Annotated in this window: 53 protein-coding genes and 3 pseudogenes (2 of these 56 only partly in view); 28 read left to right on the top strand and 28 right to left on the bottom strand. The window is 72.8% G+C overall.

Translation table 11 applies throughout. The features are described 5' to 3' along the window. On the bottom strand, positions 1-413 hold the 5' portion of the coding sequence (locus BLU95_RS06710) for an SDR family oxidoreductase (RefSeq protein WP_093859164.1). It extends 325 nt beyond the left edge of the window; 413 of the gene's 738 nt are visible here — the first part of the coding sequence; its start codon is at positions 411-413; its stop codon lies off the left edge, out of view. 222 nt (positions 414-635) lie between these two features. Here BLU95_RS06710 and BLU95_RS06705 point away from each other — a divergent pair, with 222 nt between their 5' ends. Further along, complete coding sequence (locus BLU95_RS06705; protein WP_093859163.1) at positions 636-1,211, top strand: TetR/AcrR family transcriptional regulator; 576 nt, start codon at positions 636-638, stop codon at positions 1,209-1,211. 81 nt (positions 1,212-1,292) lie between these two features. On the opposite strand, the pseudogene BLU95_RS43820 reads toward BLU95_RS06705, so the two are convergent. Together BLU95_RS43820 and BLU95_RS06695 are read right to left on the bottom strand one after the other, a co-directional pair. Further along, a pseudogene (locus BLU95_RS43820) lies at positions 1,293-1,982 on the bottom strand (chitosanase); the annotation flags it as partial. A gap of 808 nt (positions 1,983-2,790) precedes the next feature. After that, positions 2,791-3,951, bottom strand: a complete 1,161-nt coding sequence (locus BLU95_RS06695; protein ID WP_093859162.1) for an iron-containing alcohol dehydrogenase — start codon at positions 3,949-3,951, stop codon at positions 2,791-2,793. Between the two features lie 134 nt (positions 3,952-4,085). Between BLU95_RS06695 and BLU95_RS06690 the strand changes: the two genes are divergently transcribed. Continuing rightward, the gene (locus tag BLU95_RS06690; RefSeq protein WP_093859161.1) at positions 4,086-5,063 is read left to right on the top strand and encodes a LysR family transcriptional regulator; all 978 of its coding nucleotides are present in this window, start codon (positions 4,086-4,088) and stop codon (positions 5,061-5,063) included. An 84-nt stretch (positions 5,064-5,147) separates the two neighbouring features. Here the strand turns inward: BLU95_RS06690 and BLU95_RS06685 are convergent, their stop codons facing one another. The 5 genes from BLU95_RS06685 to BLU95_RS06665 form a co-directional block, all read right to left on the bottom strand. Then, on the bottom strand, positions 5,148-8,873 hold the full coding sequence (locus BLU95_RS06685) for a hypothetical protein (RefSeq protein WP_093859160.1): 3,726 nt from the start codon (positions 8,871-8,873) through the stop codon (positions 5,148-5,150). 138 nt (positions 8,874-9,011) lie between these two features. Further along, on the bottom strand, positions 9,012-9,461 hold the full coding sequence (locus tag BLU95_RS06680) for a peptidase inhibitor family I36 protein (protein ID WP_093859159.1): 450 nt from the start codon (positions 9,459-9,461) through the stop codon (positions 9,012-9,014). Positions 9,462-9,680: 219 nt separating this feature from the next. After that, positions 9,681-10,847, bottom strand: a complete 1,167-nt coding sequence (locus BLU95_RS06675) for an agmatine deiminase family protein (protein WP_231978356.1) — start codon at positions 10,845-10,847, stop codon at positions 9,681-9,683. A 245-nt stretch (positions 10,848-11,092) separates the two neighbouring features. Further along, positions 11,093-12,847, bottom strand: a complete 1,755-nt coding sequence (locus BLU95_RS43815) for a serine/threonine-protein kinase (RefSeq protein ID WP_231978354.1) — start codon at positions 12,845-12,847, stop codon at positions 11,093-11,095. 204 nt (positions 12,848-13,051) lie between these two features. Beyond that, positions 13,052-13,702, bottom strand: coding sequence for a TetR/AcrR family transcriptional regulator (locus tag BLU95_RS06665; RefSeq protein WP_093859158.1), 651 nt, complete (start codon positions 13,700-13,702; stop codon positions 13,052-13,054). A gap of 207 nt (positions 13,703-13,909) precedes the next feature. Here BLU95_RS06665 and BLU95_RS06660 point away from each other — a divergent pair, with 207 nt between their 5' ends. The 9 genes from BLU95_RS06660 to BLU95_RS06620 all read left to right on the top strand — a co-directional run bounded on the left by BLU95_RS06660 (position 13,910) and on the right by BLU95_RS06620 (position 23,805). Further along, a complete protein-coding gene (locus BLU95_RS06660) occupies positions 13,910-15,067 on the top strand; it encodes an agmatine deiminase family protein (RefSeq protein ID WP_093859157.1) in 1,158 nt (385 codons plus the stop codon). Between the two features lie 165 nt (positions 15,068-15,232). After that, a complete protein-coding gene (locus BLU95_RS06655) occupies positions 15,233-16,237 on the top strand; it encodes an agmatine deiminase family protein (protein WP_093859156.1) in 1,005 nt (334 codons plus the stop codon). 28 nt (positions 16,238-16,265) lie between these two features. Continuing rightward, complete coding sequence (locus BLU95_RS06650; RefSeq protein ID WP_093859155.1) at positions 16,266-17,918, top strand: ABC transporter substrate-binding protein; 1,653 nt, start codon at positions 16,266-16,268, stop codon at positions 17,916-17,918. After that, complete coding sequence (locus BLU95_RS06645) at positions 17,915-18,874, top strand: ABC transporter permease (RefSeq protein WP_093864689.1); 960 nt, start codon at positions 17,915-17,917, stop codon at positions 18,872-18,874. The genes BLU95_RS06650 and BLU95_RS06645 overlap by 4 nt, the downstream gene beginning before the upstream one ends. Continuing rightward, entirely contained in the window at positions 18,871-19,725 is an 855-nt protein-coding gene (locus tag BLU95_RS06640) for an ABC transporter permease (protein ID WP_093859154.1), read from the top strand. The genes BLU95_RS06645 and BLU95_RS06640 overlap by 4 nt, the downstream gene beginning before the upstream one ends. Then, positions 19,722-20,693: an ABC transporter ATP-binding protein gene (locus BLU95_RS06635; RefSeq protein WP_093859153.1), complete on the top strand. Its 972-nt coding sequence runs from the start codon at positions 19,722-19,724 to the stop codon at positions 20,691-20,693. The genes BLU95_RS06640 and BLU95_RS06635 overlap by 4 nt, the downstream gene beginning before the upstream one ends. Then, the gene (locus tag BLU95_RS06630) at positions 20,686-21,525 is read left to right on the top strand and encodes an ABC transporter ATP-binding protein (protein WP_093859152.1); all 840 of its coding nucleotides are present in this window, start codon (positions 20,686-20,688) and stop codon (positions 21,523-21,525) included. Before BLU95_RS06635 ends, BLU95_RS06630 begins: the two co-directional genes overlap by 8 nt. Before the next feature lie 172 nt (positions 21,526-21,697). Next, on the top strand, positions 21,698-22,924 hold the full coding sequence (locus tag BLU95_RS06625) for an agmatine deiminase family protein (protein ID WP_093859151.1): 1,227 nt from the start codon (positions 21,698-21,700) through the stop codon (positions 22,922-22,924). Beyond that, positions 22,921-23,805 carry a DUF8686 domain-containing protein gene (locus BLU95_RS06620; protein ID WP_159424809.1) on the top strand — a complete coding sequence of 295 codons (885 nt, stop codon included), beginning with the start codon at positions 22,921-22,923 and terminating at the stop codon, positions 23,803-23,805. The genes BLU95_RS06625 and BLU95_RS06620 overlap by 4 nt, the downstream gene beginning before the upstream one ends. 43 nt (positions 23,806-23,848) lie before the next feature. On the opposite strand, the gene BLU95_RS06615 is transcribed toward BLU95_RS06620, so the two are convergent. Next, positions 23,849-24,556 (bottom strand): TetR/AcrR family transcriptional regulator, encoded by a 708-nt coding sequence (locus BLU95_RS06615; RefSeq protein WP_093859150.1) that lies wholly within the window; start codon positions 24,554-24,556, stop codon positions 23,849-23,851. A gap of 132 nt (positions 24,557-24,688) precedes the next feature. Between BLU95_RS06615 and BLU95_RS06610 the strand changes: the two genes are divergently transcribed. Next, positions 24,689-25,924: an agmatine deiminase family protein gene (locus BLU95_RS06610; protein WP_093859149.1), complete on the top strand. Its 1,236-nt coding sequence runs from the start codon at positions 24,689-24,691 to the stop codon at positions 25,922-25,924. A gap of 170 nt (positions 25,925-26,094) precedes the next feature. Here the strand turns inward: BLU95_RS06610 and BLU95_RS06605 are convergent, their stop codons facing one another. From BLU95_RS06605 to BLU95_RS06595, 3 genes are all read right to left on the bottom strand, one after another. Beyond that, positions 26,095-27,345 (bottom strand): agmatine deiminase family protein, encoded by a 1,251-nt coding sequence (locus BLU95_RS06605; RefSeq protein WP_093859148.1) that lies wholly within the window; start codon positions 27,343-27,345, stop codon positions 26,095-26,097. Positions 27,346-27,467: 122 nt separating this feature from the next. Continuing rightward, the gene (locus BLU95_RS06600; protein WP_231978352.1) at positions 27,468-28,517 is read right to left on the bottom strand and encodes an agmatine deiminase family protein; all 1,050 of its coding nucleotides are present in this window, start codon (positions 28,515-28,517) and stop codon (positions 27,468-27,470) included. A 248-nt stretch (positions 28,518-28,765) separates the two neighbouring features. Next, a complete protein-coding gene (locus BLU95_RS06595) occupies positions 28,766-29,320 on the bottom strand; it encodes a TetR/AcrR family transcriptional regulator (protein ID WP_400752183.1) in 555 nt (184 codons plus the stop codon). A gap of 257 nt (positions 29,321-29,577) precedes the next feature. Between BLU95_RS06595 and BLU95_RS06590 the strand changes: the two genes are divergently transcribed. Further along, entirely contained in the window at positions 29,578-30,291 is a 714-nt protein-coding gene (locus BLU95_RS06590; protein ID WP_197698725.1) for a hypothetical protein, read from the top strand. A gap of 127 nt (positions 30,292-30,418) precedes the next feature. On the opposite strand, the gene BLU95_RS06585 is transcribed toward BLU95_RS06590, so the two are convergent. The 3 genes from BLU95_RS06585 to BLU95_RS06575 form a co-directional block, all read right to left on the bottom strand. Continuing rightward, positions 30,419-32,026 carry a phytoene desaturase family protein gene (locus BLU95_RS06585; RefSeq protein ID WP_093864687.1) on the bottom strand — a complete coding sequence of 536 codons (1,608 nt, stop codon included), beginning with the start codon at positions 32,024-32,026 and terminating at the stop codon, positions 30,419-30,421. 59 nt (positions 32,027-32,085) lie between these two features. Further along, positions 32,086-32,661, bottom strand: coding sequence for a hypothetical protein (locus BLU95_RS06580; protein ID WP_093859145.1), 576 nt, complete (start codon positions 32,659-32,661; stop codon positions 32,086-32,088). Between the two features lie 83 nt (positions 32,662-32,744). Then, positions 32,745-33,593, bottom strand: a complete 849-nt coding sequence (locus tag BLU95_RS06575) for an AraC family transcriptional regulator (protein WP_093859144.1) — start codon at positions 33,591-33,593, stop codon at positions 32,745-32,747. 99 nt (positions 33,594-33,692) lie between these two features. Between BLU95_RS06575 and BLU95_RS06570 the strand changes: the two genes are divergently transcribed. The 6 genes and pseudogenes from BLU95_RS06570 (at position 33,693) to BLU95_RS06545 (ending at position 39,227) form a co-directional block, all read left to right on the top strand. After that, entirely contained in the window at positions 33,693-35,228 is a 1,536-nt protein-coding gene (locus BLU95_RS06570; RefSeq protein ID WP_093859143.1) for an amidase, read from the top strand. A gap of 94 nt (positions 35,229-35,322) precedes the next feature. Beyond that, positions 35,323-35,661 carry a hypothetical protein gene (locus BLU95_RS06565; RefSeq protein ID WP_093859142.1) on the top strand — a complete coding sequence of 113 codons (339 nt, stop codon included), beginning with the start codon at positions 35,323-35,325 and terminating at the stop codon, positions 35,659-35,661. Positions 35,662-35,729: 68 nt separating this feature from the next. Next, a complete protein-coding gene (locus BLU95_RS06560) occupies positions 35,730-36,245 on the top strand; it encodes a MarR family winged helix-turn-helix transcriptional regulator (protein WP_093859141.1) in 516 nt (171 codons plus the stop codon). Further along, a complete protein-coding gene (locus tag BLU95_RS06555) occupies positions 36,242-37,102 on the top strand; it encodes an ATP-binding cassette domain-containing protein (RefSeq protein WP_093859140.1) in 861 nt (286 codons plus the stop codon). Before BLU95_RS06560 ends, BLU95_RS06555 begins: the two co-directional genes overlap by 4 nt. Continuing rightward, positions 37,062-37,694 (top strand): annotated as a pseudogene (locus BLU95_RS06550) (ABC transporter permease); the annotation flags it as partial. The gene BLU95_RS06555 and the pseudogene BLU95_RS06550, both read left to right, overlap by 41 nt. A 12-nt stretch (positions 37,695-37,706) precedes the next feature. Next, positions 37,707-39,227: a recombinase family protein gene (locus tag BLU95_RS06545; RefSeq protein WP_093859139.1), complete on the top strand. Its 1,521-nt coding sequence runs from the start codon at positions 37,707-37,709 to the stop codon at positions 39,225-39,227. Between the two features lie 222 nt (positions 39,228-39,449). Here BLU95_RS06545 and BLU95_RS06540 read toward each other — a convergent pair whose 3' ends face one another. The 6 genes from BLU95_RS06540 to BLU95_RS06515 all read right to left on the bottom strand — a co-directional run bounded on the left by BLU95_RS06540 (position 39,450) and on the right by BLU95_RS06515 (position 43,742). Next, entirely contained in the window at positions 39,450-40,925 is a 1,476-nt protein-coding gene (locus BLU95_RS06540) for a replication initiator (RefSeq protein WP_197698724.1), read from the bottom strand. Positions 40,926-41,002: 77 nt separating this feature from the next. Next, positions 41,003-41,233: a hypothetical protein gene (locus BLU95_RS06535; protein WP_093859138.1), complete on the bottom strand. Its 231-nt coding sequence runs from the start codon at positions 41,231-41,233 to the stop codon at positions 41,003-41,005. After that, the gene (locus BLU95_RS06530; RefSeq protein WP_231978351.1) at positions 41,230-42,564 is read right to left on the bottom strand and encodes an FtsK/SpoIIIE domain-containing protein; all 1,335 of its coding nucleotides are present in this window, start codon (positions 42,562-42,564) and stop codon (positions 41,230-41,232) included. Before BLU95_RS06530 ends, BLU95_RS06535 begins: the two co-directional genes overlap by 4 nt. 17 nt (positions 42,565-42,581) lie before the next feature. Continuing rightward, positions 42,582-43,052: an RDD family protein gene (locus tag BLU95_RS06525; protein WP_093859137.1), complete on the bottom strand. Its 471-nt coding sequence runs from the start codon at positions 43,050-43,052 to the stop codon at positions 42,582-42,584. A gap of 67 nt (positions 43,053-43,119) precedes the next feature. After that, complete coding sequence (locus BLU95_RS06520; RefSeq protein ID WP_093859136.1) at positions 43,120-43,380, bottom strand: hypothetical protein; 261 nt, start codon at positions 43,378-43,380, stop codon at positions 43,120-43,122. Continuing rightward, positions 43,377-43,742 carry an SCO3933 family regulatory protein gene (locus BLU95_RS06515; protein ID WP_093859135.1) on the bottom strand — a complete coding sequence of 122 codons (366 nt, stop codon included), beginning with the start codon at positions 43,740-43,742 and terminating at the stop codon, positions 43,377-43,379. Before BLU95_RS06515 ends, BLU95_RS06520 begins: the two co-directional genes overlap by 4 nt. Positions 43,743-43,968: 226 nt before the next feature. Here BLU95_RS06515 and BLU95_RS06510 point away from each other — a divergent pair, with 226 nt between their 5' ends. Beyond that, positions 43,969-44,781: a GntR family transcriptional regulator gene (locus BLU95_RS06510; RefSeq protein WP_159424808.1), complete on the top strand. Its 813-nt coding sequence runs from the start codon at positions 43,969-43,971 to the stop codon at positions 44,779-44,781. A gap of 213 nt (positions 44,782-44,994) precedes the next feature. Next, positions 44,995-45,702: a chaplin gene (locus BLU95_RS06505; RefSeq protein ID WP_159424807.1), complete on the top strand. Its 708-nt coding sequence runs from the start codon at positions 44,995-44,997 to the stop codon at positions 45,700-45,702. Positions 45,703-45,942: 240 nt separating this feature from the next. Here the strand turns inward: BLU95_RS06505 and BLU95_RS06500 are convergent, their stop codons facing one another. Beyond that, the gene (locus BLU95_RS06500) at positions 45,943-46,284 is read right to left on the bottom strand and encodes a hypothetical protein (protein WP_159424806.1); all 342 of its coding nucleotides are present in this window, start codon (positions 46,282-46,284) and stop codon (positions 45,943-45,945) included. Between the two features lie 537 nt (positions 46,285-46,821). Beyond that, a complete protein-coding gene (locus BLU95_RS06495) occupies positions 46,822-47,355 on the bottom strand; it encodes a hypothetical protein (RefSeq protein ID WP_093859131.1) in 534 nt (177 codons plus the stop codon). Positions 47,356-47,513: 158 nt separating this feature from the next. Between BLU95_RS06495 and BLU95_RS06490 the strand changes: the two genes are divergently transcribed. Continuing rightward, the gene (locus tag BLU95_RS06490) at positions 47,514-47,747 is read left to right on the top strand and encodes a winged helix-turn-helix domain-containing protein (protein WP_093859130.1); all 234 of its coding nucleotides are present in this window, start codon (positions 47,514-47,516) and stop codon (positions 47,745-47,747) included. A 70-nt stretch (positions 47,748-47,817) separates the two neighbouring features. Here the strand turns inward: BLU95_RS06490 and BLU95_RS42170 are convergent, their stop codons facing one another. The 4 genes from BLU95_RS42170 to BLU95_RS06470 form a co-directional block, all read right to left on the bottom strand. Beyond that, the gene (locus BLU95_RS42170; RefSeq protein ID WP_159424805.1) at positions 47,818-48,099 is read right to left on the bottom strand and encodes a hypothetical protein; all 282 of its coding nucleotides are present in this window, start codon (positions 48,097-48,099) and stop codon (positions 47,818-47,820) included. Between the two features lie 67 nt (positions 48,100-48,166). Then, complete coding sequence (locus tag BLU95_RS06485) at positions 48,167-48,637, bottom strand: glycine-rich domain-containing protein (protein WP_231978350.1); 471 nt, start codon at positions 48,635-48,637, stop codon at positions 48,167-48,169. A gap of 139 nt (positions 48,638-48,776) precedes the next feature. Next, on the bottom strand, positions 48,777-49,256 hold the full coding sequence (locus tag BLU95_RS06480) for an NUDIX domain-containing protein (RefSeq protein ID WP_093859128.1): 480 nt from the start codon (positions 49,254-49,256) through the stop codon (positions 48,777-48,779). Positions 49,257-49,930: 674 nt separating this feature from the next. After that, the gene (locus tag BLU95_RS06470; protein ID WP_093859126.1) at positions 49,931-50,179 is read right to left on the bottom strand and encodes a hypothetical protein; all 249 of its coding nucleotides are present in this window, start codon (positions 50,177-50,179) and stop codon (positions 49,931-49,933) included. A 106-nt stretch (positions 50,180-50,285) separates the two neighbouring features. Here BLU95_RS06470 and BLU95_RS06465 point away from each other — a divergent pair, with 106 nt between their 5' ends. The 3 genes and pseudogenes from BLU95_RS06465 to BLU95_RS06455 form a co-directional block, all read left to right on the top strand. After that, a complete protein-coding gene (locus BLU95_RS06465) occupies positions 50,286-51,119 on the top strand; it encodes a helix-turn-helix domain-containing protein (protein ID WP_093859125.1) in 834 nt (277 codons plus the stop codon). After that, positions 51,116-51,316 carry a DUF397 domain-containing protein gene (locus tag BLU95_RS06460; protein ID WP_093859124.1) on the top strand — a complete coding sequence of 67 codons (201 nt, stop codon included), beginning with the start codon at positions 51,116-51,118 and terminating at the stop codon, positions 51,314-51,316. The genes BLU95_RS06465 and BLU95_RS06460 overlap by 4 nt, the downstream gene beginning before the upstream one ends. Before the next feature lie 379 nt (positions 51,317-51,695). Next, positions 51,696-51,941: pseudogene (locus BLU95_RS06455) on the top strand (ABC transporter permease); the annotation flags it as partial. Between the two features lie 34 nt (positions 51,942-51,975). On the opposite strand, the gene BLU95_RS06450 reads toward BLU95_RS06455, so the two are convergent. Continuing rightward, positions 51,976-52,587, bottom strand: a complete 612-nt coding sequence (locus BLU95_RS06450; RefSeq protein WP_093859123.1) for a TIGR03086 family metal-binding protein — start codon at positions 52,585-52,587, stop codon at positions 51,976-51,978. 180 nt (positions 52,588-52,767) lie between these two features. Here BLU95_RS06450 and BLU95_RS06445 point away from each other — a divergent pair, with 180 nt between their 5' ends. From BLU95_RS06445 to BLU95_RS06430, 3 genes are all read left to right on the top strand, one after another. After that, the gene (locus BLU95_RS06445) at positions 52,768-54,036 is read left to right on the top strand and encodes a PA0049 C-terminal domain-containing protein (protein WP_093859122.1); all 1,269 of its coding nucleotides are present in this window, start codon (positions 52,768-52,770) and stop codon (positions 54,034-54,036) included. 232 nt (positions 54,037-54,268) lie between these two features. Continuing rightward, positions 54,269-54,634, top strand: coding sequence for a helix-turn-helix domain-containing protein (locus BLU95_RS45800; protein WP_502689810.1), 366 nt, complete (start codon positions 54,269-54,271; stop codon positions 54,632-54,634). 179 nt (positions 54,635-54,813) lie between these two features. Further along, positions 54,814-55,727, top strand: partial view of an amino acid permease gene (locus tag BLU95_RS06430; RefSeq protein WP_093859119.1) — the 5' portion only. The gene runs 478 nt beyond the window's last position; 914 of the gene's 1,392 nt are visible here — the first part of the coding sequence; the start codon lies at positions 54,814-54,816; the stop codon falls past the right edge of the window.

Below are 55,727 nucleotides of genomic sequence, written 5' to 3'. Positions count from 1 at the left end.
ACGAAGTGCCCGGAGCGCTGGCGGCGGAAGAGCGGCAGGGCGGCGGCGATGCCGTTGAGGAAGCCGGTGATATGGGTCGCGACCATGGCGTCCCAGTCGTCCTGGCGCAGGTCGTCGAACGGCGAGACGGCCATCGTGCCGGCGTTGGAGACGAGCACGTCGAGGCGGCCGAAGCGTTCGACGGCGGTCTCCGTCAGCCGTCGGAGGTCTTGGCGGCGGGTGACGTCGACGAGGACTCCGGTGGCGGTGCCGCCCTCCGCCGTGATGCGGTCCACGACCGCGGTCAGCCGGTCCTCCCGGCGGGCGCCGAGGACGAGCCGGGCGCCCCGTTCGGCGAGGTGGAGCGCGGTCGCCTCGCCGATCCCGCTGCTGGCGCCCGTGATCGCGATGACCTTGTCCCGGATTCCCGACATGGCCGGCCTTCCCTTCGTGGGTGTGCGGCGGAGGCGCACCGAGATGGGGGCGCACCGGCGCGGAGTGGAAACGGGGGCGTCCCCGTTTCACCGCAGGCTAAGTGGGGGAGTCCCCGTTTGGCAATCCGGCCGGTGGTTCGAGAGGGTTCGGTGGTCCGAGCGCGCGGGTGGTTGGAGCGGGTCGGTGGTTGGAGCGGGTCGGTGGTTCGAGGAGGGACGGTCATGACGGACGACGGGGCGCAGCGGCCGCTGCGGGCCGACGCACGGCGCAACCGGGAGAAGATCCTCGCCGCCGCCGTGCGGGTGTTCGCCGGGCAGGGGCTGGACGCGCAGATGGAGCGCGTCGCCAAGGAGGCGGGCGTGGGCAGTGCGACCCTGTACCGCAACTTCCCCACCAGGGAGGCCCTGGTGGAGGCGGTCTACCGGAACGAGGTGGCACGGCTGTGCGAGGCGGCGCCCGCGCTGCTCGCCGAGCGTCCGCCGGCCGACGCCCTGCGGGCGTGGACCCGGCTGTTCCTCGACTACGTCACGGCCAAGTACGGCATGATCGACGCGCTGCGCGCCGCCGCCGCGGCGGGGAGGAGTCCGTACGGTCACAGCCGGGAGCTGATCCGGGACGCGGTCGCGACGCTGATGGACGCCTGCGTGACCGCCGGGGTGATCCGTAGCGACATCGGCCCGGCCGACCTCGCCGCAGCCCTCGAAGGCATCGCCCTCACCTCGGCGGGCGCCGACCGCCGGCCGCAGGCCGAGCGGCTGCTCGACCTCACCCTCGACGGGCTGACGGTCCGGCGCTGAGGCCGACGGCCGACGCGTGGACGTGTGGACGCGTGGCGCTCCCGCCCCGGGCGCTCCCGGTGCGGGAGCGCCCGGGGGCCGTCAGGAGGTGATGCTGTACGCGTCGCCGTAGATCGTCCACCGCAGCGGAGTGGCCAGGGAGAGGTTGCCGGCCTTGAGGAAGACCCTCTGCATCGTGTCGACGCGGCCGGTGTCCTGGTGGGACGAGTCGGCCTTCATCGCCGCGCGGCGGGCGTCGAGGAAGGCGTTCAGGTAGGCGGTCTCGTCACCGCCCTTGGCCGGCGGCTTGGCCTTGGCGAGGGCGGCGGCCCGGATGCCGCCGAAGCTGAGCCGGTCGCTGCCCGGACCGTGCATCACCAGGGCGTCGTAGTAGGCGAACTGGCCGAGGGCGTGCAGGCCGTCCGCCTTGGCCTGGTCGACGGCGGGGTCGAAGTAGACCCGGTCGCGCTCGTCGTTCTGGGCCTGCTGGAAGGCCGCGTCCTGGGCGGCCCGGTGCCAGTCGGCGACGAAGGACGGGTCCAGTCCGGCGTGCGAGGCGGAGCCGTCCACCTTCTCCAGCGCCGGGAGGTAGCGGGCGAGCACGTTGCCCGGCTTCAGCGCCTGGTAGTGCCGGACGAGCTGGAGCATGTCGTGGGTGCCGGAGGTGAAGCCGACGATGCCGCCGGTGTAGCCGCGGCCGTCGTGGATGTCCTCGATGTAGGTGTACTGGGCACGCCAGTCGAGGGAGGAGTTCTCGGCGCTGGAGACCAGCTGCTGCGCGATGTCCTTGAGTCGCGGGCTGTTCAGGTCGGTGCCGCCCGCGGGGGTGGCGGGGCCGGGCGGCGGGACGGCCGGGCCGGGGGGCGGGGGGTTCCCGCCGGTGGCGGGGCCGGGCGGGTTGCTCGGCGCGGCCGGAGCCGGCGCTGCCGGGGGCTCCGGGACGGTGGCGCCCGTCCCGCCCGCGGCACCGGCGCCGGGACCCGGTTGGGGGGTGCGGACGGACTGGGGTGCCTGGCTCGGCTGGGGCGCCCGGCCGGCGGTCGTGGCCGGTCGGCTCGTCCCCGCTCCCGGGGCGGCCGGGACCGGGGCCTTGGTCGGGGCCCGGCCCGTGGTCGGGGCGGCCGCTGCCGTGCTCGGGCGGTCGGCGGGCGGGGTGCTCGGCGTCCCGGCGGGCGGCTCGGTCACGGTGGACGGGACGGTCGCCGGATCCGGGGCCGGGACCGCGACCGTGATGCCGTCGACGCCGGGCACGGTCGGTCGGGACGCCGACGGTGCGGCGGCCGGTGCCGGCTCCGCCGGGCCGCAGGCCGTGAGTGCGGCGCCGCCCATCGCCGCGCCGATGCCGCCCACGACCAGCGCGGCGATGCCCGCTCGTCGTCGGCCCGTTCCGATGATCATTCCGTGCCGTTCCGCCATGGCCGTGCCCTCCCTTGCCCGCCGTGCCGGATCCCGCGGACCCGGCCGGCCGGTTGCCGTCGAGCAGGGGAACGGGCCTGGCCGGTACGGCGGTTCAGTCCGGGAAGGCCGGCCGCCCGCGCGGGTGCGCGCCCGCGGGAGCCGCGCCCGGCGTGGGCGCGGCCGGGAGGAACGGGCCGCGGGCTCACCCGTAGACGCGGGTGTACAGCTCCTCGATCTGGGCGGCGGTGGGGACGGCCGGGTTGTTGGCGGGAGAGCCGGAGGCCAGGGCCTGTTCGGCCATCAGCGGGGTCAGTCCGGTCCAGGCGGTGCGGTCGATGCCGTAGCTGCGGGGGGTGGGCACGTCCAGGTCCCGGCAGAGCGTGTGCAGGGCGTCGACGAGCTTGTCCGAGGCCGTCGCCGCCGGGTCGGCGCCGGTCGCCACGCCCAGGGCGCGGGCGCAGTCGGCGTATCGCTCGGGTGCGGCGTGCACCGAGAAGGCGGTCACCGCCGGGAACAGCATGGCGTTGGACAGGCCGTGGGCGACGTGGAAGTGGGCGCCGATCGGGCGGCTCATGCCGTGCACCAGGGCGACGCTGGAGTTGGAGAAGGCGATGCCGGCCTGGGTCGCGGCGAGCATCATCGCCTCCCGTGCCTCGGCGTCCGAACCGTCCGCGTAGGCGCGGCGCAGATGCCGGCCGATGGTGGCGATCGCGGTCAGGGCCAGGCCGTCGGTGAAGGGCCCGGACTTGCGGCTGACGTACGCCTCGACGGCGTGGGTGAGCGCGTCGACGCCGGTGTCGGCGGTCAGCCGGGGCGGCATCGTGAGCGTCAGTTCCATGTCGACGACGGCGGCGATCGGCAGGAACGCCGGGCCCAGGCACATCATCTTCTCGTCGGTGGCGCTGTCGGTGATGACGGTGACCTGGGTCGCCTCCGAGCCGCTGCCGGCGGTGGTGGGGACGGCGATCACGGGGAGGGCCGGTCCGAGGTTGACGTGCGGCGCCCGGTAGTCGCGCATCCCGCCGCCCCGCACGCCCAGCAGGGCGAGGGCCTTGGCGGTGTCCATCGGGCTGCCGCCGCCGAAACCGATCACCGAGTCCGCCCCGTGCGCGTGCAGCGCCTCCAGGCCGGGCACGAGGGAGTCGGTCGTCGGATCGGGCACGGTGCCGTCGAACAGCGCGGGGTCGAGCCCGGCGCCGCGCAGGATCCCCGACAGGCGCTCGGCGGCGCCGGTTCCGGTCAGGAACGCGTCCGTCACCAGGAGCGGGCGCCGCAGACCGAGGCCCGCGACGACGGCGCCCAGTTCCTCGGCCGCGCCGCGGCCGATGCGCAGGATCCGGGGCAGGGACAGACTGGCAACCACGGGCAACCCCTCGGCGGTGGGAGGACGGTGGCCCCCGGCACGGGCGGGCCGGTCCGACTCTGCCGTGCGTCCGGTGTGCGTTCAACGGCCAATCGCGCAGACGCGGTGTGCGGAAATGCAGATAGGCTGCGCCGATGCGCCCCCGTCCCCGACCCCGTCCCCGACCGGACGCCCCAGCCCCGGAGCGCCCCGGCGGGCCCGAGCCGCGCGACCTGCGTGCGGACGACCTGCGCCATCTGCTCGCCGTCGCCCGCACGGGGCGCCTGGTGAGCGCCGCCGACGTGCTGGGCGTGGACCACACCACGGTGTCCCGCCGGATCACCGCGCTGGAACGCAGCCTCGGTGTGCGGCTGATGGAACGCGGCACGGAGGGCTGGGTGCTGACGGACGCCGGCCGGGCGGTCGCCGAGAACGCCCGCACGATCGAGGACGCCCTGGTCCGGGTCGTGGACGCGGTGTCCGGCCAGGACCCGCCGTCCCTGCACGGCACCGTCCGGGTGAGCGCCCCGGACGGCTTCGGCACCCTGTTCGCCACCCCGGCACTGGCCCGGGTACGCCGCCGCCACCCCCGGCTCCAGGTCGAACTCATCACAGCGACACGGGAGTTGCCGCTGCGCCCGGCGGGTTTCGACCTCGCCCTGACGATCGGCCGGCCGCCCCGGAGCCGACTGGTGACCGAGCACCTCACCGACTACGCGCTCGGCCTGTACGCCGGTGACGAGTACCTCGCCCGGTGCGGGGCGCCGGTCACGGTGGCCGAACTGCGGGAGCACCCGCTGGTCTTCTACATCGAGTCGATGCTCCAGGTCGGCGATCTCGACATCGAACGCCATCTGCCGGGCTGCACACCGGCGTTCTCCTCCACCAACGTCTTCGCCCAGGTGGAGGCGACCCGGCTGGGCACCGGCGTGGGCGTGCTCCCGGCCTTCCTCGCGGACCGGGCCGGGCTGCGGCGGCTGCTGCCCGGGGAGGTCGACATCCGGCTCCCGATCACCCTGGCCGTCCGCCGCGAGGCCGTCACCCACCCGGCCGTGCGGGCGGTCCGCGACGCGCTGCACCTCGAGGTCGCCGAACGCGCCGCCGAGCTGCTCCCGCTGCGGGGCGACGGGTAGGGCGAGCCCGCGGAACGCGCACGGCGGCCGCGGTACCCGGGAGGACCGGGTACCGCGGCCGCCGTTCGTGTCAGGCCGCGTCCGTCACTGGCTGGCGGTGCGGAAGAGCCAGTGCAGGCGGGCGGTGCCGGTGCCGGGGCGGGTGATGGTGACCGTGTCGACCGTGGTGCTGCGGGTCAGGTCGAGGTGCTCGTAGGGGCTGGAGAAGTTGGACAGCAGCGTCCCGTTCGGGCCGTCGTCGGTCCGGCACCACAGGTAGCCGTCGTCGTTGGGGCGGAAGGCGCCCATGGAGACGAAGTCGCCGTTCTGCGGGAGACCCGGGTGGGCGTACGTCGAGTTGACGTACTGGTTGCCCTGTACCAGGTAGAAGCAGTTGGAGGAACTCCCGCTGGGCCCGGCCGAGATGGTGCCGAACTGCTGGGTGGACCCGTGCGCGTCGGGGGCCAGGAAGACCGGGTGGGGCGCCGTCTCCAGGTCGTCCACGGTGAGGGCCGAGCCGGAGCCGCCGGAGTCGGTCGCGACGATCTCGGTGAGGTTGGTGCCCTCCTGGACGTCCTGGAGGAACCAGCGCTGATTGGCGGAGCCGTTCCAGTCCCGGGCGACGATGCCCTGGCCGGGGCCGAGGTCGGTGAGGAACTGGCCGGTGACGTAGTTGACCAGGGTGTACGTGCCGTCGCCCTGGTAGGCGCGGGCCCAGAGCTGGTCCAGGGCCGCGCTCGCCCACAGCACCGTCCGGGCGTCGCGGGCGCCGCCCTCCTGGCCCAGGTAGCGGCCCGCGAAGGGTGCGTGCGGGTGGAACAGCCGGAAGTAGCCCGGGTGTTCGGGGTCGTCGGTGAGGCTGAACACCTGGGAGGCGGAGTTGGTCCGGCTCAGCGGCTGGTCGTTGAGTGCGTGGTTCGTCGCGTTGACCGGGCCGACCACATTGGTGGTGGCGGCGCTGCGCAGGAAGATCTGGTTCGGCCTGGCCGGTGCGACCACCCCGCCCGCCGCCGGCGGGTTGGGCAGACCGGCCAGGGCGTACGCGACCGGGTAGTGGTCGGCGGAGTCGAGAGCCAGCCGCTGGACCCCGGTGACGGCCGCCTCCGCCTGGGCGGTCGGGACGACCGCGTAGTCGAGGGTCCGACGGGTGCCGTTGGCGATCCGGTCCACCGGGTGGGTCGGCAGGTTGGTGGCCTGGACGGTGAACTCGTCGCCGACCGCGGCCTGGAGGCTGTCCGGGGCGCGGTTCCAGTCGCCCAGGGCGATCCAGGGCAGGCCGGCGGTGGTCATCCGGTCCCGGATGATGTTCAGCAGCTGCGGGTCGTCGCTGCCGGAGCTCCCGGAGCTGCCGTGCACCGAGAAGTAGACGACGCCGTCGACGTTGACGCCGAGCGCGGGCCGGGAGTCCCAGTTGTCGGCGATGACGGCCTCGCGGGTGGTGAACACGCCGTTCGCCGGGACCCGGGTGCGGCTGAACACGGCGAGATTGACCCGGCCGAACTGGTTGTTGCTGGTGTCGGTGCGCAGCCAGTACAGGTAGCCGGTGGGCCGGCTCGCGCCGCCGAGGCGGTACTCCCGGACCGGGACGGTGAAGCCGAGGTTGTCGACGTACTGGGTGTTGGCGGTGTGGATCTCCTGGAGGAAGGTCGCGCCGCCGGGCGGGGCGCCGGCCTCCTGGAGGGCGATGATGTCGGCCCGGCCGTCGAGCTGGCTGGTGCCGTACAGCCGGGGCAGGTCGTTGGTGTAGCGGCTGCCGTTGCCCTCGGGGGTCAGCGCGCCCTGCATGTTCCAGGTGGCGACGCGGCGGGTGTGGTTGTCGCGCGGGTCGAGTCCGCCGGTGTCCTGGAGGAACAGCGAGGGCCGCTTGCCGACGTCGGTGGGGACGACACCCTGACCGCTGTAGTCGAGGGTCTCCCGGCCGCCCCAGTCGGGGATGGCCTGGCCGCCCTGGGCCAGCGGCTGGAACCGGCCCGGCGCGCCGTTGGCGGAGCCGAACTGGTAGGCGGTGCCGGTCTGGTTGCCGTACGGCGCGTACGGCAGGTAGGCGCCGCCGGGGGTGGTCTGCTTGACCATGGTGTTGTTGTAGAAGACGTTCTGCGGGCCGGAGGAGCCGGACCACTTGACCGCCTTGGGGCCGGCCGCCCACCAGATCGGGTACCACGTCCCCTCGTCGATCTCGCCGCCCTCGCCGCCGCAGTTGGTCTCGCAGCTGCCCGAGCGGTGCTCGTACGGGACGCGCAGGGTGTTCTGCTCGAACAGGTTGTTGTGCTCCCACCCGCCGTGCAGGTTGAGGTCCGAGTCGAGGTCGTTGCGGAAGGCGACGTTGCCGCTGGCCGACCACTGGAAGGTGAAGTGGCGCAGGTTGCGGCTGAGGTTGTAGGCGTAGAGGGAGTCCCAGACCCGGCTGCCGCGCAGGTAGCCGTTGCCACCCTTGCCCTTGTTCCAGGCGCCGTCGAAGCTGTTGCGCTCGATCTGGAGGTTGCGGGCGTCCTCGGTGACGACCGGGTGCGAGCCGGTCATCTCGGCCTTCAGCCCGCGCGCCCAGTCGTTGGCGGCCCACTTGAAGACGATGCCGTGCATCGCGTACTCGGGCGCCATGTTGCCGTAGTTGTGCACGGCCTGGGCGGGGGTGAGGTTGTAGCTGCCGCCGCCGAGCTTGGGCAGGCCGGTCATGTCCTGGGTGAAGGCGAAGTTCTCGAAGCCGACGCCCTGGACCACCTTCAGCGGGGTGACCTTGCTGGCGTACGGCTTGTCCCCGAGCGGGGCCGAGCCGTCGGAGACGGAGTCGACCGGGAGGTCCCACTCCAGCGGGCGGTCCAGGGTGACCGTCTTCGCCGCGGCGTCGACCGCGGTGAGCCGGAACATCTGCTGCCGCATGTGCAGGTTGTCCATCTGGCTGCGGTCGGAGACGCCCTGCTGCTCGTAGAACTTGACGCTGTTGGCCGCGCCGACCCAGACGTAGCCGCCGAGGGAGAACTTCTTCATGTCGGCCTTGGCGTCCAGCTGCACCAGGTTCTGGCCCTGCCGGCCGGCCCAGCCGGGGTCGGCGGCCTGGGCGGCGACCTTGATGCCGGAGGCCCAGTGCTGGTTGACGCTGCCCTCGAAGATGTCCTTGCGGTTCGCCGGGGCGGCGGCCCAGTCGTCCTGGTAGCGCTCGGCGATGTCGCGGGTCTGGACCCGGAACAGGCCCCGGCCCGGCCAGATCCAGCCGCCGGTGCCGACGTCGCTGCCGCTGCCGGCCTTCATGCTGTCCTGGTCCCAGCGGCCGTTGACCAGGGTGTCGTAGCGGGTGTTGACGTCGGGCCGGAACACCAGGCGGGTGCCGCCGTCGCCGGAGCCCTGGCCGCGCAGGACCAGGTAGTCGGCGTCGACGTAGATCTGCCGGGAGAGGTCGATCCGGCCGGCAGGCAGGGAGATCAGCGAGAGCCGGTCGAAGTTGGCGCCCGGTGAACAGGCGGACTTGACGTCGTCGACGGCGCGCTGGAGGCCGGTGGTGTCGTCGACGCCGTCGTTCGGCCGGACGGCGTACTGGGAGGCCAGCCGGTCCGGGGTGATCCGGCAGGCGGGGTCGTCGGTCAGGCTGCCGTCGTCGGGCAGCGGCAGACCGCCCCGGTAGCCGGCCCGGGACCAGTCCGGCATGCCGGGGGGCGGGCCGGTCCGGTTGGCGGAGCTCAGGTCCGGGCCCTCGGCGCCGGGGCCGGCCGTGACCGCGGCGACGGGGGCCGCCGCGGTGTCGGCCGCCGTGGCGGGGGCGGTGGCGGAGAGGGCGGGCAGGGTGAGGGAGAGCAGCAGGCCGGAGAGCAGCGCTGCCGCCGGTCGTAGGCGAGTCATCGGATCTCGTTCCGTGTCGAGGTGGTGTTCCCGGCCGGGGAGAGGGGCCGGGAGACCGCGCCGGAACGCCCCCGGCACCGTGCGGGAGCCGGGGGCGTCGGGGCGAACGGCGCCGGAGCGCCGGGTGCGCCGGAGTCGTTACGGGCAGTAGAAGCGCAGGCCGGAGATCCGGTCGTTGTTGTAGTAGGTGCTGGTGCCGGCGTTGTAGTCGCCCTTGGCGCCCCAGCTCCACGAGGAGGCGAAGTCGATCTGGGACGGGTGCAGCTCGCCGTAGGCGTCGTCCCAGAACTCGATCTGGCACTGGGAGTTGTTGATCCAGGACGACACCTGGTCGTTGGCCAGGTCGCCGTTGAGGAAGTGGACCTTGGTGAGGCGCACGATCTCGGTGCCGCCGCCGGCCGACGGCGGGACGACGATCGCCTTGGAGCCCAGGCCGCCGCCGTTCTGGTACAGGCAGAGCGCCCAGGCGGGGCAGCCGTCGTACGGGGGATTGGCCGCGGAGGCCGGGGTCGCCGTGAGCAGCATGACCGCTCCGGCGACCGCGCCCGCGACGACGGTGGCAGCCGACTTGAACGACTTCAGGGCCACGGTGGAACTCGCTTTCCAGGACCGCCCGGGTCCTCGACCCGGGCTGGTTGACAGTGCGCATCGGCGGCGGGTCCCGTCCTGGGGCCCGCCGCACGATCAGCCTGCGGGAGGGGAAAGCGTGGGCGCATCAGTCATCTGACTGCATGACGTGTCTGTCCTGGTCGGCGCCGGTGCGGAGAGGTCCGGAGCCGGTCGCGGTGGCCGGTGTCGGACGGTCGGTCAGCCGGCGGCGGGGATGTCGTGGGTGGCGCAGTGGATGCCGCCGCCGCCACCGGCGATGGTGTCGATCTGGAGCGGCACGATCTCGCGCCCGGGGAAGTGCTCCCGGAAGACGTCGTGGGCGTGGTCGTCGGCCCGGGGGTCCCCGAACAGGGGCAGGTAGACGCCCTTGTTGCCGAGGTAGAAGTTCATGTAGGAGGACACGAAGGCGTCGCCGCGTCCGGTGATCTTGTCGGGGTCGGGCTGCTGGAGTTCGACGACCTTGAGCCGGGCGCCGGTGGCGTCGGTGGCCCCGTCGAGCACGGAGCGGGCCTGGTCGGCGGAGCGGGACCAGACGTCCGGCGGGGTGCCGGGGAAGGCCCGGTCGAGCAGGACGACGCCGGGGGCGGCGAAGCGGACCAGGCAGTCGACGTGGGCGTCGGTGATGTCTTTGCCCTTGACGCCGGCCAGCCAGATCACCTTGGTGACGCCGAGGAGCTGCTTGAGCTCGGCCTCGATCCGGTCGCGGCCCGTCCCGGGGTTGCGGTTGTCGTTGACGATCGAGCTCTCGGTGATCAGGAGGGTGCCCCGGCCGTCGCTCTCGAAGGAGCCGCCCTCGGCGACCAGCCGGGTCTCCACCCGCTCGATCCCGTACTGCGACAGGACGCCCCGGGCCACCTTGGCGTCGTTGCCGTGCTGCTGCTTGCGGCCCCAGCCGTTGAAGTTGAAGTCGACGCCCTTGACCTTTCCGCCCTCCTCGACGAACACCGGCACGGTGTCGCGCGCCCACAGGTCGTCGACCGGGACGGTGAGCAGTTCGACGTCGGAGCCGCAGGCGTTGCGGGCCGAGGACTCCTGGCCGGGCCGGACCAGCAGGACCACCGGCTCGCGCTCGCCGACGGCCCGGGCCACCTCGGCGATGTCCTTGCGGACGGCGGCGAGCTGCTCGCCCCAGACGTCCTCGGAGGCGGGCCAGGACATCATCGTCCGCTCGTGCTTCTCCCATTCGGCGCCGAGCCGGCGCCCCGCTCCGGAGGTGCCTCCGGTCGGGTTCCCGGCGGAGGAGGAGGGTTCGGCCGGGTCGGTCAGGTCGTCCACGGCGGCGCAGCCGGACGCGCCGAGCGCGATCAGGCCGGCGCCGGCGAGCGAACGCAGCACGGTACGACGGGCGAGGGGGGAGTGGGACACGGTGGACTCCGGTGGGGCTGGGAGCGGTTCGGTCCGGTGCCGAGGGGGCGGGGCTCCGCGGAGCGCCGGGTGCGGCGCCGGACCGGCGGCGGACGAGTCGTCCGGCATCGCCGTGAACTGCACTGTCGCATTGACTGAAAAATCAGTCAAATGCAAGGAAAGGGTGAAGCCCCGACCGGGAGCAGTCCGGTCGGGGCTCCGGTCGGGGGCCGGGTCCTGCCGCGCGGCGGGTGCGGCGGGCGGGCTCAGCCGTTGCGGCGGTAGTGGTCCACGGACACTCTGACCGGCCCCTCGGTGCCCGAGGTGGAGAGCACCCGGACCACGGCGAGCGACCGGCCGTCGGCGGACCGGACGCAGAAGGCGCCCCGGGGGCCGACGGCGCCGAACGGCACCCGCCCGGTCGGCCGGCTGCTCAGCCCCTTGACGCACTCGGCCACCCCCAGGGCGGCGTCCCGGCCGATGTAGGAATCGGCGGTCTCCGGGACCAGGAACTCGTTCTCGCCCCGGCCGAGGTACCAGGACACGCTGTCGGCCGGGACCACGGTGCCGGTCGCGAGGTCGAACTCGTAGCCGGCGTCCGCCGAGGTCAGCTCGGTCGCGCGGTAGGCGACGGCGTAGTCGGCGCCCGGGGTCGGGGTCGGCGTCGGCGCCGGGGTGGCGGACGGGGACGGCGTGGCCGGGGCCGGCACGGAGGCCGGTGCGGAGGTGGGCGCGGGCGTGCCGGGCGTGGCCGGGGCGGTCACCCGGTCCTCGGAGGTCGCGGCCTCCACCGTCTCCGGGGTGTCCAGCAGCAGCACGGTGGCCGCGGCGCCGACCGTCAGCGCGACGGCGGCGGTCACCGCGGTGCGCCCGAGGCCCGGTCCGCGGCGCGGCTTCGCCCGCGCCCGGCCACCGGCCGGATCGACGGCCCGGCCGTCGTGCGGTGCCGGCCGCCCGGCCGCCGTCACGGTGGCGCTCGCGGGCGGTAGCGCCGGGGCCACCACCGTCGGGGCCGCCGCCGACCGCGGGGCGAGCATCGTCGGTGCCTGGTCCGGATCGCCGTCGGCGGACCCGCCGGCCGCCTCGGCCGGTACCTGCGGCAGGTCGGCGTGCCGGGTGATCTGGCTGGTCAGCGGGTGCGGCAGCCAGTCGTCGCCGAACCGCAGGTGCCCGGCGACGGCCGGGTGCTCGCGGACGGCTGCGATCACCTCGGCGGTGGTGGGGCGGTCCTCGGGCCGCTTGGCGAGGCAGTCCAGCAGCAGTCCGCGCAGGCCCTCCGGGACCGGGTCGAGGTCGGGCTCCTCGTGCACGGTCCGGTAGAGCGTCGCCGGGTCCGGGCCGTCCCCGAACGGCGGGGCGCCGGTCGCGACGTGGACGGCCAGGGCGCCGAGGGCGTAGACGTCGGTGGCGGGTGTCGCGGGCCGGCCGGTGGCCTGCTCGGGCGCCATGTACGCGGGGGAGCCGATGCGCAGGCCGGTACTGGTGAGCGCACCCGCGTCGGCCGCCCGGGCGATGCCGAAGTCGATCACCCTGGGGCCGTCGGGGGCGATCAGGACGTTGCCCGGCTTCAGGTCGCGGTGCACCACCCCGGTGCCGTGGATCGCCTGGAGCGCCTCCGCGATGCCGGCGATCAGCAGCAGCACCGTCCGCTCGGGCAGCGGGCCGAAGCGCTGCACCACCTGTTGCAGCGACGGGCCGGGGACGTAGGTGGTGGCCAGCCACGGGGTGACGGCGTCCACGCCCGCGTCGACCAGCTGGGCGGTGAAGAGGCCGTGGATCCGCCGGGCGCTCGCCACCTCCTGGGCGAAGCGGGCCCGGAACTCCGGGTCCTCGGCGAGTTCGGGCCGGACCACCTTGAGGGCGACCGGCCGCCCGCCGGGGGTGTAGGAGAGGTAGACCCGGCCCATGCCGCCGGCGCCGAGCCGGGCGAACAGCCGGTAGCCGCCGACCTCGCGGGGGTCGTCCCGGGTCAGCTCCTGGAAGACCGGCGGCGTGGCGAAGGGGGATCGGTCGGCGGACATGCGGGCTGCCTCTCTCGGCGGGCTGGGCTGGGCGGGACGCGGGCGCCCCGGTCCGGCCCGGGAGCGGGCGGGGCGGGGCCGAGCGGGCCGGGGGCGTCCGGTCCGGGGGCCGGACCCACCCGGGGATCGGACCGACCCGGGGATCGGACGGGCCCGGGAAAGGGGCGTCCGGCACGCGCGGTGCCGCCGAGTTTAGAGGTTGCGTCAGGATCGACCGAATCCGGCCCCGGAGGCCGCCCCGGCCACGGCCACCGGGACGGTGCGGCCATCGGGGCCGGGCGGGCGGTGCCGGTCCAGCTCCGCCCCGATCGCCCCGCGCAGCAGCAGCCGGGCGTGCTCGACCGGCAGCGAGCCGCTGAGCCAGCGCACGCTGAGGCCCTCGACCAGCGCGGTCAGCCGTTCGGCGGCGGCCGCGTGGGCCGGGGCGGTGCCGCCGGGGTCGGCCCGGGCGAGCAGTTCGGCGACGTCGTGCACCCAGGTGTGGGTGGTCCGCGCGAGGTCCTCGCGGAGGTCCGGCTCGAAGACCGCGGTGGCCCTCAACTCGCCCCAGGCGATGCTGTTCTCGCGTACGTCGGCGGTGTCCTGGAGCTCCAGCAGCAGGACCTGTTCCAGGTCGGCCCTGGGGTCCTCGGTGCGTGGCGCCGGGTCCGGCTCGGCGGTGTAGTGGTCGGCCCGGTCGCTGATGAAGTCCAGGGTCCGGCGCAGCAGTCCGGCCCGGTCGCTGAAGTGGTAGTAGATGAGCGAGGTGGACACGCCGGCCTCGGCGGCCAGCTCGCCCACCCGCAGTCCGCGGACCCCCCGGCGGGCGATCACGCGGGTGGCGGCTCTGAGTATTTCCGTCCGACGGTCCGACATGGGCGCCCACTCTACGCGCTCCCTGGCTGGTCGGACCACGTTCCTGATGATCGTTTCAGGGTTATTGGTAAGCCGTGAACCAAATGCTTGACTGAATTTTCAGTTCGGTGCAGGATGCGGGGCAACCCCACAGGGCGACCCTCCCCACAGGGCGACCTTCCCCACGGGGCAACCCCACACCTCCCACCTTCTGCCAGGGAGCGCGACATGCACACCCCCACCCCCTCGCGTCGCGGCCTGCTCCGGTTCGGCGCCGCCGCGGTACCCCTGATCGCCCTCGGTTCCGCCGTCCCGGCCGTCGCCCGGGCGGCCGCCGCCCCGCCGCTGCGGATGCCCGCCGAGAGCGACCGGCACGACCGCACCTTCATGGCCTGGCCGGCCCTGCCCTCGGTCTGGCGCACCCAGCTGTCCGCAGTCCGCGACGACATCGCCAAGCTGGCCCACGAGATCTCCCGCTACGAACCGGTCGTGATGGTGGCCCGCCCCGGGCAGGCCGCCGACGCCCGCTACTACTGCGGACCCGGCGCCTACTACCGCATCACCGTGGTCGAGATCTCCAACGACGACCTCTGGATCCGCGACTTCGGGCCCACCTTCGTGGTCGGGCCGGGCACGATCGCCGGCGTCGACACCAACTTCAACGGCTGGGGCAAGGACGGCACCCCCTACTACCAGCGCTACGCCGAGGACGCCGCCGTCGCGGGCACCCTCCTCGCCGAGTACGGGGTGGACCGGATCCGGGCCCCCTTCGTCGGCGAGGGCGGCGCCCTGGAGACCGACGGCGAGGGCACCCTGCTGGCCACGGTCAGCTCCTGGGTGAACCCCAACCGCAACCCCGGCATGTCCCAGGCCGAGGTCGAGCGCGCCCTGCGCACGACGCTCGGGATGGACAAGGTGATCTGGCTGGACGGCGTGGCCGGCCAGGACATCACGGACGCCCACATCGACTGCCTGGCCCGCTTCACCGCGCCCGGACGCGTCCTGCTGGACCGGCCGGGACCCGGCACGGACCAGGTCTGGGTCAAGGTCTACGAGCAGGCCAAGCGGGCCCTGAGCACCGCCACCGACGCCCGCGGCCGCGCGCTGACCGTGGTCGAGCTGCCCGCCCCGGACCGGAAGCGGATCCGCGGCCGCGACCTCGGCAAGGACTTCCTCTCCAGCTACAGCAACTTCTACGTGGCCAACGACGCCGTGTTCGTCCCCCAGTTCGGCCACGGTGCGGCCGACGCGCGGGCCCGCGCGATCCTCCAGGCCGAGTTCCCGACCCGCGACATCGTCCAGGTCGACATCGACAACATCGCCTCCGGCGGCGGCGGCATCCACTGCGCCACCCAGTCTCAGCCGTCCGTCCCGCCGCTCCGCTGACTCCCCGGCGGCCCGTCCGTTCCCCACGGAGACGGGCCGCCGGGGCTCCCCGTCCGCAGCCCCGCACCTACCTCCCGCAGTACCCGTGCACCTCCCGCAGCACCCGGCCGCCCCGCGCAACCGACGCGCCGGGCCCGGCCGGGCCCGAAGAGAACGAGGAACCCGATGACCTACCGCATGCCCGCCGAGTGGACCGAGCACGACGGCTGCCTGATGGCCTGGCCGGTCCGGCCGGACCTCTGGGGCAACACCCTCGACGAGGTGAAGCGCGAGTACGCGGCCGTCGCCCGGGCCATCGCCGAGTTCGAGCCGGTCACCATGGTGGCCCCGCCCGGCCACGGCGACGAGGCCCGCGAACTGTGCGGCCCGGACCTGACCGTCCTCGAACTCCCCCTGGACGACTCCTGGTTCCGCGACTCCGCGCCGATCTTCGTCCTGGACGAGGAGGGCCGCCGGGCCGGCGTCGACTTCCGCTTCAACTCCTGGGGCCGCAAGCACCACCCCTGGGACGCCGACGACCGGATCAGCGGCCTGCTGCTGGAGCACCTCGACGTGCCCGCGATCCGCTCGGAGATGATCCTCGAAGGCGGTGCGATCACCGTCGACGGCGAAGGCACGCTGATCACCACCGAGCAGTGCCTGCTCCACCCCAACCGCAACCCCGACCTGGGCCGCGAGGAGATCGAGGCCGAACTGAAGGCCCGGCTCGGCGTCACCAAGATCATCTGGCTGCCCTACGGCGGCGCCCTGGACACCGAGACCGACGGCCACGTCGACGGCGTGTGCGCCTTCGTCGCCCCCGGCAAGGTCGTGGTGCAGCTGCCCGCCGACCCCGGCCACCCCGACTACGTGCGGATGCGCGCCAACCGCACGGTGCTGGAGCACTCCACCGACGCCCAGGGCCGCCCGTTCGAGATCGTCGACGTCACCCAGGCCGCCTTCGTCGAGGTGGACGACGTCCGGGTCGAGGTCGGCTACCTGAACTTCTACGTGGCCAACGGCGGTGTCGTCGTCCCCGTCGCCGACCACCCCGAGGACGCCGGCGCGCTCGCCGTGATCGCCGCCGCGTTCCCCGACCGCAAGGTCGTCGGCGTGCGGTCCCGGGTGATCGCGTTCGGCGGCGGCGGCGTCCACTGCATCACCCAGCAGCTTCCGGCCGCCCGCGCCTGACCCAGCCAGCGAACGGAGAACCACCCTCATGACTCCCACCGCACCCACCGGACGCACCCGGACCCGGCGCCCGCTCGTCGCCGCCACCGCCCTGCTCGGCGCCGCCGCCCTGGTCGCCGCCTGCTCGGGCCCGCCCCGCGGCGGATCCACCGACGGGGCCGGCATCCAGCTGTCGCCCTCCAGCCCGCCGGCCGCCGGGGACATCGACTCCTTCACCTGGGCCACCTACGCCGAGCCGCCCACCCTGGACTACCTCCAGGCCTTCGACTACCCGCAGAACACGGTGCTGTCGAACGTCTGCGAGAGCCTGATGCGCTGGACGCCCCAGCTCACCCTGGCCCCCGGCCTGGCCGAGAAGGCGTCCAACCCCGACCCCACCACCTGGGTCTACGACCTGCGCACCGGTGTGCACTTCCACGACGGCTCGGTGATGACCGCCGAGGACGTCGTTTACAGCCTCGGCCGGCAGATGAACCCCGACAACGCGGCGGCCTGGGCGCAGTCCTTCCAGAACGTCGACACCGTCACCGCGACCGGCCCGCTCCAGGTCACCGTCAAGCTCAAGCGGCCCGACTCGCAGTTCCCGCAGTACATGGCCACCGCCGCCGGCACCGTCGCCGCCAAGGCCGGGGTGGAGGCCGCGGGCAAGGACTACGGCACCAGCGGCGGCCTCGACTGCACCGGGCCGTTCAAGCTCGGCAGCTGGGTCAAGGGCCAGTCGATCGAACTCCAGCGCTTCGACGGCTACTGGGGCAACCGGGCGAAGGCCGGCAAGGTCGTCGTCCGCTTCCTCACCGACCCCTCCGCGCGCACCAACGCCATGCTCAGCGGCGAGGTCGACGGCGGCTACCTGATCCCCACCGAGAGCTACGAACGGCTCCGCAACGGCGGCACCGGCACCCTGTACTTCGGCGAGGGCCTCAGCACCGTCAACCTCAACGTCACCAGCATGGACGGCCCGCTCGGCGACCTCCGGGTGCGCCAGGCGCTGTCGCTGGCCCTCGACCGCACCGGCTTCGTCCGCACCGGCCTCGCCGGCGCCGGCACCGTCACCGGCTCGCTCACCACCAAGGCCGCCTGGGGCGCGCTGCCCGAGGACGTCCGCGCCGCCGCGTTCGCCCACCTCACCCCCACCGCCCAGGACATCGAGCGGGCCAAGGCCCTGGTCAAGGAGGCCGGCGCGAGCGGCCGCACCCTCACCGTCGCCACCAGCAGCATCGGCCAGGACGTCTCGCTGCTCGCCACCGCCGTCCAGTCCGCCGGGGCCCGGATCGGCCTCAACGTCCAGTTGCGGACCATCGCCCCGAACGCCTTCACCTCGCTGTTCACCGACCCCAAGGCGCGCGAGGGCCTGGACATGTTCCCGGAGACGTACTACGACTCCATCACCGACCCGCTCGACCTGCTCGCCAACTTCCGCACCGGCGCCTACCAGAACTTCGCCGGCTACAGCGACCCCGCCTACGACCAGCTGGTCGACCAGGCCTCCGCCGAGTACGACCCGGCCAAGCGCGGCGCGATCGAGGCGCAGCTCCAGCGGACCGCCTCCGAGCAGTTGCTGTGGATCCCGGTCGCGGAGTGGCCCACCGCCGTCTTCCTGAACAAGCGCATCACCGGCGCCCCGACCACCATCTCCTACCTGTACTACCCGTGGGCCGCCGACGTGGGGGCCGCGCGGTGACCTTCCTGCGATTCGCCGTCCGACGGCTGGTCGAGATGGCCGTCACCCTGCTCGGCGCCTCCTTCGTCGTCTTCGGGGCGATGTACCTGGCGCCGGGCAGCCCGGCGAGCTTCCTGCTGTCCGGGCGCTCGGCCTCCCCGGCCGCCCTGCAGGCGATCAACGAGCAGTACCACTTGGACGACCCCTTCCTGGTGCGCTACCTCCGCTGGCTCGGCCAGGTGCTGCAGGGCGACTTCGGACGCTCCCTCACCTACCGCACCGACGTGTCGGACCTGCTCGCCGACCGTCTGCCCGCCACCCTGCTGCTGGTGGCCATGGCCCTGCTGGTGGTCGTCGCGATCGGCCTGGTGCTCGGCTGGATCGGCGCCGTCCGCGGCGGCGCGACCGACTCCGCGATCCTGGTCACCACCACCCTCGCCGTCGGCACCCCGTCCTTCGTCGCCGCGGTCCTGCTCCAGGGCCTGTTCGCGGTCGAGCTGGGCTGGTTCCCGACCAGCGGCGCGGGCGACGGCCTGCTCGACATGGCCTGGCACCTCACCCTGCCCGCGGTCGCCCTCGCGCTCTACCTGATCGGCATGCTCGCCCGGGTCACCCGCTCGGCGATGCTGGACGCCCTGGAGGGCGAGCACGTCACCGTCGCCCGCAGCCGGGGCGTGCCCGAGCGCGAGGTGATCCGCCGGCACGTGTTCCGCAACTCGCTGGGCACCGTGCTCACCACCGGCGGCCTGATCGTCTCCACCCTGCTGGTGTGCACGATCCTGGTGGAGTCCGCGTTCAGCGTCGGCGGCCTCGGCCAGCTCCTCGAACTGTCCACCACCACCAAGGACTTCCCGACCGTCCAGGCCATCTCCCTGATCATCGTGGCCCTGTTCATGACGGTGAACCTGCTCGTCGACCTGCTCCACCCGCTCGTCGACCCCCGGGTCACCCTCGGCTCCAGGAGGTCCGACGCATGAGTGTCGCCCTCGCCCGGCGGCCCGGCCTCGCCCGGGTCAAGTCCGCCCGCGCCCCGCTCTACCGGATCTGCCTCGGCCTCGCCGTCCTGGTCGTGCTCGCCGCGCTGCTCGCCCCCTGGCTGGCCCCCGACGACCCGAACGCCGTCGACCTCGGCAACGCCCTCGCCGCCCCCTCCGCCGACCACCTGCTCGGCGTGGACGCCGCCGGCCGCGACACCCTCGCCCGGCTGCTGATCGGCGCCCGCACCTCGCTGCTCGGGCCGCTCGGCGTGGTCGTCTTCTCCACCGTCGCCGGAGTCGCCGTCGGCCTGCTGGCCGGCTGGCGCGGCGGCTGGATCGACTCGGTGCTGTCCCGCAGCACCGAACTCGTCTTCGCCTTCCCCGGCATGCTGCTCGCCATCCTGATCGTCGCCGTGTACGGGGAGGGCCTGATGGCCCCCGTCGTCGCCCTCGCGATCGCCTACCTGCCCTACGTCTCCCGCCTGACCCGCTCCCTGGTGCTGGCCGAGCGCATGCGGCCCTACGTCTCCGCCTACCAGGTCCAGGGCCACTCGGCCCTCCAGATCTGCCTGCGGCACGTGCTGCCCAACATCGCGCCGATCGTGCTCGCCCAGTCCACCGTCAACTTCGGATACGCCCTCATGGACCTGGCCGGCCTGTCCTTCCTCGGACTCGGCGTCCCCGCCCTCACCCCCGACTGGGGCCGCATGGTCTTCGACGGCCAGACCGCGATCCAGCACGGCTACCCGCTCTCCGCGATCCTGCCCTGCGTCCTCATCGTGCTCACCGTCGTCGCCTTCAACGTCGTCGGCGAGCGCTGGGCCGACCAGGTCGCCCGGAGGACCACGTGAACGCCCTCGACGTCCGGGAGCTGCGCCTGCGCCTGCCCGGCACCGCCCGCCCGGTGCTCGACGGGGTCGACCTCACCGTCGCCCCCGGCGAGACCGTCGCCCTGGTCGGCGAGTCCGGCTCCGGCAAGTCCCTCACCTCGCGCGCCGCCCTCGGCCTGCTGCCGCCCGGCGCCGTCCCCGCCGGCGAGGTCCTCGTCGACGGCCACGACGTCCTCACCATGGACGCCGCCCGGCTGCGCGAACTGCGCACCGGCCGGGCCGCGATGGTCTTCCAGGACCCGCGGGCGGCGGTCAACCCGCTGCGCCGCATCGGCGACTTCCTCACCGAGAGCGTCCGCCTCACCGGCACCATGAGCGCCGCCGACGCGGACCGGCGCGCCGTCGAACTCCTCGACGCCGTCGGCCTCGGGCCCGAGCTGATGCGCCGCTACCCCGGCCAGCTCTCCGGCGGCATGCTGCAACGCGTCATGATCGCCGCCGCGCTGATGGGCGACCCGGTCCTGCTGCTCGCCGACGAGCCCACCACCGCGCTCGACGTGACCAGCCAGGCCGAGGTCATCGCCCTGCTGGACCGGCTGCGCGAACGCTTCGGCACCGGCCTGCTGTTCGTCACCCACGACCTGGGCCTCGCCGCCGCCATCAGCGACCGGGTCTACGTGATGTACGCCGGGCGGATCGTCGAGTCGGGACCGGCCGAGGCCCTGTTCGAACGGCCCCGGCACCCCTACACCTCGGCGCTGCTCTCCTCCACCCCGAGGCTGGACGGCCCGACCGGCCGGCTCGCCGCCATCGACGGCCAGCCGCCGGACCTCCGGCAGGAGCTGACCGGCTGCGCGTTCGCGGCCCGCTGCCGGTACGCGACCGACCGCTGCCGGGACGAGGCCCCCGCGCTGCGGCCGGCCCCCGGGCGGCCCGGGCAGCCGGCCGCCTGCCACCACCCGCTCGAAGGGAGCCCCGCCGATGTCTGAGGCAGCCACCGGCACCGCCCTGCCGGGCCTCGCGGCGGACACCGCCGCGCTGGAGGTCACCGGCCTGTGCCGGACCTTCGGCGCCGTCCGGGCCGTGGACGAGGTCTCCTTCACCCTCCCCGCCGGCGGATCGCTCGGCATCGTCGGCGAGTCCGGCTCCGGCAAGACCACCACCGCCCGGATCGTGGTCGGCCTCGAACGGGCCGACGCGGGCCGGGTCCTGGTGAAGGGCCGGGCCCGCACCGGCGGCGCCCGGGGCAGGGCCGAACGCCTCGCCCGGGCCCGCGAGGTGCAGATGGTCTTCCAGGACCCGTACCTCTCGCTGGACCCGCGCACCAGCGTCGAGGCCGCTCTGCGGGAGACCCTGCGGCTGCACTTCCCCGGCACCGACCACCAGGCCCGGATCAAGGAACTGCTGGACCAGGTCGGCCTCGGCACCCGGGCGGCCGAGGCACTGCCCCGGCAGCTCTCCGGCGGCCAGCGCCAGCGCGTCGCCATCGCCCGGGCGCTGGCCGTGCAGCCGGCCGTCCTGGTGCTGGACGAGGCGGTCGCCGCACTGGACGTATCGGTCCAGGCCCAGGTGCTCAACCTGCTCGCCGACATCCGCGAACAGACCGGCATCGGCTACCTGTTCATCACCCACGACCTCGGCGTGGTCCGCTGCGTCACCGACGAGGTCGTGGTCATGCGGCACGGACGGATCGTCGAGACCGGGCCCACCGCCGAGGTCCTCGACGACCCGCGGCACGCCTACACCCGGCTGCTGCTGGAGTCCGTGCCCCGGCCCGGCTGGGATCCCGACCGGATCGCCGCCGCGCGCCGCGCCCTGTGAGCCCCCCGGCCCGGCAGCCGCTCGGGGTCTGCCGGGCCGGGGTCTTCGCGGGCGTCGTTCCGCCGTCCCCGGATTCACCCCGATGGCGGGTACCTGCCGCGGCCGGTCCTGACCCGGCCTTCAGTAGCGTGCGGGACCGTACCCCCTCAGGCACCTACCGGAACGAGGCCCCATGGCTGACCCGGCTCACCCGGCCCACCCCGGGCCGTCCCGCCGTTCGCTGCTGCGGTCCGGGACGGCACTCGCCGCTCTGGCCCTGACCGCCGGCTGCTCCTCCGACAGCGGCGACGAGCAGCCGCCGAGCCCCGCCGGCACCGCCTCGGCCCCGGCGCCGTCCGCCTCCGGCAGCCCCTCCGCCTCCGGAAGCCCGGCCGCGGCCGCCCGCTCGATGCCGGCCGAGTCGGCCCCGCACACCCGCACCTTCATGGCCTGGCCGGCCCTGGAGGAGGTGTGGGGCGACCAACTGCCCGGCGTCCGGGAGGACATCGCCGGGCTGGCCCGCGCCATCGCCGGCTTCGAGCCGGTGGTGCTGCTGGCCCGACCCGACCAGGCCGAGCAGGCCCGGCAGGCCTGCGGCTCCACGGTCGAGGTCCTGGAGCTGATGGTCGACGACCTGTGGGCCCGCGACACCGGCCCGACCTTCGTCACCGGACCGCAGGGGCTCGCCGGGGTCGACTTCAACTTCAACGGCTGGGGCAACAAGCAGACCCACGCCAACGACAGCCAGGTCGCCCGCAACCTCCTCGACCACTACGGCATCCCGCGGATCCAGGCGCCGGTCACCGGCGAGGGCGGCGGCATCGAGGTGGACGGCGAGGGCACCCTGATGGCCACCGAGAGCTCCTGGGTCAACCCCAACCGCAACCCCGGCAAGACCCGGGACCAGATCGAGGCGGCCTTCAAGGACCTGCTCGGCGTCAGCACCGTGCTGTGGTTCCAGGGCGTCGCCGGTCAGGACATCACGGACTGCCACATCGACGCGCTGGCGCGCTTCGCCGAGCCCGGCACCGTCGTCATCCACCGCCCGGGCCCGGACACCCCGCCGGACAGCTGGACCATGGCCTCCGACCAGGCCCTCCAGGTCCTCGCCTCGGCGAAGGACGCCCGGGGCCGCACCCTCAAGGTGGTCGACCTCCCCGAACCGGACATCGACCTGATCCCGGGCGCGGGCAAGGACTTCCTCGCCACCTACCTCAACTACTACGTCTGCAACGGCGGTGTGATCGTGCCGCGCTTCGGCGACCAGGCCGCCGACGACCGGGCCGCCGGCATCATCGGCGACCTCCACCCCGGCCGGAAGGTCTCCCAGGTGTCCATCAACCACATCGCCTCCGGTGGCGGGGGCATCCACTGCGCCACCCAGCAACAGCCCGCCGTCCCCGGCACCAGTCCGGCGTGAGCGGGCGCCGGCTGCGGGACCGCCGCTTCCTCCTCGTCCTGCTGATCCTCGCGGTGCTGTGCTCGGCCGGGATCGCGCTGTACTTCAACGAGCGCAACACCCGCCAGCAGACCCGGGAGCTCTCCCTCCCCACCACCGGCGACTGGGTCGAACTCGACGTCACCTCCCAGGACATCGACGCCGCCGGCGGTGAGATGACGCTCTACGTGGTGCCCGTCCCGCACGGCACCCTGGCCCAGGACCCGGAGTCCGGCACCTTCACCCGGCGGGTCGACATCACCGTGCGCGCCACGAGCCGCACCGAACTGCGGGCCGAACCGGGGGAGGCGGCCACGCCCAAGCCGGTTCCGGTCAACCTCTACGGCGGCACCCCGACCGACTACCCCTTCGACCGCTACCGCTTCGAGGTGCTGTTCTCGGCCGCGGACGCCACCGGCGCCGTCCCGGTCGGGGTGGTGTTCGGCGACGCGGACCCGTTCTTCTTCGTCCGCCCGGCCGGCACCCCGTACGGGGCGGAGGGCACGGTGTTCGAGGGGCGGGTGAGCAGGGCCCGGAGCACCTTCATCCTGGCCTGGTTCATGATCGCGGCGATGTGGGCGCTCGCGCTGGCGGTCCTGGCCGGGGCGGAGGTGCTCTACCGGGGCCGCCAGGGCATGGTGTGGCCCTCGCTGGGGTGGATGGCGGCGACCCTGTTCGCGCTGATCGGCATGCGCAACGCCGCGCCCGGAGCGCCGCCGATCGGCTCGCTGATCGACTACGTGGCGTTCTTCTGGGCGGAGGGCATCATCGCGGCCTGCCTGGTGGTCACGGTCGTCTCGGGCAGCCGGGTCGAGCACCGCAAACGGGTCGACGCCGTCGGGCCGGCCGGGGCGGATCCGTGACGGCCCGTCCGTCGGCCCGTCCGTGGGCTTGCCCGTCGGGCCGTCAGCGGTCCCGGGGGCCGACGGTCGAGGCCAGCGAGTCCAGCAGGGTGCGCAGCACCCGCGCGGCGTCCACCGTCCCGTCCAGTGAGCCGATGGCGGCGATGCCGTCCACGGCAGCGGCGAAGGCCTCGCCGAGCGGCGCGGGGTCGGTGTCGCCGCCGCGCTCGTCCGCGAGCGCCCGGAACAGCCGGACGAAGCAGGACCGCCACCGCCCGTACTCGGCCTCCAGGGCGACCCGGACCCGCTCGTCGTTGAGGGCGAGCCAGTGCAGGGCCGCGTGCAGCCGGGCGAGGTCGGGGCTCTCCGGGCGGGTGAGCAGGGTCAGCACCCGTTCGGCCCGTTCGGCGTAGCCGCCCGGGGCGGCCACGGCCTCCTCCAGCGGGGTGATCCACTCGGGCCTGATGTCCGCGACCACGGCCACGATCAGGTCGGTCCGGTCGGCGAAGTGGTAGTGGCACATCCCGTGCGAGACCCCGGACAGCGCGGCCACGTTGCGGGTGGTGAACCGGCCGGCCTCGCCGCCCGCGAGCAGGATCCGGGCCGCGGCGATCAGCCGGGCCCGGGTCTGCTCGCCCTTGGCCGAGGTCCGGGCGCGGCCGGTGCCGGCCGTCCGGGCGGCGGTCGTGCTCCGGGGGGCGGCCGGTGCAGGGCTGCCGCCGACCGCGTCCTGGGTGGTGGCCGGGTCCGCGCCCGTCGCCTGTGTCGCCATGGCGGTCACTGTAACGACTGCCGGGGCCGGGGGACGGGCCGATGCTGCGCAAAGTATTGACCGAGCGCTTGGTCAGTTCTACCTTTTCGGTCAACTGCTCGACGAGCAGCGGACGTTGACACGGAGGTAGTGATGAACAACCGCTCCAGATCCGACAGAGCGACCGGCGGACCGACCGACGGGACGGCCGACCGGTCGACCGGCGGGAGCTCGGCCGACGGCCTCGACCGCCGCCGGTTCCTGGCTGTCGCGGGCCTGGCCGCCGCCGGCACCGCACTCACCGTCGCCACCGGCGGACCGGCCGCCGCCGCTACCGCCGGCCGCCGCGGCGCCGGGACGGACCGGGCCGCCGCGGCCGCCGCCGGCTTCCGGGTGCCGATCGACACCCTGCGCCACACCCGCACCTGGATGGCCTGGCCGGACAGCACGAGCATCTGGCGCAGCAAGCTCGCCGGGGTCCAGTCGGACATCGCGCTGATCGCGAAGACGATCGCGAAGTACGAGCCGGTGACCATGTGCGCGAACCCGGCCAGTGTCGCCAAGGCCCGGTCGATGTGCGGCTCGGCCGTCACCGTGATCGGGGACATCCCGGTCGACGACTGCTGGATGCGGGACACCGGTCCCGTCTTCCGCACCGACGGCGCCGGCGGCCTCGACACCATCGGCCTCAACTTCAACGGCTGGGGCAACCACCAGACCCACGCCAACGACGCCCTGGTCGCCCGGCGGGTCGCCGCCTACCTGGGCCTGCCGTTCACCGCCGCCGGGCTGGTGGCCGAGGGCGGCGCCGTGGAGGCCGACGGGGCCGGCACCCTGATGGCCACCCGGAGCAGCATCCTCAACTCCAACCGCAATCCCGGCAAGTCCCAGGCCCAGGTGGAGAGCGCGCTGTGCGCCGCCTTCGGCGCCTCCAAGGTGATCTGGTTCGCGGGCATCGCCGGCCAGGACATCACCGACGACCACGTGGACGCCACGTCCCGCTACCTCGGCGGTACCACGGGTGTGGTCCAGATGCCGCTGGCGAGCGACAACGACGCCTGGTCGCAGGACGCGCGCCAGCAGTACAAGATCCTGTCGGCCGCCACCAACGCCCAGGGGTCGCGGTACACGGTCAGCCAGATCCAGGGACCCGACTACAACCTCATCCGCTCCACCGACCCGAACTTCGTCGGCTCCTACGCCAACTACTACCTGTGCAACAACGCGGTGATATCCGCCCAGTTCGGCGACACCCGGGCCGACAGCGCGGCGAGGGCCACCCTCGCCCGGCTGTTCCCCGGCCGCACCGTCGAGCAGCTCAACATCGACCGCCTCGGGGCGGGCGGCGGCGGGATCCACTGCGTGACCCAGCAGCAGCCCGCCGGGTGATCCGGCGGGGCCGGGTCCGGTGGGGCGGACCCGGCCCCGGAGGTACTGGCGGTCTCGCGGGGCAGCCGGTGTCCCCGGCCTCCCCGGTCTCCCCGGTCTCCCCGGTGTCCCGGTGTCCCGGTGTCCCGGTGTCCCGGTCTCCCCGGTGTCCCGGGCCGCCGGACGGTCGGTCAGCCGTGGGCGGGGATGTCGTGGGTGGCGCAGTGGATGCCACCGCCGCCGCCGGCGATCCCGTCGATCTTCACGGCGACGATCTCCCGGGTGGGGAAGTACTTCTTCAGCACCTGCTGGGCGTGCTCGTCGGCCTTCTGGTCCCCGAACTTCGGCAGGTAGACGCCCTTGGTGCCGATGTAGAAGTTCATGTAGGAGGAGACGAAGGCGTCGCCGCGCCCGGTGATCCTCTCGGGGTCGGGCTGCTGCAGTTCCACCACCTCCAGCTTCCGGCCTCGCGCGTCGGTCGCGTTCCTCAGCACCGACCGGGCCTGGTCGGCGGAGCGGGACCAGACGTCCGGCGGGCTGCCGGGGAAGGCCTTGTCGAGGACGACGACCCCCGGCGCGACGAAGCGGACCAGGCAGTCGACGTGGGCGTCGGTGATGTCCTTGCCCTTGACACCGGCCAGCCAGATCACCTTGGTGACGCCGAGGGCCTTCTTGAGCTCCGCCTCGACCTGGTCGCGGCTCATCCCGGGGTTGCGGTTGTCGTTCACGACGGAGCTCTCGGTGACCAGCAGCGTGCCCTCGCCGTCGGTCTCGAAGGAGCCGCCCTCGGCGACCAGCCTGGTCTCGATCCGGTCCACGCCGTACTTGGCCAGGACGGTGCGGGCCACCTTGGCGTCGTTGCCGTGCTGCTGCTTGCGGCCCCAGCCGTTGAAGTTGAAGTCGACGCCCTTGACCTTTCCGCCCTCCTCGACGAACACCGGTACGGTGTCGCGCGCCCACAGGTCGTCGACGGTGACGGGCAGGACCTCGACGGCCGGGCCGCAGGCCTTCTGGGCGGCGTCCTTCTGATCGGGGCGGGCCATCAGGACGACCGGCTCGCGGGCCGCGATGGCCTGGGCGAGGGCGGCGATGTCCTTGCGGACCTCGGGGAGCTGCTCGCCCCAGATGTTCTCGGAGGCGGGCCAGGACATCACGGTGCGCAGGTGGCTGTCCCACTCGGCGCCGAAGCGGCGGGCGCCGGAGGCGCCGGTGGGGGTCGCGGTGGCGGCCGGAGTGCCGGGCGCGGTGGTGGGCGCGGTGGTGGGGGTCTCGACGGGTGTGCCGGTGGGGGAGCCCGGCTGTCCGGACGGGGGGAGCGCGCCGGTGCCGTCGGGGTCGCTCGCGCCGGTGGGGTCGCAGGCGGTGAGGCCGAGGACGAGGGCGCCGGCTCCGGCACCGGCGAGGGAACGCATCACGGTGCGGCGGGACATGGTGTTGGTCATACGGATCCTCCGGCTGGGGACGGGGTCGGTGGGGCACAGGGCGCAGCTGGACAGGGCGCAACTGGTCGGGGCACAGCTGGTCGGGGTGCTGCGGTGGGGGCGTGCTGCGACGGCGGCGGGGGTTACGGCAGGACCTGCGGCAGGGGCTCGTGCATGGTCGAGCAGTGGATGCCGCCGCCCCCGGCCATCAGGCGGTCGACGTCGATCTGCACCACCGTGCGGCCCGGGAAGGCCGCGGCGAGCGCCTCCTTCGCGGCGGCGTCCTTGTACGCGTCGCCGAACTGGGCGGTGATGACGCCGCCGTTGACGACGTGGAAGTTGAGGTAGGAGTCGACGAACTTGGAGCTGCGGGAGCGGACGGTGTCGGGGCCGTGCACGGGGATCACCTGGAGCCGGCGGCCCCGGGCGTCGGTCGCGGCGGAGAGGATGGCGAACTGCTCGCGGGCGTCCTTGGCCCAGGCGTCGTTGCGGTCGGCGGGCGGCAGCTGGACCATCACCACACCGGGCCGGACGAAGCGCGAGGTGACGTCCACGTGGTCGTCGGTGATGTCCTGGCCCTTGATGCCGGGCAGCCAGATCATGGTGTCCGCGCCGTAGGCCTCCAGGACGGCGTCCTCGATCTCGTCCCGGCTCATGCGCCGGTTGCGGTTCTTGTTGACCAGGCTGCTCTCGGTGGCCATCACCGTGCCGTCGCCGTCGGTCTCGATCGCGCCGCCCTCGCCGACGAAGTCCGCGTAGGTGTACCGCAGGCCGCGCCGGGTGGCGATGCGCTCGGCGACCAGGGCGTCGTCGTAGTGGACCTGCTTGTCGCCCCAGCCGTTGAAGTTGAGGACCACGGCGTCCAGTCCGCCGCGGCCGTCCAGGCGGAACACCGGCGCGGTGTCGCGCATCCACAGGTCGTCGGTCGGGATCGCGCTGATCACCTCCACCGCCGAGCCGCACCGGTCCTGGGCCTTGCCCGCCGTCCAGTCGTCGGGGGCGCACATCACCACCGGCTCGAACTCGGCGACGGTCCGCGCGATCAGGGCGATGTCCTCCTGGACCCCGCCCAGGCGCAGGCCCCACACCCCCCGGCGGGACGGCCAGGACATCCAGGTCCGCGCGTGCGGGACGTCGTCCGCCGGCACCCAGGGGAAGTCCTCGGCGGAGCGGTCGTGGCGGAAGCGGGTCATGAGAGTTCTCCGATCGTGCGACGGTGCCGGGAGGGGTGCACGGGCCATCGGCTCCACTCTTCGCGCCACCACGCACCGGCGCACCACGGGAACGGCCGACGGCTGCACCCCGCCTGCGGTGTCAGCGTCGCACTGACTGAAAAATCAGTCAAACTTTTCGGCGAGCCATGACGCAGGACGGTTCAATAGTCACGGAGAGTGACGATCCGGGGTGTTCTGTCGGCGGATGCCCGGTTTGGTGACTCCGCTCAGGAGCCGAGCCGGCTCACTTCGGTGTCGATGGCCTCGGTCAGCAGCGTCCGGGCGTGCGCCAGTGGAAGGCTCCCGCTGAGCCAGCGCACACTGAGGCCCTCCAGCAGCGCGGTCAGCCGCTCTGCGGCCCCGGCCAGCGCGACCGCCGAGGACATCGGCTGTACCGCGCCGAGCAGCTCGGCGATCTCCTGCACCCAGATCCGGGTGGCCCGCGCCAGGTCCTCGCGCAGGGTCTCGTCGAACACCGCGCTCGCCCGCAGCTCGCCCCAGGCGGTGCTGTTCTCCCGCACCTCGACGCTGTCCTGGAGCTCCAGCAGCAGCGTCTGCTCCAGCTCCTCGCGCGCGGTCGGCGGCGGGGCGTCCGGATCGCGCTCGGTCGTGTACCGCTCGGCCCGGTCGTTGATGAACTCCAGGGTCTGCCGGAGGATCCCGGTGCGGTCCTTGAAGTGGTAGTAGATCAGCGCGGTGGACACGCCCGCCTCGGCCGCGAGCTCCTCCACCCGCAGTCCGCGCACCCCGCGCCGCGCGATCACCCGCGCGGCTGCTTCCATGATCGACGTTTTACGACTGGCCACGATCCACCACCTTACCGGGGTGCCGTGCGGCGGTGTGCCCAGCTGCTGAAAGCCCCGTCAGACGGGTCGAAGTGACAGGTTTCGGACAATGTAGTTCGTGTGAAGGACTTCTTGCCTCCCCCACTCTGTCATCACTCCATGATCACCCTAGGGTGGCTGCCATCCCCCGCCGGAGACCCCGGCGGTGCCGGGATCTCCCCTTCGTTCCTCGACCCGACCGGATTGGATCGAACATGAGTGATCGTCAGATATGGAAGCGGGTGGCGGCCCTGGCCGTCGGCCGTGGCACCGGTGCCGTCGCGGCGGCCTTCGCGCTGGTCGCGGCCGTCGTGCTCGGCGGCACGGTGGCCGGCGCGACCGTGGCCGAGGCCAAGCCCGTCGGTGCGGCCGCGTCGGCCCACTGGGCTTGCGGCGGCGACCCGGTCGACCCCGGGAACGTCAACACCGACTACGACCCGAAGGGCTGCGGCGGCTGGGGCTCGTGGTACCAGCAGCCGGTCAAGGACGGTATGTGGACCTGCTCCGGCTCCCCGGTGGTGGCCGGGTACGTGATCACCGATCACAGCAAGCCCGGCTGCCGCGGCATCGGCGCGTGGCGCCACAGCCTGGTCAAGGACGGCATCTGGACCTGCTCCGGCTCCCCGGTCGTGCCCGGCTACGTCATCAGTAACCACCTGCGCGCCGGCTGCGGCGGCATCGGGTCGTGGCAGCACAACCTTCCGCACGACGGCATCTGGACCTGCTCGGGCTCCCCGGTCGTCACCGGGTACGTCATCACCGGGCACCAGCGGACCGGCTGTGACGGCGCCGGTGCGTGGCTCCACAACATCGCCCGGGTCGGCCTGTTGACCTGTCCCGGCTCGCCCGTCCCGGCGGGCTTCCGCTCCACCACCTACCAGGCCGGGGGCTGCAACGGCCTCGGCGCCTGGGTGCTCGCCCGCGCCTGAGGCACGTCTTCCCGGGGGCGGCGCCGACCGGCGCCGCCCCTCCCGCCCTCGAGCCGTCCCTGCTGGCCTCGAGCCGTCCCGCCCGGCCTCGAGTCGTTCCTCCTGGTCTCGGTGGCGCCTCCCGGCCTCAGCGGCCGCGGGCGAGGTCCTCCAGGGCGGCCCGCGCCGCGTTGTGCCCCGGGACGCCGCTGACGCCGCCGCCCCGGACGGCCCCCGCCCCGCACAGCAGTACGTCCGGACGGGCCGTCGCCACGCCCCAGCGCGCGGCGGCCGTGCCGGAGCCCTCCCCGCCGCCCGGACCGGGCTCCTCGGTGGTGAACGGGAAGGCCAGGTCGCGGTGGAAGATGTGGCCGCCCGGCAGGCCGAGTTCCCGCTCCAGCTCCGGCGGCGTCCGCGCCTCGACGCAGGGCCGGCCGTCGGCGTCCACGGCCAGGCAGTCGGCGATCGGCTCGGCCAGCACCGCGTCCAGCTGCGCCAGGCTCGCGGCCAGGGCGCGTTCCTTGGCGGCCGGGTCGTCGAACAGCCGGGCCGGCATGTGCAGACCGAACAGGGTCAGTGTCTGCAGCCCCTGCCGGACGGCCTCCGGCCCGAGGATCGACGGATCGGTCAGGGTGTGGCAGTAGATCTCCGACGGCGGCGCCGAGGGCATCCGCCCGGCCGCCGCCTCCGCGTACGCCGTCTCCAACTGCCGGTAGCCCTCCGCGATGTGGAAGGTCCCGGCGAAGGCGTCGCGCGGGTCCGCGCCGGGGTCGCGCAGTCGCGGCAGCCGGCGCAGCACCATGTTGACCTTCAGCTGGGCGCCCTCCGGCGCGGGCTCCGGTGCGGTGCCCAGCAGCCGTGCCAGCGTCGTGGGCGCGGCGTTCACCAGCACCCGGCGCGCGGCCACTGTCCCCTCGCCGTCGGCGTGCCGGTACGACACCTCGGCGTCGCCGCGGCCGTCGCCCGCGATCGCGGTGACCTCGTGCCCGGTCCTGATCTCCGCGCCGGCCGCCAGCGCCGCCCCGGCCAGCGCGTCCGTCACCGCGCCCATGCCGCCGACCGGGACGTCCCAGTCGCCGGTGCCGTTGCCGATCACGTGGTAGAGGAAGCAGCGGTTCTGTCGCAGTTCGGGGTCGTGGGCATGGGTGAAGGTGCCGATCAGCGCGTCCGTCAGGACCACACCGCGCACCAGGTCGTCCGCGAAGGTCCGCTCGACCGTCTCGCCCAGCGGTCGTTCGAACAGGGCCGTCCAGGTGGCATCGTCCCCGATCCGCCGGCGCAGCTCGGTCCGGGACGGCAGCGGCTCGGTGAGGGTCGGGAACACCCGCTCGGCGACCCGGCCGGTGGTGCCGTAGAACTCCCGCCAGGCCTGCCACTCGCGGTCGGACCCGGTCAGTGCCCGGAACGACTCCCCGGTCCGGCCGGGGTCGCCCGCGTCCACCAGCAGACCGGTGGGCTTCCCGTCCCGGACGGCCGGGGTGTAGGACGAGATCCGGCGCCGGCGCAGCTCCAGCCGCAGCCCGAGCTCCCGCACCACCTTCGCCGGCAGCAGGCTGACCAGGTAGGAGTAGCGCGACAGTCTGGCGTCGACCCCCGGGAAGGCCGCCGCGGACACCGCCGCCCCGCCCGTCCGGGCCAGCCGTTCGACTACCAGCACCCGGTGTCCGCCCCGCGCGAGGTACGCGGCGGCGACCAGCCCGTTGTGCCCACCGCCGACGATCACGGCGTCGTACCGCGAGGACGCGTTGGTAGCCATGCGGTCACGGTACGCCACGGCCCGGCCGCTCCGGAACAGCCGTGCACGGCCGTCGCGGGTCAGGGCGGTGACGTGCCGGGGCCGGCCGCCGAGTCGGGCTCGGCGTGCTGCCAGGCCCGGGGCCAGTTGCCGGACGGCGGCGGCGGACCGGCGATCCCCAGGTCCTTCCGGGCGCAGAGGTAGAACCTGTCGCGGGCGTGGCTCAGCCGCTCCTCCGCCCGCACCCAGCCGGCGGCGTCGGACCGCAGCCCGCGCGCGTACAGCTCCAGGTTCCAGCACTCCTCGTGCCACGACCGCGCCGCTCCGACCGTCGCGGCGTCACCGACCAGCAACATCGACTCCCACTCGGCGGCCCGCTCGGACTCCGCGCGGGCGAGGTCGGCCAAGCCTTCGTCGATCCCCAAAGGGTCCACCACGCCGTCGAAGTTGCGGGCGGCACCGAGTCTTTGGGCGATCCGGATCTGGGCCTTGAGCAGCTTGCCGTAGCTCGCGTAGATCTGGAAGCGCCGGTCGTCCCAACGTTCGGCGCGGCCGCGCCGCCAGCGGCTGCGTTCTGTGAGGCTTGCCGCCGCGTACGAGCCCACCGAACCGACGACGACGCCCGCCAGAGTGGGCAGTTGGTCCCAGAACGTCACGCTTCCTCCCCCAAGGGCCCGGTGACTGCCAGGAGTCCCAGGGTGGCACGCGGCCGGGAGGCGGGGAGGCGGAATCCTTCGGTTCAGGCGTGACCGCCGTCGGGCCGGGTGGCGGGCCACGCGGTCGGGTCGACGCTGAGCCAGGGGGCGTTGGCGAGGGTGCTGGGGGTGGTGCCGGTGAAGGTCCTGATGTCGCGGTGGAGGTGGGACTGGTCGGTGTAGCCGGTGTCGGCCGCCACCCGGGCGGCGCTGTGGCCCGCGGCGAGGCGGTGGGCGGCGTCGTCGAAGCGGACGAGCCGGGCCGCGTGCTTGGGGCCGAGGCCGGTCTGGGCGTGGAAGCGGGACCACAGCCGTTTGCGGCTCCAGCCGGTCTCGGCGGCGATCAGCTCGATCCGCACCGCGCCCCGCTGGGCGACCAACCGGTCCCAGGCGAAGGCGACTTCGGGATCCACCGGCCGGCCGTCCGCGAACCGGCGGACGAGTGCCGCCTCGGCGATCGCGAAGCGCTCGTCCCAGGACGGGGTGGCGCGCAGGCGCTCCTCGGTCCGCTCACCGTCGCGGCCCCACAGCTGGTCGAGCCCGACCACCGTGCCGCCCAACTCCGAGGAGGCGCCGAGGATCCGGTGCGCGACCGGCGGGGCGAGCCGGAGCTGCAGGCAGGTGACGGCACTGCCGTGGCCGCGTACGCCACCGGGCCCGAGCCCGACCACGACGCTGCCGTGCGTCCGGCGGCCGGTCGCGTCGTCGACGGCGAGCGGCGGGTCGCCGAGGTCGAGGGCGAGCGTCACGGCCGGGTACGGCACCACGTCGAGGTCGACGGGGGCGGAGGTGCGGAAGCCGGCCATGCCGACACCCGGGATGCGGCAGGGGCGCGGGGGAGTTGCGATCTCCCACACCGGTGCGGGGGCGCGGGCCGGATCGACGGGGCGCATGCCGCCAGGCTACGCGACATTCGTCCAATACACGGTGCCGCGGACGGGGCGACGCTGGGGCGACCGGCCCACCGCCCCGTTCAGAGAGGACGGTTCACGATGAACCCATCGATCGAAGCTCCCGGCACCGCCCCGGTCGGCGCCTCCGCCACCGGCCCCGGCGTCGCCCACGGTTCCACCCCCGGCGTCGCCCACGGTTCCACTCCCGCCACCGCCTACGGCTCCGCCGTCGAACTCGCCGCCGCCGTCCGACGCAAGGAGGTGAGCCCGGTCGAGATCGTCGAGGACTGCCTCGCCCGCATCGACGCCCTCGACCCCGCGCTGAACGCCTTCTGCTTCCGGGACGACGACGCCGTCCGCGCCGCCGCCTCCGCCGCCGCCGACGCGGTGGTCCGGGCCGGTTCCACCGACGCGCTCCCGCCGTTCCACGGCGTACCGCTGCCGATCAAGGACCTGCTGGACGTGGCGGGCTGGCCCACCACCTACGGGTCCGCGGGCTCCGGCCGGGGGCCGGCCGAGGACTCGGCGCCGCTGGTCCGGAGGTTCCTCGCCGCGGGGTTCGTCCTGCTCGGCAAGACCACCACGTCGGAGTTCGGCAGTCTGCCGTTCACCGAGAACGAGGCGCTCGGCACCACCCGCAACCCGTGGGACCGGGACCGGACGCCGGGCGGCTCGTCGAGCGGCGCGGGCGTCGCCGTCGCCGCCGGGATGGCGCCCCTCGCCCACGCCGAGGACGGCGGCGGCTCGATCCGCATCCCCGCCTCCTGCACCGGCCTGGTCGGCCTCAAGCCCACCCGGGGCCGGGTGACCAACGGGGCCGTCGTCGTCGAGGGGCTCGGCATCGGTGGCGTGGTCACCCGCACGGTGGCGGACACCGCCGCGGTGCTCGACGTGCTCGACCGCCACGATCCGGCCGCCTGGTGGTCGCCCCCGGCCCCGGACCGCTCCTTCGCCGACGCGATGTGGGCGGACCCGCCGGCCGGGCTGAGGATCGGCGTCCTGGTGGACCCGCCGGTGGCCGGGATCGCCGTGGACCCGGCCTGCGCGGCGGCCGTGGACACCGTCCTGCGCATGCTCGAAGCGGCGGGCCACCGCATCGTCGACACCCCGCTCCCGCTGCCGCCGACCGAGGAACTCGTCACGGAGTTCAGCGCGATGTGGAACCTCGGCGCCGCCGGGGTGCCGCTGGCCGATCCGGAGCGGATCGAGCCGCACAACCGGGCGCTGCGCGACGCGGCGCACGCGATCGACTCGTGGGCCTACGCGGAGGGGGTACGGCGGGCCCAGCGGATGTCCCGGCGCATCGTCGAGGGCTTCGTCGCCGGGTTCGACCTGCTGGTGACGCCCACCATGGCCTGCCTGCCGCCGCGCATCGGCGCCTGGCGGGCCGGCACCGCCGAGGATCCGCTGGCGGCGCTGCGGAACAGCTATCCGATGGGGGTGTTCACCTCCCTGTTCAACGTGACCGGCCAGCCGGCCGTGTCGCTGCCCGTGCACCACGACGGGGCGACCGGCCTGCCGGTCGGGGTCCAGCTCGTCGCCGCGCCGTGGCGGGAGGACCTGCTGCTGCAGGTGGCCCGCACGCTGGAGCTGGCCCGTCCGTGGGCCGACCGCCGTCCGCCCGGCCTGGGCTGACCCCGCCCGGACCCGGGCCGGATCGGGCCGACCCCGTCCGGTCCGGCCCGGGCCGCCCGCCCGGACCCGGCGGGGGCCCGTGGATACTGATCGGATGCGAACGTACCCGACCGCCGCCGTCGCGGTGAACCTGCTGCTCGGCCTGCCGGCGGTGGTGCCGGTCTGGCTGCTCTGGTACTTCGCGGTCAACTGGCCGCTCGCCGAACTCGGTTGGACCCGGCGCGAGCCGACGGAGAACGACGGCGTGCTGCCGTGGCTCATGCTCGCGGTGCCGGTGCTGGCGGTCTTCGCGGCCGTCTGGTGGCCGGCCAACCACCTCCTGCGCCGCCGCCGTCGGCACCGGTACGCGGACCCGGGCCGCGCCGGGGCGTACTGGACGACCAGCGCGCTGCTCACCCTGGTGCCCACCGGCGTGCTGATCGTCGTGCTGTAGCGGGGAAGGCGGAACCGGCACGACGCCCTCTCGACAGACAGCTCTCACTGAGAGCTAAAATCGGAGGTATGAGTGCGACCGTCCCGGGCCCGCCGGACCCGGCGCTGGGCGAGGAGTTCTCCACCCTTCTCGTCGGGATCCAGCGCCTGGTGCGGCGCCGGCTGCGCGAGGGCCTGACCGAGCCCCGGCTGCGCGGCGCCCAGGTCGAACTGCTCCGGCTGGTGGCGGACTTCCCCGGTCTGCGGGTCTCCGACGCCGCCGCCGAGCTCTGCCTGGCCGCCAACTCGGTCTCCACCCTGGTGAACCAGCTGGTCGTGCTCGGCCTGCTGCGCCGCGAGGTGGACCCGGCCGACCGCCGGGCGGCCCTGCTGTATGCCACCGGCGAGGCGGAGGAGCGGCTGGCGGCCTGGCGGGCGCGGCGGGACGCGCTGGTCGGCGAGGTGGTGGCGGGGCTGCCGGCCGGCGACCGGGCGGCGCTGGCCGCCGCGCTGCCCGCGCTGCGCGGAGTGGCGACGGGCCTGCGCGGGCGCGCGGGCGGAGCGGGTACGGCGGCCCCCGCCGCCGGAGGGAGGACCGGACCATGACGACCGGGCCGGACGACGCGGTGGTCTGCCGCGCGCTGACCTACACCTTCCGCCGGGGCCGCCGGAAGGGCGGCGGTACCAGGGCCGTCGACGGCGTCGACCTGACCGTGCGGGCCGGTGAGGTCTTCGGCCTGCTCGGCCCCAACGGAGCCGGCAAGACCACCACCATTCGAGCGATCACCACCCTGCTGCCGACCGCGGTCGGGATGGTCCGGGTCTTCGGCCACGACGCGGCCAGGCGCCGGGCGGAGGTCCGCCGGCTGCTCGGCTACGTGCCGCAACAGCTCTCCGCCGACGCCGGACTGACCGGTCGGGAGAACGTCGCCCTGTTCGCCCGGGTCTTCGACGTGCCGCGTGCCGAACGCTCCGCGCGGGTCGCCCAGGCGCTGGCCGCCGTGGACCTCACCGGGGCCGCCGACCGGTCGGCCGGCACCTACTCCGGCGGCATGGTGCGGCGGCTGGAACTCGCCCAGGCGCTGGTCAGCGCCCCCCAGCTGCTGGTGCTGGACGAGCCCACCATCGGCCTGGACCCGATCGCCCGCGCGAGCGTCTGGGAGCGGGTCGACACCGTCCGCCGCGCCACCGGGATGACGGTGCTGGTGACCACCCACTACATGGACGAGGCCGACCACCACTGCGACCGGATCGCCCTGATGGACCGGGGCCGGATCCGCGCGCTCGGCACCCCCGGCGAACTCAAGGCCCGGGTCCGCGAGCAGGACGCCGCCCTGCCCGATCCCACGCTCGACGACGTGTTCCGCCACTTCTCGGGTCGCGGGCTCGCCCGCGGCGAGGGCGCGGAAGGAGACTTCGACGATGTCCGCCGGACCCGCCGCACAGCCAACCGCGTCGGCTGACGCACCCGACCTGGGCCTGCTGCTGGTGCCCCCGCCGCCCCGGACGGGCTGGCGCCAGGTGCCCGCCCGGGTCGCCGCGATGTGCGTGGTCGAGCTCCAGAAGCTGCGCCACGACCGGACCGAGGTCTACACCCGGGCGATCCAGCCCGCGCTCTGGCTGCTGATCTTCGGCGAGACCTTCACCCGGCTGAAGGCGATCCCCACCGGCGGCATCCCATACCTGGACTTCCTGGCCCCCGGGATCATCGCGCAGTCCGCGATGTTCGTGGCGATCTTCTACGGCATCATGATCATCTGGGAGCGGGACTCCGGGGTGCTCACCAAACTGCTGGTCACACCGACCCCGAGAGCCGCACTGGTCACCGGCAAGGCCTTCGCCGCCGGGGTCAAGGCGGTCCTGCAGGCCGTCGTGGTCGTGCTGCTCGCGGCGGTGCTCGGGGTGGCGATGACCTGGAACCCGCTGCGGCTGCTCGGAGTCGTCGTGGTGGTGGTCCTCGGCTCCGCCTTCTTCTCCTGCCTCTCGATGACCATCGCCGGGATCGTGCTCACCCGCGACCGTTTGATGGGTATTGGTCAGGCCATCCCTCGCCCGTAACCTATTTATATGAGTGGTGGAGAGCACCCGATAGACCGTCAGCCAGCGCGGGAACGCCGGCTCGCCAAGCTCGTTGTGCCGCGTCAGCGAGCGCATTCCCGTAGTGACTGGACAGGAGAGTCGGCGGCACTGTACTGCCGGATCTCACATGCAAGCGACGACGATCAAACCGGTGTCGACCGGCAGGAGCGCATCTGCCGGGACGTCGCAGAGAGGCTGGGCGTACTGGTGCCCAGCGACCTCGTGTTCGTGGACAACAACCGGTCCGCGTGGAAGCGCAACCGCAAGCGGCCCGGTTGGGACGGTCTGCTCGCCGCCGTCCGGACAGGGCGCGTTCGGCACATCATCACGTACCACCCTGACCGCCTTATGAGGCAGCCGCATGACCTAGAAGAGCTCTTGCACATCTCCGATGAGCACGACATCACGCTGCACGGCCAGGCGAACCGCCGAAACCTTGCCGACCCTGACGATCGCTTCTTTCTGCGCATCGAGGTAGCCCATTCGTGCCGGTCGAGTGACGACACCTCACGTCGTCTGCTGGACGCGACGGTTGACCGTGCCAGGGATGGTCTTCCGCACGGTGGAAAGCGCCGGTACGGCTACACCTCGAACGGCATGGAGATCGTTGACAAGGAAGCCGTGATCGTCCGAGAGGTGTTCTCCCGGTACCTGGATGGCGATACGCCACAGAAGCTGGCCAACGACCTGAATCGGCGCGGTGAGCCGACGGCACTTGGCAAGGAGTGGAACCCACCCAGTATCCGTGCCCTGTTGGACAGTCGGCACGTAGCGGGTATCCGAGTGTTCCGGGGCGAGGAGATCGGCGACGGGGAGTGGCCTGCCATCGTCGCGCGAGGATTCTGGGAGGAGGTGCGGGAGCGACGGATGTACCGAGCCCCGGCCACGCCGCCGAGCGAGGGTGGCGAGGTGAGCAAGGATGACGAGGATCGGTTCTACATCCTGCGTGGCGTGGTCGTCTGTAAGCGGTGCGCTGTCCGAATGGCGGGCTCTGACGGCAGGTACATGTGCGGACGCGCCCAACGCACAGACTCGGCGTCGTGCAGCCGGACCGTATCCGCACCCACTCTCGAACGCTTTGTTCGAGACGCCGCAATCAGGATCCTGGAACGCATCGACGTAACGGGCAGCACCGCGCCGGCCGGACTGTCAGCGACCGACGAAGCCGCCGTCCAGTCCGACCGCCAGGAGCTGGCCGACCTCAAGGAGATGTGGGATGACCGAGAACTGTCCACACGTGAATACCGGTCCATGCGCAAGACCGTCGAGGACCGAATCGCAGCAGTGCAACGGAAGCTCGTAAGCCGGCCGACAGTCGAAGTACTCCAAGGTTTGGTTGGCCCCGGGGCCGCAGCCAGTTGGAAGGCTCTTGAGGCTGCCAAGGACTGTCAGCGCATGAATGCGGTAATGCGCTTCCTGTTCTCGGCAGTGATCATCGATGCCTCAAGCCTGCGCGGACGCGCATTCGACTATGGCCGGGTGGAGATCGAGCCCAATCCCAATCTCTGAACACAGGCGTGCCGGTTGGGACCCCTCGGGAGGGGGGTTCCAACCGGCTGTCAGTCGTCCTGTCGTTCCTCTCCAGGGGTGAGCAGCTCCGCCAGCCGCGTCATGCTCGCCGAAGTGATTCGGCGCGGGAAGCGTGAACAGACGCGTTCCAAGTGCCAATCACGGTCATGACGTTCGGAATGCGGATCAGCCTTGGCAACAGTCGGATCACCCCCCGTTGCCTCAGTCATCGGGGCACACCCCCACCGACGGCCTTCGGTCAGCACCCTGGGGTTCCCGCCGCGCCCCGCCCACCCACCCTGGGGTCGCGTAGTCCCGGGCGATCTCCCGGGTCCGCTCCCGGTCGGCGGCCATCTGCTCAGCGATCACGGCCTCACCGGGCCGATGCCCCACACCGGCGAACCGCCACTCGCCCACCGTGACCTCACCCTCGGCGGCGGGCGCGCCCCGGACCCAGTCCTCCCGCTCCGCCCGCAGGCTGCGGTACGTCGTCGAGTACACCCGCGTCTTGGTCAGGCAGTGCCCCCCAAAGCCCAGCATGTGCGCCCATGCCCGCAGCCGCAGGTGCGCCAACTCCGCCAGACCACCCAGACGCCAACAGGTCCCCACCAGCGCCCGCATATGCGCAGACACCCGCAGCGACCGGATCTCGGCAGCGCTCGTCACCCGCCGGTCGACCGCCCCCGCAGCCTCCGCACCCTTTGTCGTGTACTTCGCCACGTACGCCGCCACCCGCTCACCGGTCCCCGGGTCGTCGGGACCGCCGCGCAGCTCATGCACGTCGACCTGAACACCGAACCGAAGACGCCGCTCCCCGTAGGCCGGCGAGGCCGGGGCAACCACCGACACGGATCCGGCCGCCGTGCGGACCGCGTCCACCAGGACATCGGCGCCCGCCCAGGAAGGCGGCAGGTCCGCAGCACCGTCCGGACCGTCCAGACGCACGATCGCATGGAAGTGCACCACCCCACGGCGCTGGTACTCCGCCACCTTCACCGCCGACACCCGCACCACCCGCCGAACCGCCGAACGCCCCACAGCCGCCAACTGTGCGAGCCGGTGATAGACCGTGTCCCCGAAGGCTTTCCACAGCCTTCCGGCGTGCGCGTTCCACAGCACGTGACCCGGGTAGTCGTAGCACTCCGTACACACCGGAGCCCCGACGAGGCCACCGTTCTCCGGGTGGATCCGGCCGCACCCGAGCGCCCGCCCGTGCGCGCAGACACCGGGGCGTTCACGGTGGCAGCCGCCCGCCCGGTGGACCCGGCCGAACGAGGGCGCCGTCAGCGTCAGGAACACCGACGGGTGCAGCTGCACGTCCTGCGGGACACCCTTCCCGCCGGCGAGCCCGGCGTGCACCAGGTGCCAGCTGTCGCCCTGATGCAGCCACGAGCACGGCCCGCAGCGAGAAGCGCGCCGGTTGCGGCACCGCAGCGCCAGCCGCTCCCCGGGCTCACCGGCCGTGTCGTACCGGCGAACCAGCTCACCCGAAGCGGCGTCGAACGTCGCCGACATCCCCCGCAGGTACACCGGACGCGCACACCCCCCGGTCGCCGCGATCTGCTCCAACCACCGCGCCAAACCCGGCATCTGCCCCAGCCGGACCAGATCACGGTCCACCTCACCCAGGTGTCGAACCCTCTCCTCCTGGACCAGGTACGCACGCCGGGCCGCAGGACCGTCGAAAGGACCGTTCATCGAGAACCACCCCCGAGCAGAACGGGCCGCCCCCGGCCACACCGGGACGACCGGCAGGACCGAAGGCGGCGGGACGATCACGAATGCGGAGCGGTGGGCGTCGAGGGCACCGACGGGTCCCCGGAGTGCGTCAGGCCCGTGACCAGCCAGCGCACCGCGTCCCCGATCGGGTCGGCCAAGTGCGTCTGAGCCAGGAAGAACCCGAACACCCCCACCAGGAGCACATGCCAGATCTTCAGCTCGCGCGAGCGGACCAGCAGCGCGACGACCACCGCCAGGAACGCCGTCAGCGGCAGGGCCACGTTCACGACAGACCCCCCGCCCCGGCCGATCCGGCATACAACTGGCCCACCGACGGCCGCAGATGGGCGAACCGCACGGCCACCTCCTCCGCCTCCTCCGGCGTCACCAGGAACGAGCGGGCCCGCATCCACCCACCGTCCGGCGCCCCCAGGGCCACCGCCACCCCCGGCATCGAGACCGGGATCGACTGCACCGCGTCCACCGCGCCCGCATCGAGATCACCCAAGGTCATCTCCGCCGTGCCCTTGTCCGCCACCCGGAAGCAGGCCCGCCCCGCCAGCTGGGCCCGCAGCGACGTCGCCCCCGGACCCAGGTCCGAGCCGAACCGCTGGCCGGCGACGATCAGGTGCACACCCAGCGCCGCCCCCAACTGACCCAGTCGCAGCAGCGCCGTCGACACCTGCGACACCTCGGCCTTGTCCGCGCTCGTCGCCGTCAGGTACAGCTCCGCGACCTCGTCCACCAGCACGACGATCGGAACCGGCTGCTGCTTGTCGGGGAGTTCCCACACCGAACGGACGCCCGTCGCACGGCACAGCGCCATCCGCCCCATGGTCACTTCCACCAGCACGTCCAGCAGATCCACCGCATCGCGGCGACTGGTCGCGAGCGCCGTCAGACGCGGCGCGAACAGGCCCAGTTCCATGCCGCCCTTGAGGTCGATGCCGACCAGGGCCACCGGCTGCCGGGACCACTGGGCCACCAGCGAGGCCAGCAGCGTCGACTTGCCGGACTGCGTCGCGCCGACGACCAACCAGTGCGGGACCCGGCGCAGGTTCACCAGCCAGCGCCCACCGTCCTCCCAGACCCCGACCACCGCCGACAGCAGCCCCACCGACCCCCGGAACGGCTCCGCCGGACGACTCAGCGGATCCCAGGCGTTCGCCACCAGCCACACCGTTCCCCGGGTGTCGGACACCGCCCGCACCGCGAACACCCGCCACGCGTGAGCCATGGCTCCGCAGGCCGCCGCGTACTCCTCCGGCGTCTGCCCGGAATGCAGGCGGACCTTGACCGACAGTCCGCCCCGCCGCCAACGCGGCACCCCCGCCCGGGGCTTGACCGGCTTCAACGCCCGACCCTGCACCACCACCGCGCCCAGCAGAACCGCCGGCGGACGCCCCGGCACCGACAGCCCCTGCACATCCGCCAGCCGCCGCCACGTCCACCGGAAGCGGACCACCGTCACCGGGAACCCCCACAGCAGCCACCACAGGTTCGGCGAACGCCGCCGCAACCACGGCGACAGCACCCCCAGCACCATGGCCGCCACCACGAGAGCGCCCAGCAGCCACACGATCGGCGGCAACGACGTCGCCCCGGCCGCCAGCACCACCCTGTTCTCCACCGCGTTCACTTGCGCACCTCCGCAATGGCGTTGATGACGTCGACGTCGACGACGACCGAGCGGCTGATCTGATCCGCCCAGGTCTGGCGTCGGTGGTGCACCAGCGGGCGCACGAACCCGAAGAACCCCGGCGCGATGTCCACCACGTGCAGCAGGCTCCGCACGATCGAGCGCGCCGGACCCAGCGGCCGGGCGGTGTCCTCATCCACGGTCACGATCCGCATCACCCGCTGCCCCAGCGACTGACCCGTGCGACCCCGCAGCGCCCACTGCCACACCAGGAACGCCAGCGGCAGCACCCAGTACAGAACCTTGTAGAGCGACTGCATGTCGAAGTTCACGAGCATCGCGAGCAGTTGCAGCAGCGCCAGCGGCGGGCGCGCGTATAACAGCACGGCCGTGTAGGTCGTCATGATCCCCCCGGCGATCGAGACCTCGATCAGCGCGGCACACGCCCGCGTGGACCAGTCCGCCATACCGGGCACCGCCGGACGGGACTCCCTCTTCGCCCGGCCCGGACCCACCAGGGCCCGCCAGCGTTCCTCACTCACCGGAACCACCGCCCTCGATGCCCTCCGGCGCAGGCAGCGGCACACCGTGTTCGATCGCCAGCGCCCGCAACTCGCTCTCCAGGTCCCGCGCCAGCAGCGCCGCGTCCTCCGCCATCGGCGCCACGATCGCGAACAGGAACCGGGCCCGACCCCACGCCATCTCCGGCCCCAACTCACCGGCCAGCTCGCCCAAGTCGCTCAGCCGCTCGCGCAGGTCCCGCCAGTCGCGACCGTCGCTCAGACGCCCGCTCACTTCGCAGCCCCACCCGAAGCGGGCCGCTCCACCGCCGGCCTGGCGGCAGGCGGCGCCGCCACCACCGACTCCGCCCGGTACGCCAGCCCCGCCCGGCCGTTCATCTCCCACCAGAACGCTTCCAGCCCGACCAGGCTCACCACCTGCCCCACCTCGATCCCCGAGGGCTCACCGGTCACCGACACCTCGATGAGCGCCGTCTTCCGGCCCTCCGGCCGCACCGCGACACCCACCGCCCACACCGCCTTGCCGTCCCGGTCCGTCTTGATCACACCCGTCTCCGGGTCCGTCTTCGCTTCCACCGACACGCACAGCGCGACACCCAGCCTCGCGGCGTCCAGCGGCAGGTTCTTCAAGGTCATGCCCCTTCCACCCCTCCCGAGTCAGAGCCAAATTCATCAGTCATCATGATGAATTCGGCGGGAGGACGAGCATGAGCCCACTTGACGCGGAAGACAAGGGCATTCATCCTGACGACTGCTGATTCCGGGCCCCCGACACGCGGGCTGATCAGCGGCAACCCGCACCATGTCACGATTTGATAACGACCAGGGCGGACACGAACGGTCCGCAGCCGGAGGGGCCGAAGTGGCTGTTGTGAAGGGGCAAGCCCTCTACAAGCAGGTCGCGCGCGAGATGCGCAAGGCCATCGCCAAGGGCACATGGCGACCCGGCGAGCGCATCCCCACCGAGGACAAACTCACCGCTCAGTACGGCGTCTCACGACCCACCGTCCGCCAGGCCGTCGCGGAACTGCGGGCGGACGGCCTCCTGGACGTCCAGCAGGGACGCGGCACCTTCGTCCGGGGCCCCCAGCCCGAGCAGAGCGCGACGATCAACATCGAACGCACCGTCGTGTGCGCCGGCGACCAGTACCACTGCCCCGCCGGATGGCACGACGCCGAGGAACCCACCGTCTACCGGGTCCGCCTCGAAGCCACCGCCGCCGAGACCCTCGCCGCCGACGAGGGCGACGCCGCCTTCCTCGTCCAGCGCCTCTACACCCACGAGGCCAGCGGACTACGCGCCCGCTACAGCGGACTGCTGCCCATGGAACGCATCACCGGCACCGTCCTGGCCAAGCACCCCGAACTGTTCAACACCGACGCCTACGCCGCACTCGCCGCAGCGCACGGCCCCGTCGAATGGCACGAAGGCATCAGTGCCCGCATGCCCAACCCCGACGAACGAGCCGCACTCCACGTCCCCGAGAACACACCCCTGCTCATCTCCCAGCGCGTCACCCGCACCCAGACCGACGCCCGACCCCTCATGCTCGAAACCCTCACCATGACGGCCGCCGCCACCGAGCTGACGATCACCCACCGACCCGTTGCGCGTCAGCCGGGCCCGTCCAGCCATCCGGTCGACCCCGAAAATTCCATCAAGAGAGCGTTGTGACCAGCGAACGACATGGTCGTGACGAGCCGCGCTTATAGGCATCGTCGGATACGAGCCGTGCCGGTAACCGTTCGGCGGACAACAGTCGGCATCCGCATGGCCGCCTCGAACGAGGCCGGTTACGTTCGACCCCAGGCACGGAAAGTGCCAATCACATGACAAGGCGTGACATTTCCAGCTCTGTCGCGTCCACATCCATGGATGGAGTCGAAGATGACCGACCGGGTACAGGTCCGCAATACCGCCAGGACAACGGTGCGCCGCCGCATGCGCCTCGGCATCGCCGCTCTCGCCGTCGCGGCCCTCCCCCTCGCTGCCCTCTCTCCGGCCCGCGCCGCCGACCAGGAGCCAGCCGCCGAGGCCCCCAGTGCTGCCGCCGTTGCCCGGGAGACCAGCATTGCCTCCGAACTGGCAGCCATGGGGCTGCAGGTGCGGACCAGGGCAGGCGTGATCGTCGCCTGGGGCCCCGCCGACATCGTCAACGCCGCCGTCACCCAGTTCGCCGACCAGAACCCCTTCGCCATGTTCACCGAGCCCGACCAGAACGGCCAGGGCTACATCGGGATCCGGGGGACCAGCATCGCCCGGTGGATCGGCTTCACACCCGGATCCGGCGTCGCCATCCAATCGGTCAGCAACGAATCCGACGACGAGGTCATCGTCTACGACCAGCCCACCGGCCACCTCAACATCGGCGCAGACCACCACACCGCCGAGAACCTGCCCGACCCCCACGCCACATCCGCCAAGGCCAACCGCGCGGGCGCCACACACGGCGCAGTCGCTCTCAGCGGGAAGAGCCTTCTCAGCGGCGACCAGGTACAGATCCCCATCAACGTCGAACCGTACATCTGCGGCAACTCGGTCGGCGTCCTCAGCGTTCTGCACCCGGCGTTCGCCAAATCTTGCATCAGCTTCTGAGCCGACCCGCCTTCGGGCCCCGGTCAGCTGTCGCTGAAGCCGTCGAAAACTTTCTCTACTCACTCAAGGGCGGCGCACAGCGCCGCCGGTCGCCCATGGCGCCCCGGCCGGGCATGCGGCCTGACGGCCGGTCCCGGCCGGGCGCCAGACCGACCGACGGCACCCCCGAACAGCGGAAAAAGCCACCGCGGCAACCGGCCCGCAGCACCGCGGAGAACCGTGCCGCGGCGCCGCTGAAGATCAACTCCCGGCGGCATCCGTCGACTCCCCGGCCACATCGACCTCGCCCCGCGCCGCCATGCCGTCGAGGATCACCCGCAGCCGGCGCGCACCCGAGAGCGTTCCCTTCAGGAACACGACCCCCCGGCCGTCGTCGGCCCACCCCGCCTGTGCCTTGACGAGATCGTCACCGGCCAGCCCCAGCCCGACCAGTGCCGCGTTCAGGTCGACCGCCGCCGTCCTGGCCTCAAGCCACGCGCCCTCGTAGTCCACCCCCGGGATCATCGGCCCGCCACCGAGGAAGATCTCCCCACTCTCGTCGCCGATCTCGTCGCCGTCGCCGGAACCGCCCCTGTTCGACATCCCCGCCACCCCCGTGCACTGTCCGCCCGCCCTGTGGCCGATAAGTATCGACTGTCCTGAAATCGGTACCACACCCCACTGACAGCAGTATGACTGTGCACCAACACGAACGACCCCGGGGCGCGAAGGCCCGGGGGCTGCTCAGCGACCCGGCGGGCCGTCCAAGGTACTCCCGGCCGACCGGCGCCGCCACCACCCCGACCACCGTCCGCGCGCACGCCCCCGGCGTGAACCGGGCAGCCGGACGCCCCGCCCGGAAACCAGCCGGACGGGGCGAACAGGACGCCTGCTACGGGCAGTTCGGCGAGCACACCCACGCCGTGATCCCCGGACCGGCAGGTGACTCCTGGTGACCACCCGCAACCGGACTCACGGCCTCCCCCCGGCACCGGGCACAGTAGACCGGGCCGACGCGCGGCCAGCCCTCCCCGGCCCCGTTCACGTGGCCGCCACGGTGGAACGGATCGAGCACGCAGGGGGACGTACTGCCGGGGCGCCGGGCGCCGCACACGGGCTTCCGGGTGGTCGCCGGGGTCATCACGCCACCACCCCGACGAGAGCGTGCTCACCCTCGAACGAGTAGCCAGGATCGGGCAGTTCCTTGGACGCCGCCACGAGGGCGCGCCGCCGCCGGACCCGCCGCCGCTCTTCGTCCCGCTCCCACAGCGGCACCACGTGCGGGGGCTCCGGCTCCTCCCCGGAGGCACGCGCGGAGGCACACCCGGAGGCACGCTCCACCCCGGCTGCTTCCGCGACGCGGACCGCACGACGCTCCCGCGCGATCACCCCCGATTCGACGTCCCGCCGCGTGGGCACAACGGACGGGACGACCACAGGCACGGGCAGCACGGCGGGCAGAAAGACCAGTTCGCCGGGCGGCGGAACCGGCACCGGACGGCGGTCGTATGCGGGGGTCCGAAGCCCGTCCAGATCGATCGTGATCGACTGCCCGGACGCCCGGTGGCGCCCCTTGGGGGCGAGATCGGCGGTGAGCCAGAGCGCCAGAGCCGTAGCCGCCGCCAGGCAGCCGGCGGCACCGACGCACCACACCCAGAAGGTAAGATCCGACATGTCGAGTGCTCCTCTAAAGCATTCGGCGGTTGACCCCCGGCGGCCGGGCCTAATCGGCCGCCGGGGGTTCTTCGGTAACGACGGTACTCAGCCTGTCCATACCTGTCCATGGGTATCCATGGCTATGACCGGTCAGCCGTCACGGCTACCGTCATGGGGTGTTCGAGTTCAACCCGACCCGCGCAAAGTGGGAACAGATCGCGGAGATCATCACCGCGCGTATCGAGACCGGCAGACTCCGGCCCGATGACAAGATCTCCGAAGTTCAACTCACGGAGGAGTTCGGGGTGGACCGCAAGACCACTCGCAAGGCGGTCGCTCACCTGCGGGCGAGGGGCCTGGTGGTCACGCGCACCGGCATGGGCAGCTTCGTGACCGGCCAGACCCCTTAGACGCCACAACGCCGAATCGGAACTCGGTCGGCCGAGTGGGGCGCCTGCCAAGTAGGGGACGAAATCCCCGTCAGCTGACCCCGCCCAGCGAATCCAGCGTCCATCCGTCACCCGGCGTCGGGCGCCGATGATGCCGCTTGCGTGGCACGGGACCTTCGGGCGGCAGCCGGAACCAGCAGGTTCGGAACCCCGGCGCAGTGCCGACCAAGTGGTCGTACTGCTCGCTTCCCGCCGGCCAAGGAACCAGGATCAAGCTGTCAGCGATGACACGCCCGGCAGCTAGTTCACACATCGCATAGACATGCGCCTTGACAAACTCCGGTGTGTCCGGAGGCAGATCACTGACCTTCATTGAGCCAGCATGGCAGAACTCGCCGACCCGGTGAGGGGCAACCCAAGTTCTGCCACGCCGGTTGCTGCTAGGCCGCGTTCGGCCCGCTGTTGCCGCAGTCGAAGCCGCACCCGCTAGGTTCCTCGGTGTGCTCGCACCCGGCAGCCACCGGGATACTGCGGTCCGTCGGCGGCTTCCACAACGCGGTGTCGACGTCGTACCCGGCACCACGGATCGCGTCCATGGTGCGGGTGAGCGCGTCGGGGTCGTGGCGGGTCGTGTCCGGCGGCTCGGGGACGTGGTGGACGAACAGCCCCAGCCGCTTGCACAGGCGGGCATAGACCACCGTGTGCAGGATCAGGGCGTGCCACCCCTCATCCACGGTCCGGGACGGCTTGAGCCCAGACCGGGGCGAGGCCGCGCACGCGACGACGAACTTGAGCGCCTCGGCCGTGATCTGCTCGGCCGTGTCGACCCCCATGCCGGGGTTGTTGCGCTCCACCGTCGCCACGACCCCGGCGAACTCCTCCGGGGTGACGAGGCTTCGCACATCCGCCACAGCGGACGCTTCCTGAGCGGTACTCATTGCTGATCTCCCTTCGGTTGTTGCGACTTGCGGACCCGGCCCGGCGATCGCGAGCAGCAGCGAGCTGCCGGGACGGGAGTCTTGGGGGGCTCGCGCGGCAGCGCGAAGCCTTCTACGTCGCGTTGGTCAACTCACCCCGGAACAGCAGCGGGAACCGGTTTCCGAGCAAGGACGCCGCCACGGCGGCACGGATGCGACGCTCGATGAACGGCTCGGTGTAGCGGGACAGGAGATCCACCGGCACCCACTCCAGAGCACGAATGTCCAGCGCACGCTTGACCGGCAGGGACAGCGCGCCGGCCTCCGTGAGCGACATTCGCCCCCCGTCGCACACGATGGCGATTCCCTCGGGGGCGCCCGTCGCGACGTCCTGCGGCACCTGATCCTCGACCAGGCCGTGACCGATCTCCCGCTCCAGGCCGGTCCAGTCACTCAACGCGCGCCGCGCGGCCGCCGCAACCGACTCCCCGGGAATGACGCCGCCACCCGGCAGCGTCCAGTCCGGCCGCTCCGCCGGGAGGACCAGCAGCACCAAGCCTCCGGCCTGATCCAGAACGAGTACTTGAGCGTCGAGGCGGTGAGCGTGGTCCATAGCTACTCCTGGGGGATGAGGGTGCCCCGTTCCGCAGCGGGCAGCGCGCGGAACGGGGCGGAGGGTGTGCCCATCCCGGCCCGTTTCAAAAACCGGGATGGGCGGGACCCGGAGGGCGGTTCACTGTGAGAATCTCCTCCGGGGGATCGAGGGGCCCCGCCCGCCCTGGGGGGAGGGGGCGAGCGGAGCCCGTGCCGCTTCCCTTGGCCAAAGGCCAAGCCCGTTGGGAGCGGCGTCCACCGTGGCTCCCGACGCGCGGTGGAGCGGGGCCCCGTCCCCGAGCCGGCCTTCCGGGCGGCGCGGGACAGAGTCGGGATCAGTAGCTCTCGAACCGCCCGCCGGTCCCGCGTTCGTGCGCGGCCGCGTCGTCGGACTGCTCGCTGCTCTGACCGGCAGAGTCGGAATCGCCGGTCGTCGTGGGTTCCTCGTACGGGTCGAAGATAGCGATCTCGATTCCTAACTCATCGCGTTGGAGGGGCAGTTGTTGACCAGGTCGGCGCGCATCAGTGCTTGACGGCGCCACCGGTAGGCCCGCTCAAGGCAGGCAGGACAGAAAGGCAATGAGCAGTCGCCAAGCACGGGACCGGGGGCCACGACGTTCGGGCGCTCGCAGCAGAAGCACCGCCCGAACCGCCACCCCGACTTGGGGAGCGGCGACGGAAGATCCGCTGTGCTCACGCCGCGCCGCTCATCCGCCGCGAGTCGAACCCGCGCTTCAGCGAACGCATCTCGCGCCCGGTGAGGCTCGCTTCGATCTCACTGTGATAGGTGGTCCACTCACACCCACCCTCAAGGGGACGCAGGTAGACCTGCCCACCCACGGTGCCCATGAAGTGACCCGTCCTGTCGTGAAGGTGGTCATAGACCACCTCGCCCAGCTCGGGATAGTAGTCCGGTCCCGCCGGCTCCCTCGCACGCCGCATCTCAGTGCCCTTCCGTAGTCGGATCACTACCGGGTGGCTTCACTGTGGCGTAGAGTCCCACTCTGTTCAACGTGCCCAGTCCGGTTGATTAGTAGGACGAACTCGCGTGAATCTGAACGAACTTGATCCAGAATCTTCGCCCGCCGCAGGGTTCGGCGTGTTCCTCCGCACGTTGCGGGAGCAACACGGCTGGACACAAGAGCATCTTGCGCGTCTTATCGGCTGCACCGCGTCGCATGTCTCGGCTCTAGAAAATGGTCGGCGGCGAGCAACTCAACGGATCTCAACAGCTCTTGACAAGGCGTTCGGGACGGCCGAGGACGGCGTCTTCCGCCAGAGAGCGAGCGAGGTCAAGTACTCAGCTCTGCTTGCAGGGTTCTCTCAGTACGTAGAACACGAGCCAAAGGCGGTGGAACTGCGCCTGTTCACTCTCGGTATCGTGCCCGGCTTGTTGCAGACGACCGAGTACGCGGCAGCAATCGCCGCAGGGGCCGTCGAGCGGGGAAGTATCACGCCAGACCAGGCCGACGAACGGGTTCGAGTCCTCATAAGCCGACAGGTGAACGTGCAGCGGACACCGCCGCCGCTGGTTCACGCCGTTCTGGATGAAAGTTGCGTTCGGCGCCCTGTCGGCGGGAACGCTGTCATGGCAGCTCAACTTGACAGACTTGTTGAGTTTGCCAACGAGCCGAACAACATGCTTCAACTCGCCCCGTATCGCCTTGGCGAGCGTAGAGCGTTCGACCTGCCTGTCTACATCCTCACCATGCGGGATCGGTCGCTGATGTCCTACGCCGAGAGCGCCCAGCAGGGGCACCTGGAGCGGGAGACCGACGCCGTGTTGCCCATGCTCACGGCCTACTATCAACTGCAAGGCCAGGCACTCTCACAAGCGGACTCAGTTGAGATGATCCGCGAGCTTCGGAGGGAACTATCGTGACCGCAGGCGGACCGAACTGGTTCAAGTCCTCGTACAGCAGCAACGGCGGCGAATGCGTCGAGATCGCCAGCAACATCCCCGACGTCGTACCAGTACGAGACAGCAAGGATCCCGAAGGCCCTGCACTCGTCTTCAGTGCTTCCGAGTTCACGGCCTTCGTCGATGCTGTGCGCAACGGAGAGTTCGGCACCGTCTGATGCTGCGCCTCAGGCGCCTCCCCTCCGGACCCCTCCGCGATGGCGACGCGGCGGGGTCCTTCGTTGTCCAGAGAAGGCCCGTCATCGATGGCTGCCGCGCTGTGGCCATGGTCGGTGGCGAGAAGCTTTACGCACCCACCGCTGGCGGGGCCCGCGTCGGGCAAGGCCGGGGGGCCACTCGGCCAAATTGCGGTCAGGCCCAGAAGCCTGCCCGAGACCGCCGCGAGCTTACGGCCCCCCGGCCATGCCCGACCCCACCACCGGCAGGACCCCGCCCAAAGCTTCCCGCCACCTCGGTCCGCAGGCGCGCCGGCCGGGAGGCTGATCACCCAAGCGTCTGTCAGGCCCGGGGGCCGCGTCGGAAAAGGGTTGTGAAAAAGGCTTGACTCAGGCAATCACGATGCCACTGTTCTTCGGCTCCAACGCCCTCTACCCGGTCGACCTGATGCCGGGCTGGCTCCAGGCGGTCAGCCTGGCCAACCCGCTCAGCTACCAGGTCGACGCCCTGCGCGGGCTGCTGATCGGCACCCCGTCGCACCTGCTGCTGGACTTCGGCGTCCTCACCCTCGCCACCGCCCTCGGCATCACGTCCGCCTCCGCCCTCCTGGGCCGCCTCGCCCGCTGATCCGACGTCGGCGGCCGCGCGGGATGCGACGGTGTCAGATGCGGTCGGCAGACCACGCCGGGTCGCGGCCGGTGAGGGCCAGCAGCTGGGCCTCGGCGTCCGCGCCCGGCGGCGCGGCGAACGGTGGGTCGAAGCGGCCGGTGCCGGCCAGGTCGCGGTAACCGTGGAACTCCGTGAGCGCGTAGCGCGCGGAGCCCGGGGGCATCCGGCCGTGCTCGCCGAGGGCCCGGGAGAGGTCCCAGCCGTGGACGACGGTCTCGGCGACCAGCTCGCGGGCGTAGCCGCCCGCGTCCCGTACGCCGTAGCCGAGGTGGACCAGCAGGTCGGGGGCGCCGGGTCGGTCGAGCGCGCGTTGTGCGCTGCGCACGGCCATGGACCAGACGCCCGAGGGGTTGCGGCCGAGGACGTCGCCCTCGAAGCGGTGGCCGATCTGGGCCGGGGTGTAGCCGGCGATCGCCTGGCACACCCAGAGGTGCTGGGCGGCGAGGTGGTTCACCAGGGCGCGCACGTCCCAGTCGCGGCACGGGGTGGGCGCGGTCCAGACGTCCTCGGGCGCCGAGCGCAGCAGCCTGGCCACTTCGGCGCCGGTGGCCGCGTAGTGCTCGCGGACCTCGGTGTGGAATCCGGGTGGGTGGGGACACTCCATCGCCGGGCCTCCGTTTCTGCCCTGCTCACTCCCAGTAAACCGCTACGGGGCGTGACTCGCCAGGGGGCGGAGGCCGCTTCTGCAGGGGGTCTCCGGGGGAGGGGGCGGTGTGCCGTCACTGTGCGTCGTGATGGCGAGGCGCTCTGGTGGAGTCCGGAGCCGCTCTGTAGTGTCCATGCCATGACGACCGTTCGGCGCCGGGCCGCTCTCACCGCGACCCTCATCGGCGCTCTCGCCGCCTCGATCCTCCCCGCCGCCGCCACCGCCCACGCGGCCGGTCCCGGCTGCCGGACCGTCGACTCCGCGCCGCTCGACCGGGAACAGGCCCGCACCGCGGACCCGCGGACCGCCGCGCTGACCGAACGCGGCGGCCTCGGCGACTTCGTCACCCGGTTCCCCGCCGCGCTGTGCAGTGCCCGCACCTCCGCCGAGGCGGGCCGGCTCCTCGACGCCTGGGGCGGGGCGCTCTGGCGGGCCGGAGTGGACCGCGCCCAGGGCCGCCGCCCCGGCGGCGACCTGCCGGCCGCCGACGACCGGCCGCTCTACTGGACCAGGGTCACCATGACCGTCCGGCTCGCGCGCTGGCAGCCGGGCTTCACCGTCGACCCGGCCGCGCTGCGGCAGCGCTTCGAGGACGCCTCGCGCGGGCTGGCCGACGACGGGTTCGGCGGCCGCCCGGGAGTGCGGCGGATCTTCGTCAGCGGCTTCGACCCGTTCGGCCTGGACGCCGAGCCGCGCCGGGCCAACCCCTCCGGCTCGGCCGCCCTGCAGCTCGCCGGCCGCCGGATCACCCTCGCCGACGGCACCCCGGCCGAGGTCCGCTCGGTGGTGTTCCCGGTCCGCTACGGCGACTTCGACCTCGGCACGGTGGAGCGCGCCTACGCCCCGAGGCTCGCCCGCGGGCCCCGCGCCGCGGACCTCATCACCACCATCAGCCAGGGCTATCCCGGGCTGTTCACCCTGGAGGCCTGGGCCGGGCGTTCCCGCTCCGCCGACCCCTATCCCGACAACATCGGCGCGCTCTCCGGCGGCACCCGGGACCACCCCGTCACCGCCCCCGGCATGGGCCCGGGTGCCGAGTTCATCGCCACCAGCCTGCCCACCGGCCCGATGACCGCCGTTCAGCAGCCCTACCCGGTGCGGCTGAACACCACCGTCACCGAGATCCCGGCCGGCGGGACCGCGCCGGTCGACCGGGAGGACGGCCCGACCCCCGGCTCGCGGGCGGTCGCCGGCGGCGGCGGGGGCTATCTCTCCAACGAGGTCGCCTACCGCACCAACCGGCTGCGCCTGGAACTCGCCCCGCAGCTGCCCGGCGGCCACCTGCACACCCCGGTGCTCACCGGTCTCCCGGATCAGCCCGAGCTGCTGACCGGGCCGGCCTTCGAGCAGAACGAGGCCGCGATCACCGGCGAGGTCCTCGACATCCTGCGGCACACCTCGGGCTGACGCGGTGCCGGCGGCCGGGGTACTGCCGGGCCGGTGCTGCCGGTGCTGCCGGTGCTGCCGGGCCGGTGGGCAGGGCGGGGGCAGGTCGACGGGTACGGGCGGCGGCCGGGGTGCCGCCGCCCGCGCGAGCGGTGGATGCGCTTGCCGGGCACATGGCAGAATCGTGCGGTCACGCATGTTCATCGGGGGATGACAGCTCATGTGGTCGGTGGAGAAGGAACGGGAAGTCGGCGTGCCCGACGGCCGAGGTGAACGCGGTGCGCGCGGCGATCGTGGCGAACGAGCCGAGCCCGGGCCGGGAGGCGGCGCGCGGCCGCCCGTCGCACTGAGCCGGGCCGAACTCCGGGTGGCCGAGCTGGCGGCGCGCGGCCGCACCAACCGTCAGATCGCCCAAGAGCTCTTCCTCACCGTCAGCACCGTCGAACAGCATCTGACCAGCTCCTACCGCAAGCTCGGGGTCAAGCGCCGGGCGGACCTGCCGGGGCACCTGCTGCCGGACGCGACGGACGCGCCGGACGCGACGGACGCGCCGGACGTGACGGCTGCGACGGCCGACGCGGCCGTCGTCGTGGCAGCCATGGCCGCTGCGGGGACGTGACCCCGGTCGGCGCGGTGGCGCCGGACGAGTGACCGTCCGGGGGCTTCGCGACCGCAGGTCTTCCGGTGGGCGGGCCCGTCCGGAGAACAAATCCCACCGATTTGGTACAAGGTGCCGCCTGCACCAGCATGGGCGTCCGCTCCACCGAGCGCGCAGGACAGGAAAGGCCCGACGCCCCCATGCAGACCAGCCCGGCCGTGACCCGGCAGGCACCCCGACCCGCGCGGACGGACGTCGACCCGACGCCCCCGCCCCACGCCCCGGCCACGCCGCCGGCCGGCCGCCGCTTCGGTCTGCCGACCGCGACCGCACTGGTGATGGGGAACATCATCGGCGGCGGCATCTTCATGATCCCGGCCGCCGTGGCCCCCTACGGGACGGTCAGCCTGCTGGCCTTCGCCGTGCTGACGGCAGGGGCGATCACCCTGGCCCTGGTCTTCGGCCGGCTCGCACGCCGCGACCCGCGCACCGGCGGCCCGTACGTCTACGCGCGCGAGGAGTTCGGCGACTTCGCCGGCTTCCTGGCCGCCTGGTCCTACTGGATCACCACCTGGGTCAGCAACGCCGCGCTCGCCGTCGCCGCCGTCGGCTACCTCGACGTGCTGTGGCCGGTCGGCCGGTCCACCGGCCTCGCCCTCGTCTGCGCGCTCGCCGTCCAGTGGCTGCCCGCGCTCGCCAACCTGGCCGGCACCCGGTACGTCGGCGCCGTCCAACTCGTCTCCACCGTGCTCAAGCTCGTCGCCCTGATGGTGGTCTCGGTGGCCGGCCTCAGCGCCTTCGACCCGGCGAACCTCGGACCTTTCGACGCGACCGGCGAGGGCTGGCTCGCCGGGACGACGGCCGCTGCGGCGATCCTGCTCTTCAGCTACCTCGGTGTGGAGTCCGCCGCCATGAGCGCGGGCCAGGTCCGCGACCCCGAACGCAACGTCGGCCGCGCCAGCGTGCTCGGCACCGCCGGCGCCGCGGTGGTCTACCTGCTGGGCACGCTGGCCGTGTTCGGCACCGTGGCCCACGAGCGGCTGATCCACTCCACCGCGCCCTTCTCCGACGCCGTGAACACCGTCTTCGGCGGCTCCTGGGGCGGCACGGCCGT

It is taken from the genome of Streptomyces sp. TLI_053, assembly GCF_900105395.1.
Classification (GTDB): domain Bacteria; phylum Actinomycetota; class Actinomycetes; order Streptomycetales; family Streptomycetaceae; genus Kitasatospora.
The sequence above is the reverse complement of the archived record's forward strand: the minus strand, read 5'-3'. Positions and strand labels throughout refer to the sequence as shown.

What these genes read in the sequence shown, in the direction of transcription:
- BLU95_RS06705 (WP_093859163.1), top strand. Translation starts at nt 636, where the DNA reads ATGACGGACGACGGGGCGCAGCGGCCGCTGCGGGCCGACGCACGGCGC.
- BLU95_RS06690 (WP_093859161.1), top strand. Translation starts at nt 4,086, where the DNA reads ATGCGCCCCCGTCCCCGACCCCGTCCCCGACCGGACGCCCCAGCCCCG.
- BLU95_RS06685 (WP_093859160.1), bottom strand. Translation starts at nt 8,873, where the DNA reads ATGACTCGCCTACGACCGGCGGCAGCGCTGCTCTCCGGCCTGCTGCTC.
- BLU95_RS43815 (WP_231978354.1), bottom strand. Translation starts at nt 12,847, where the DNA reads ATGTCCGCCGACCGATCCCCCTTCGCCACGCCGCCGGTCTTCCAGGAG.
- BLU95_RS06665 (WP_093859158.1), bottom strand. Translation starts at nt 13,702, where the DNA reads ATGTCGGACCGTCGGACGGAAATACTCAGAGCCGCCACCCGCGTGATC.
- BLU95_RS06660 (WP_093859157.1), top strand. Translation starts at nt 13,910, where the DNA reads ATGCACACCCCCACCCCCTCGCGTCGCGGCCTGCTCCGGTTCGGCGCC.
- BLU95_RS06655 (WP_093859156.1), top strand. Translation starts at nt 15,233, where the DNA reads ATGACCTACCGCATGCCCGCCGAGTGGACCGAGCACGACGGCTGCCTG.
- BLU95_RS06650 (WP_093859155.1), top strand. Translation starts at nt 16,266, where the DNA reads ATGACTCCCACCGCACCCACCGGACGCACCCGGACCCGGCGCCCGCTC.
- BLU95_RS06640 (WP_093859154.1), top strand. Translation starts at nt 18,871, where the DNA reads ATGAGTGTCGCCCTCGCCCGGCGGCCCGGCCTCGCCCGGGTCAAGTCC.
- BLU95_RS06630 (WP_093859152.1), top strand. Translation starts at nt 20,686, where the DNA reads ATGTCTGAGGCAGCCACCGGCACCGCCCTGCCGGGCCTCGCGGCGGAC.
- BLU95_RS06625 (WP_093859151.1), top strand. Translation starts at nt 21,698, where the DNA reads ATGGCTGACCCGGCTCACCCGGCCCACCCCGGGCCGTCCCGCCGTTCG.
- BLU95_RS06615 (WP_093859150.1), bottom strand. Translation starts at nt 24,556, where the DNA reads ATGGCGACACAGGCGACGGGCGCGGACCCGGCCACCACCCAGGACGCG.
- BLU95_RS06610 (WP_093859149.1), top strand. Translation starts at nt 24,689, where the DNA reads ATGAACAACCGCTCCAGATCCGACAGAGCGACCGGCGGACCGACCGAC.
- BLU95_RS06605 (WP_093859148.1), bottom strand. Translation starts at nt 27,345, where the DNA reads ATGACCAACACCATGTCCCGCCGCACCGTGATGCGTTCCCTCGCCGGT.
- BLU95_RS06600 (WP_231978352.1), bottom strand. Translation starts at nt 28,517, where the DNA reads ATGACCCGCTTCCGCCACGACCGCTCCGCCGAGGACTTCCCCTGGGTG.
- BLU95_RS06595 (WP_400752183.1), bottom strand. Translation starts at nt 29,320, where the DNA reads ATGGAAGCAGCCGCGCGGGTGATCGCGCGGCGCGGGGTGCGCGGACTG.
- BLU95_RS06590 (WP_197698725.1), top strand. Translation starts at nt 29,578, where the DNA reads ATGAGTGATCGTCAGATATGGAAGCGGGTGGCGGCCCTGGCCGTCGGC.
- BLU95_RS06585 (WP_093864687.1), bottom strand. Translation starts at nt 32,026, where the DNA reads ATGGCTACCAACGCGTCCTCGCGGTACGACGCCGTGATCGTCGGCGGT.
- BLU95_RS06575 (WP_093859144.1), bottom strand. Translation starts at nt 33,593, where the DNA reads ATGCGCCCCGTCGATCCGGCCCGCGCCCCCGCACCGGTGTGGGAGATC.
- BLU95_RS06570 (WP_093859143.1), top strand. Translation starts at nt 33,693, where the DNA reads ATGAACCCATCGATCGAAGCTCCCGGCACCGCCCCGGTCGGCGCCTCC.
- BLU95_RS06565 (WP_093859142.1), top strand. Translation starts at nt 35,323, where the DNA reads ATGCGAACGTACCCGACCGCCGCCGTCGCGGTGAACCTGCTGCTCGGC.
- BLU95_RS06560 (WP_093859141.1), top strand. Translation starts at nt 35,730, where the DNA reads ATGAGTGCGACCGTCCCGGGCCCGCCGGACCCGGCGCTGGGCGAGGAG.
- BLU95_RS06555 (WP_093859140.1), top strand. Translation starts at nt 36,242, where the DNA reads ATGACGACCGGGCCGGACGACGCGGTGGTCTGCCGCGCGCTGACCTAC.
- BLU95_RS06545 (WP_093859139.1), top strand. Translation starts at nt 37,707, where the DNA reads ATGAGTGGTGGAGAGCACCCGATAGACCGTCAGCCAGCGCGGGAACGC.
- BLU95_RS06540 (WP_197698724.1), bottom strand. Translation starts at nt 40,925, where the DNA reads ATGAACGGTCCTTTCGACGGTCCTGCGGCCCGGCGTGCGTACCTGGTC.
- BLU95_RS06525 (WP_093859137.1), bottom strand. Translation starts at nt 43,052, where the DNA reads ATGGCGGACTGGTCCACGCGGGCGTGTGCCGCGCTGATCGAGGTCTCG.
- BLU95_RS06515 (WP_093859135.1), bottom strand. Translation starts at nt 43,742, where the DNA reads ATGACCTTGAAGAACCTGCCGCTGGACGCCGCGAGGCTGGGTGTCGCG.
- BLU95_RS06505 (WP_159424807.1), top strand. Translation starts at nt 44,995, where the DNA reads ATGACCGACCGGGTACAGGTCCGCAATACCGCCAGGACAACGGTGCGC.
- BLU95_RS06500 (WP_159424806.1), bottom strand. Translation starts at nt 46,284, where the DNA reads ATGTCGAACAGGGGCGGTTCCGGCGACGGCGACGAGATCGGCGACGAG.
- BLU95_RS06495 (WP_093859131.1), bottom strand. Translation starts at nt 47,355, where the DNA reads ATGTCGGATCTTACCTTCTGGGTGTGGTGCGTCGGTGCCGCCGGCTGC.
- BLU95_RS42170 (WP_159424805.1), bottom strand. Translation starts at nt 48,099, where the DNA reads ATGAAGGTCAGTGATCTGCCTCCGGACACACCGGAGTTTGTCAAGGCG.
- BLU95_RS06480 (WP_093859128.1), bottom strand. Translation starts at nt 49,256, where the DNA reads ATGGACCACGCTCACCGCCTCGACGCTCAAGTACTCGTTCTGGATCAG.
- BLU95_RS06470 (WP_093859126.1), bottom strand. Translation starts at nt 50,179, where the DNA reads ATGCGGCGTGCGAGGGAGCCGGCGGGACCGGACTACTATCCCGAGCTG.
- BLU95_RS06450 (WP_093859123.1), bottom strand. Translation starts at nt 52,587, where the DNA reads ATGGAGTGTCCCCACCCACCCGGATTCCACACCGAGGTCCGCGAGCAC.
- BLU95_RS06445 (WP_093859122.1), top strand. Translation starts at nt 52,768, where the DNA reads ATGACGACCGTTCGGCGCCGGGCCGCTCTCACCGCGACCCTCATCGGC.